Source organism: Streptomyces niphimycinicus (assembly GCF_018883605.1).
Lineage (GTDB): Bacteria > Actinomycetota > Actinomycetes > Streptomycetales > Streptomycetaceae > Streptomyces > Streptomyces niphimycinicus.
The window spans coordinates 1-43,373 of sequence record NZ_JAHLEM010000158.1; the positions used below are offsets into that span (position 1 = coordinate 1).

The 43,373-nt window shown below is 71.0% G+C and carries 34 protein-coding genes and 2 pseudogenes; 19 read left to right on the forward strand and 17 right to left on the reverse strand.

Features of this window, described 5'->3' with window-relative positions; translation table 11 throughout:
• Nucleotides 1-393 (forward strand): annotated as a pseudogene (locus KN815_RS15600) (MFS transporter); the annotation flags it as partial.
• A 19-nt stretch (nucleotides 394-412) separates the two neighbouring features.
• On the opposite strand, the gene KN815_RS15605 reads toward KN815_RS15600, so the two are convergent.
• On the reverse strand, nucleotides 413-1,390 hold the full coding sequence (locus KN815_RS15605) for an SLAC1 family transporter (RefSeq protein ID WP_216342543.1): 978 nt from the start codon (nucleotides 1,388-1,390) through the stop codon (nucleotides 413-415).
• Nucleotides 1,391-1,714: 324 nt separating this feature from the next.
• On the opposite strand from KN815_RS15605, the gene KN815_RS15610 reads away from it, so the two are divergent.
• Nucleotides 1,715-2,215 (forward strand): hypothetical protein, encoded by a 501-nt coding sequence (locus KN815_RS15610; protein WP_216342544.1) that lies wholly within the window; start codon nucleotides 1,715-1,717, stop codon nucleotides 2,213-2,215.
• Nucleotides 2,216-2,356: 141 nt separating this feature from the next.
• Here the strand turns inward: KN815_RS15610 and KN815_RS15615 are convergent, their stop codons facing one another.
• Nucleotides 2,357-4,690: a thiamine pyrophosphate-binding protein gene (locus KN815_RS15615; RefSeq protein WP_216342571.1), complete on the reverse strand. Its 2,334-nt coding sequence runs from the start codon at nucleotides 4,688-4,690 to the stop codon at nucleotides 2,357-2,359.
• Nucleotides 4,691-4,864: 174 nt separating this feature from the next.
• Between KN815_RS15615 and KN815_RS15620 the strand changes: the two genes are divergently transcribed.
• Nucleotides 4,865-5,347, forward strand: a complete 483-nt coding sequence (locus tag KN815_RS15620) for an Lrp/AsnC family transcriptional regulator (protein ID WP_216342545.1) — start codon at nucleotides 4,865-4,867, stop codon at nucleotides 5,345-5,347.
• A 416-nt stretch (nucleotides 5,348-5,763) separates the two neighbouring features.
• Here the strand turns inward: KN815_RS15620 and KN815_RS15625 are convergent, their stop codons facing one another.
• The gene (locus tag KN815_RS15625; RefSeq protein ID WP_216342546.1) at nucleotides 5,764-6,783 is read right to left on the reverse strand and encodes a YeiH family protein; all 1,020 of its coding nucleotides are present in this window, start codon (nucleotides 6,781-6,783) and stop codon (nucleotides 5,764-5,766) included.
• Nucleotides 6,784-6,883: 100 nt separating this feature from the next.
• Here KN815_RS15625 and KN815_RS15630 point away from each other — a divergent pair, with 100 nt between their 5' ends.
• Together KN815_RS15630 and gnd are read left to right on the forward strand one after the other, a co-directional pair.
• Nucleotides 6,884-7,816 carry a LysR family transcriptional regulator gene (locus tag KN815_RS15630; protein WP_216342547.1) on the forward strand — a complete coding sequence of 311 codons (933 nt, stop codon included), beginning with the start codon at nucleotides 6,884-6,886 and terminating at the stop codon, nucleotides 7,814-7,816.
• 426 nt (nucleotides 7,817-8,242) lie between these two features.
• Nucleotides 8,243-9,697: an NADP-dependent phosphogluconate dehydrogenase gene (gnd, locus tag KN815_RS15635; protein ID WP_216342548.1), complete on the forward strand. Its 1,455-nt coding sequence runs from the start codon at nucleotides 8,243-8,245 to the stop codon at nucleotides 9,695-9,697.
• 109 nt (nucleotides 9,698-9,806) lie between these two features.
• On the opposite strand, the gene KN815_RS15640 is transcribed toward gnd, so the two are convergent.
• Both KN815_RS15640 and KN815_RS15645 read right to left on the reverse strand, forming a co-directional pair.
• Nucleotides 9,807-11,150: an MFS transporter gene (locus tag KN815_RS15640; RefSeq protein WP_216342549.1), complete on the reverse strand. Its 1,344-nt coding sequence runs from the start codon at nucleotides 11,148-11,150 to the stop codon at nucleotides 9,807-9,809.
• 80 nt (nucleotides 11,151-11,230) lie between these two features.
• Nucleotides 11,231-12,382 (reverse strand): XdhC family protein, encoded by a 1,152-nt coding sequence (locus KN815_RS15645; protein WP_216342550.1) that lies wholly within the window; start codon nucleotides 12,380-12,382, stop codon nucleotides 11,231-11,233.
• Between the two features lie 51 nt (nucleotides 12,383-12,433).
• Between KN815_RS15645 and KN815_RS15650 the strand changes: the two genes are divergently transcribed.
• The 5 genes from KN815_RS15650 (at nucleotide 12,434) to KN815_RS15670 (ending at nucleotide 17,872) form a co-directional block, all read left to right on the forward strand.
• Nucleotides 12,434-13,021 carry a (2Fe-2S)-binding protein gene (locus KN815_RS15650; protein ID WP_216342551.1) on the forward strand — a complete coding sequence of 196 codons (588 nt, stop codon included), beginning with the start codon at nucleotides 12,434-12,436 and terminating at the stop codon, nucleotides 13,019-13,021.
• Entirely contained in the window at nucleotides 13,018-14,019 is a 1,002-nt protein-coding gene (locus KN815_RS15655; protein WP_216342552.1) for an FAD binding domain-containing protein, read from the forward strand. Before KN815_RS15650 ends, KN815_RS15655 begins: the two co-directional genes overlap by 4 nt.
• Nucleotides 14,016-16,178, forward strand: coding sequence for a xanthine dehydrogenase family protein molybdopterin-binding subunit (locus tag KN815_RS15660; RefSeq protein WP_216342553.1), 2,163 nt, complete (start codon nucleotides 14,016-14,018; stop codon nucleotides 16,176-16,178). The genes KN815_RS15655 and KN815_RS15660 overlap by 4 nt, the downstream gene beginning before the upstream one ends.
• A 10-nt stretch (nucleotides 16,179-16,188) precedes the next feature.
• Nucleotides 16,189-16,836 carry a TetR/AcrR family transcriptional regulator gene (locus tag KN815_RS15665; RefSeq protein WP_216342554.1) on the forward strand — a complete coding sequence of 216 codons (648 nt, stop codon included), beginning with the start codon at nucleotides 16,189-16,191 and terminating at the stop codon, nucleotides 16,834-16,836.
• 82 nt (nucleotides 16,837-16,918) lie between these two features.
• A complete protein-coding gene (locus KN815_RS15670) occupies nucleotides 16,919-17,872 on the forward strand; it encodes a lysozyme (protein ID WP_253209001.1) in 954 nt (317 codons plus the stop codon).
• A gap of 11 nt (nucleotides 17,873-17,883) precedes the next feature.
• Here the strand turns inward: KN815_RS15670 and KN815_RS15675 are convergent, their stop codons facing one another.
• From KN815_RS15675 to KN815_RS15685, 3 genes are all read right to left on the reverse strand, one after another.
• Nucleotides 17,884-18,492, reverse strand: coding sequence for an extensin (locus KN815_RS15675; RefSeq protein ID WP_216342555.1), 609 nt, complete (start codon nucleotides 18,490-18,492; stop codon nucleotides 17,884-17,886).
• A 171-nt stretch (nucleotides 18,493-18,663) separates the two neighbouring features.
• A complete protein-coding gene (locus KN815_RS15680) occupies nucleotides 18,664-19,920 on the reverse strand; it encodes an acyltransferase family protein (RefSeq protein ID WP_216342556.1) in 1,257 nt (418 codons plus the stop codon).
• A complete protein-coding gene (locus tag KN815_RS15685) occupies nucleotides 19,917-22,211 on the reverse strand; it encodes a glycosyltransferase (protein WP_253209002.1) in 2,295 nt (764 codons plus the stop codon). Before KN815_RS15685 ends, KN815_RS15680 begins: the two co-directional genes overlap by 4 nt.
• Before the next feature lie 712 nt (nucleotides 22,212-22,923).
• On the opposite strand from KN815_RS15685, the gene KN815_RS15690 reads away from it, so the two are divergent.
• Entirely contained in the window at nucleotides 22,924-24,108 is a 1,185-nt protein-coding gene (locus KN815_RS15690) for an FAD-dependent monooxygenase (RefSeq protein WP_216342558.1), read from the forward strand.
• An 81-nt stretch (nucleotides 24,109-24,189) separates the two neighbouring features.
• On the opposite strand, the gene KN815_RS15695 is transcribed toward KN815_RS15690, so the two are convergent.
• Both KN815_RS15695 and KN815_RS15700 read right to left on the reverse strand, forming a co-directional pair.
• The gene (locus KN815_RS15695; RefSeq protein WP_216342559.1) at nucleotides 24,190-25,044 is read right to left on the reverse strand and encodes an ABC transporter permease; all 855 of its coding nucleotides are present in this window, start codon (nucleotides 25,042-25,044) and stop codon (nucleotides 24,190-24,192) included.
• On the reverse strand, nucleotides 25,041-27,845 hold the full coding sequence (locus KN815_RS15700; RefSeq protein ID WP_216342560.1) for an alpha/beta fold hydrolase: 2,805 nt from the start codon (nucleotides 27,843-27,845) through the stop codon (nucleotides 25,041-25,043). Before KN815_RS15700 ends, KN815_RS15695 begins: the two co-directional genes overlap by 4 nt.
• A gap of 168 nt (nucleotides 27,846-28,013) precedes the next feature.
• On the opposite strand from KN815_RS15700, the gene KN815_RS15705 reads away from it, so the two are divergent.
• Together KN815_RS15705 and KN815_RS15710 are read left to right on the forward strand one after the other, a co-directional pair.
• A complete protein-coding gene (locus KN815_RS15705; protein ID WP_216342561.1) occupies nucleotides 28,014-29,282 on the forward strand; it encodes a VWA domain-containing protein in 1,269 nt (422 codons plus the stop codon).
• Nucleotides 29,282-30,151, forward strand: coding sequence for a hypothetical protein (locus KN815_RS15710; protein ID WP_216342562.1), 870 nt, complete (start codon nucleotides 29,282-29,284; stop codon nucleotides 30,149-30,151). The genes KN815_RS15705 and KN815_RS15710 overlap by 1 nt, the downstream gene beginning before the upstream one ends.
• Nucleotides 30,152-30,244: 93 nt before the next feature.
• Here KN815_RS15710 and KN815_RS15715 read toward each other — a convergent pair.
• A pseudogene (locus KN815_RS15715) lies at nucleotides 30,245-30,778 on the reverse strand (TerD family protein); the annotation flags it as partial.
• A gap of 156 nt (nucleotides 30,779-30,934) precedes the next feature.
• Between KN815_RS15715 and KN815_RS15720 the strand changes: the two are divergent.
• Both KN815_RS15720 and KN815_RS15725 read left to right on the forward strand, forming a co-directional pair.
• Nucleotides 30,935-31,303 carry a BlaI/MecI/CopY family transcriptional regulator gene (locus KN815_RS15720; protein ID WP_059147558.1) on the forward strand — a complete coding sequence of 123 codons (369 nt, stop codon included), beginning with the start codon at nucleotides 30,935-30,937 and terminating at the stop codon, nucleotides 31,301-31,303.
• Nucleotides 31,304-31,500: 197 nt separating this feature from the next.
• Complete coding sequence (locus tag KN815_RS15725; RefSeq protein WP_308403653.1) at nucleotides 31,501-32,220, forward strand: M56 family metallopeptidase; 720 nt, start codon at nucleotides 31,501-31,503, stop codon at nucleotides 32,218-32,220.
• A 78-nt stretch (nucleotides 32,221-32,298) separates the two neighbouring features.
• Here KN815_RS15725 and KN815_RS15730 read toward each other — a convergent pair whose 3' ends face one another.
• The 4 genes from KN815_RS15730 to KN815_RS15745 form a co-directional block, all read right to left on the reverse strand.
• Nucleotides 32,299-32,985 (reverse strand): DUF305 domain-containing protein, encoded by a 687-nt coding sequence (locus KN815_RS15730; protein WP_216342565.1) that lies wholly within the window; start codon nucleotides 32,983-32,985, stop codon nucleotides 32,299-32,301.
• Nucleotides 32,986-33,056: 71 nt separating this feature from the next.
• On the reverse strand, nucleotides 33,057-33,536 hold the full coding sequence (locus KN815_RS15735; RefSeq protein ID WP_253209003.1) for a DUF6153 family protein: 480 nt from the start codon (nucleotides 33,534-33,536) through the stop codon (nucleotides 33,057-33,059).
• A gap of 71 nt (nucleotides 33,537-33,607) precedes the next feature.
• Nucleotides 33,608-34,087: a general stress protein gene (locus KN815_RS15740; RefSeq protein ID WP_216342566.1), complete on the reverse strand. Its 480-nt coding sequence runs from the start codon at nucleotides 34,085-34,087 to the stop codon at nucleotides 33,608-33,610.
• A gap of 442 nt (nucleotides 34,088-34,529) precedes the next feature.
• The gene (locus tag KN815_RS15745; protein ID WP_078638913.1) at nucleotides 34,530-34,826 is read right to left on the reverse strand and encodes a hypothetical protein; all 297 of its coding nucleotides are present in this window, start codon (nucleotides 34,824-34,826) and stop codon (nucleotides 34,530-34,532) included.
• Between the two features lie 123 nt (nucleotides 34,827-34,949).
• Here KN815_RS15745 and KN815_RS15750 point away from each other — a divergent pair, with 123 nt between their 5' ends.
• Nucleotides 34,950-35,318, forward strand: a complete 369-nt coding sequence (locus KN815_RS15750; RefSeq protein WP_208519289.1) for an arsenate reductase family protein — start codon at nucleotides 34,950-34,952, stop codon at nucleotides 35,316-35,318.
• A 70-nt stretch (nucleotides 35,319-35,388) separates the two neighbouring features.
• On the opposite strand, the gene KN815_RS15755 is transcribed toward KN815_RS15750, so the two are convergent.
• A complete protein-coding gene (locus tag KN815_RS15755; protein ID WP_216342567.1) occupies nucleotides 35,389-37,023 on the reverse strand; it encodes an AMP-binding protein in 1,635 nt (544 codons plus the stop codon).
• Nucleotides 37,024-37,459: 436 nt separating this feature from the next.
• Between KN815_RS15755 and KN815_RS15760 the strand changes: the two genes are divergently transcribed.
• Nucleotides 37,460-39,499, forward strand: a complete 2,040-nt coding sequence (locus KN815_RS15760) for a M6 family metalloprotease domain-containing protein (protein WP_253209004.1) — start codon at nucleotides 37,460-37,462, stop codon at nucleotides 39,497-39,499.
• A 77-nt stretch (nucleotides 39,500-39,576) separates the two neighbouring features.
• Here KN815_RS15760 and KN815_RS15765 read toward each other — a convergent pair whose 3' ends face one another.
• Nucleotides 39,577-40,974 carry a M28 family metallopeptidase gene (locus KN815_RS15765; RefSeq protein ID WP_216342568.1) on the reverse strand — a complete coding sequence of 466 codons (1,398 nt, stop codon included), beginning with the start codon at nucleotides 40,972-40,974 and terminating at the stop codon, nucleotides 39,577-39,579.
• A gap of 265 nt (nucleotides 40,975-41,239) precedes the next feature.
• Between KN815_RS15765 and KN815_RS15770 the strand changes: the two genes are divergently transcribed.
• Both KN815_RS15770 and KN815_RS15775 read left to right on the forward strand, forming a co-directional pair.
• Nucleotides 41,240-41,887, forward strand: a complete 648-nt coding sequence (locus tag KN815_RS15770) for a hypothetical protein (protein WP_216342569.1) — start codon at nucleotides 41,240-41,242, stop codon at nucleotides 41,885-41,887.
• Between the two features lie 41 nt (nucleotides 41,888-41,928).
• On the forward strand, nucleotides 41,929-43,373 hold a 1,445-nt coding region (locus KN815_RS15775; protein ID WP_216342570.1), incomplete at its 3' end, for a type I polyketide synthase.

The following is a 43,373-nucleotide window of genomic DNA, read 5'->3' on the forward strand; positions in this document are numbered from 1 at the left end:
GTGCTGGGGGCGGTGGCGCTGGTCGGCGCCGCCACGGCGCCGACCCTGCCGGTCTTCCTCGTCGCGGTCACGGGGTGCGGGGCCGCACTCGGGGTCGCGGGCGCCCTGACGCTCATCGCCACCCAGGCGGTGGTGCGGCCCGAGCGTGCCGGGGAGGCGTCGGGGGTGACCAAGACGGTCATCACCACGGCTGCGGGGCTGGGGGTGGCCCTGTCCGGGCCCGCCGCCGACGCGCACGGCGCCGCCACGGCCACGGCCGTCGACGCGGCCCTGGTGGCGGCCGGGGGCTGCTGTCTGGCCGGGGCCGCGCTCCTGGTCATCACGCTGCTGACGCGGATACGGCCCGGCTGTGGCCCACGAGCCCGGCGTCGACATGCTTTTCTACAGAAATGACTGACTCAACCCTGCTTGTCTACGGGCTGTGGGCGCCGGAGGTGGGCGACGAGGGCGGAAACAGTTCGCCACGGGCCAGGGCCAGGACGGTCCGGGCCGCGATGCCGCCGATGAGGATGGTGACGGCCGCGAGGACGAGGTAGGTGTAGACGAGGTGGCCCGCCGGTTTGCCGTCATCGATCCAGTGCAGCGTGGTGGTGGCGACCACGGCCCAGGAGAAGGTGAAGGCCCACGTGGCGACCGTGAACCGCAGGCGCGCGTAGAGGGGGACCAGCCGGAGCTGGACGATGACCATCAGCAAGAGGTATCCGGCCAGCGCGGCCGCGATGAAGTCCACCCGGCCCTTGTCGAGTGCGAAGTAGGCGACGCTGGCGATGGCGGCGGGGGCCACCTCGATCGTCATCGTCGGCAGGAGCGGCGCGGGCAGTCGAGGGCGGTGGAACAGCCTTCCCGTGATCATCGAACCGAGGATGAACCAGCAGATCACGCCTAAGCCGAACATGACCTCGGCCAGCCGGGTCTGTCCCACCCTCGCGGCGCCGGCGCAGGAAACGAGGCCGCCGGCCACAGTGGGCAGGAAGTAGCCGGGGTGCATCCGGTCCAGTTCCATGTCCCTACAGACCCACTGTCCGGTGAGCCATCCGCCGAACAACACGGTCAGCACGAGAAAGACGTCCACCAGAACCTTTCCCGCCATCGGGCTGTACGGCGCCAGTCCCTGGGCCGCCAACAGCATCGGGGTGATCAGCGCCAGGGAGGTGAACGGACTCGCCACGGGGTCTTCCAGATCGGCGCGGAGCCTCCCCCTGCCGCCGCACACGTAGCGCAGATACCATCCCACCGATACCAGCCATACGACAGTGGCCAGTCCGATCAGGGCTCTTCCGACGATCACCGGCACATGCCCCGCCTGACCAGCGGCCACCCAGGTACCGCCGAGACCAGCCAGGCCGAAGGCCATGCTGAAAATGTTGGGCGGGACGCGCCGGACGGTCATCGCCGGGCTCCTTTCAAATCCGGCTGGTGAGCCACCGCAACCGACTGTGCACCCCGCGGGCCGCCTCCGCGACTTCGCCATGTCATCCGGGGACGCGGGCAGCCACGGAAATACGAGACGACGCCCTTACCGTCGCACCTGTCGCACGGCCACGGCGTACGTGATGCCCCCGTGAGTGACGATCGTGCTCGGCGAGACCTGACAAGCCCTCCGTAGGTCAGGTGAACGCGCGGGGCCGGTTCTCCGTATGGCTCTGTGTGCGTCCTGCCCATGGGGACGCGCGCCGTCCGCACAGGCCGAAACCGAGACCGGAGGCCCCGTTCCATGAATGACCGGTTCATCCCTCCCATCCAGGCGCTGCCGGATGGCGACGCCGAAGTCCGCCTGGTGCTCCATCTGCCCTGGGACGTGGTCGCCGCGCTGGGTCAGGAGGCCGGCCGGCTGGCGGCCCAGTCGCAGCGGCCGGTGAGCCTCGACGAGGCGGTCAGCCACCGGCTGCGCCACGGGACGGCCCAGACCATCGGCGTCCACGCCAAACCGGAGCGGGAGCGGAACCAGCCCGCGCCCACCGCGCCCCACACCTCACCCCCGCTGGCGGCCCGCTCCCCCGGTGAGCAGGCCCGGCAGGCGATCGAGAAGATCAACGGGTCGGCGCAGCCGCTCAACGGCACCGCGAACGGCAGCGCTGGCACCACCGACTCCACCGGTCCGCAGCACACCACCGGCGCCCCGGAACCGGCCCCGCCCGACGCCCGGGGCATCCTGGAGCGCCCCACGAGGGCCACCGGAACGGTGAACGGCACATCGACGGAGATGCCGAGATAACACCAGGCGCAGGCGCGGGAAGACGGCTGGAAGGGCCGCGTAAGGGCCGCGGATACGAGAGTGCCGTCCCGCACCGGACGGCACCCTCGTATGTGCGGCACCTCGAAGGCGCGAGGCCCGTGTGCCTCCGGCCGCCTCGCCCTACTCGACGAGGTCCAGCGCCGCGGCGACGATGCCGTCGCTGTCGATGCCGTGGTGGCGGTAGACGTCCTCGATGGCACCGGACTGGCCGAACCGGGTCACGCCGAGGGTGGTGACGGGCGTGTTCTGGATCGTGCCCAGGAAGGACAGGGTGTGCGGGTGGCCGTCCAGCACGGTGACGAGCGGCGTGGCCCGCTCGGCGGGGAAGATCTGGTCGAGGATCCAGGTCGGGTCCTCCGACAGGCCGCGGCGGGCCTGAAGCGCGCGGAAGAGCAGGTCCGGGCTGGTCACGCAGACGACATCGGCGCCGTGGCCGAGGGCCGCGAGCCGGTCGGCGGCGGCCAGGGCCTCGGGGACCAGCGCGCCCATCGCGGCGAGGGTCACCACCGGGTTGTGGTGCTGCCTCAGCCGGTAGGCCCCGGCGACCGCGTGCCGGCGGCGGCGCTCACGCGCGGCCGGGTCGGTCGGCACCGCGGCCGCGGACTGGTCGACGGGCCGGGTGGACAGCCGCAGATAGGCCGAACTCCCGTCCGGCCGACCGAGGTTGCCGAGCGCGGCCAGCAGACACCATTCGGTGTCGATCGCGAACGCGGGTTCGTAGGTGACACAGCCGGGCTGCTCGATACCGAGTGACGGAGTGGTGATCGACTGGTGGGCACCGCCCTCGGGGGCGAGCGTGACGCCGGACGGCGTGCCGACCAGGATCGACTGGCCACCGGCGTAGATGCCGAAGGACCACGGCTCCAGGGCCCGGTTGACGAAGGGGTCGTAGACCACACCGATCGGCAGCAGCGGCTGGCCCCAGCGGCTCCAGGTGGTGCCCAGCTCGCCGAGCAGGCCGACCAGGTTGGTCTCCGCTATGCCCAGCTCCACATGCTGGCCCGTGGGCCGCTCCCGCCAGTGCAGGATCGTCTCGGCGTCGTCGGCGAACCAGTTGGGGCGCTCGGTCGGCGACCACACCCCGACCTTGTTGAGCCAGCCACCGAGATTGGTGCTGGAACTGACGTCGGGGCTGACGGTGACGATCCGTTCCGCCGCCTCCGGCGCCCGCCGGGTGAGGTCCAGCAGGACGCGCCCGAGCGCCTGCTGGGTGTTGCCGGTACCGGTCGGTGCCGGGCGGGCCAGGTCGGCGGGCACCTCGGGGGGCCGCCGCGACGTGTGTCCTGGGCGGCGCAGCCGATCGGCGGCCGCCGCGCACAGGGCCGCTTCCGGCGAGCCGTCGCCGAACGCCGCCCAGGGGCGGTCGAGATCGGTCCCCAGCCGGTCGGCCAGTGCCTTCATCTGGTCGCCGGTCAGCAGGGAGGAGTGGTTCTGCGGATGGCCCTCGGTGGGCAGCCCGCAGCCCTTGACCGTATACGCGAAGATCACGGTCGGGCGGGTGTCGTCGACGGCGTCGTAGGCGTCCATGAGGGCGCGGATGTCATGGCCGCCCAGGTTGCGCACCGCCGCCAGCAGCGAGGCGTCGTCCAGTGGCGCGATGAGGTCGGCGATCGGCCCGGCCGTGGAGCCGGTGCCGGGCAGCCGCTCACGCAATTCCTCGGCGGAGCAGCGCAGCAGGCGCTGGTATTCGGGATTGCCCATGGCGTCGATACGGGCGCGCAGCGCCTCGCCGCCCGGCCGCGCGAACAACTCCTGGAGCAACTGCCCGTACTTGAGGTTCATCACCTGCCAGCCGGCCGCGGTGAACATGCCCCGCAGCCGCTCCGCGGCGATACCGGGCACCACGCGGTCCAGGGACTGCCGGTTCAGGTCGACGACCCACACCACTTCGCCCAGGCCCGGCACCATCGGGTCCTGGATCGCTTCCCAGATCGCGCCCTCGTCCAGTTCCGCGTCGCCCAGCAGGGAGTACTGCCGTCCCGTACCGGCCCCGCCGAAATGCCCCTCCGCGTAGCGCCGCGCGATGGCGCCCCACAACGGTGCGGTGGCGCCGATGCCGACCGAGCCGGTGGAGTAGTCGACCGGGTCGGGGTCCTTGGACCGGCTGGGGTAGCTCTGGAGACCCCCGAAGGCGCGCAGGGTGGTCAGATAGGACTCGTCCAGCTCACCCAGCAGATAATTGATCGCATGCAGTACGGGCGAGGCGTGGGGCTTGACCGACACCCGGTCCTCGGAGGTCAGCGCGTGGAACCACAGCGCCGTCATGATCGAGGTCATCGAGGCGCTGGACGCCTGGTGACCGCCGACCTTGAGCCCTGAGGGGTTCGGCCGCACCCGGTTGGCATGATCGATGATCGCCGTGGACAGCCACAGCACCCGCCGTTCGACCGCCTCGAGCGCGGCGAGCTGCGCCTTTCCGGCAACGCCCGGGCCCTTGCCGCCGACTGACCTCAGCTCCGAGTTCACGACCGTCACAGAGCGCACCCCACTGTCCGCACCTTGCTTCCGCAGAAATTGACGTTGTGCTCCGCCAGTAGACAGATAATCCTTTGGATGCACAACATGTTCCCGCAGAACTATGCATTCTGCTCAGACTCCGAGGCGGATGAGGGACATCGATTGGGCACCATGAGCGATGAGCGAGGGCTGGACGCCACCGACGCGCGGATCCTGCTCGCCCTTGCCGCCGATCCACGAGCCACCATCGTCGCCCTGGCCGAGCAGCTCGGATTGTCCCGCAACACCGTCCAGGCCCGGGTGGCCAGATTGGAACAGGGCGGCGCGCTGGACTCCTTCGAACGCCGGATCACCCCGAAGGCGCTGGGCCATCCCCTCACCGCGTTCGTCACCGCGCGGGTCCATCAGCACCGCTTGGCCGAGGTGTCCGAGGCGCTGGCGGGCATCGAGGAGGTGGTGGAGGTCTTCGGCCTCAGCGGCGAGACGGATCTGCTCATACGGGTGGTCGCCACGGATGTGGAGGCCCTGTACGGGATCGCGGGACAGATCCTCGCCATCCCCGGCATCGAGCGCACCACGACGGCCCTGGCCATGCGCGAACTGGTGCCGCACCGCCTCACCCCACTGCTGCGCCGTGCCGCGGCGGGCGGATAGCAGGCTGTCGGGGGACACGACGGGCCTTCCCTTCCGCTGGGCAGAAACCCGGCTTCCGGGTGTCTCCGGCGGAATTGACGTCGCGGACGCGCTGCGCTTCCGGCAGCGCGCACCCGCGCAGCGTCCTGGAGGTCTCTTGATGCGTCCAACTCGTCGTTCGTCCAGAAGGACTTCGCCGTTACGGTCCCGGCCCCGGTCTCGGTCCCGCGACGTGGCCGTGCTGATCGTGCTGGCGACCACCCTCGTCTCCGCGCTGTTGACCGCCTCGGTGACGCCGACCGCGGCCGCCGAGCGGCGGCGGCCAGGTGCTGTTCACGAGCTACCCACCCGGAACGACGCCGGTGAGCGCACACTTCGCGTGGGCACAGACCTATGAGAACGACGTCGCCATCGACTGGCTCTTCGATCAGTCGCGATCACACACCGACGACGGCCAGCGCGCCATAGCCGACAACCGCGACGAGAAGCGTGGACAGAGCCCCCAGGGCAAGACCTCGCTTTCCGGCCCGGAGCAGCGCACCGATTTTGACGCCGCTGCCCAGCCCGAACAGTGCGGCGGCGAAGAGCAGCGTGGTGACGACGTTGACCACGGACAGCGCGGCCGACGGCACGACACCGCTGCTGCGAACCAGCATCATCACCAGGAATCCGAGGACGAACAGCGGAACGATCGGCGGACGTTTCCCCGGAGCGGCCCCGCCCTGTCGGCGCTGAACGATGCTGACGCCGGCGACCATCGGGGCGAGCAGGACGACCCTGGTCAGCTTGGTGACGACAGCGATGGCAACCGCCCCGGCGCCCGCGGGTGACGCGGCCGCGACGACCTGAGCGACTTCGTGAACGGAGAGTCCCGCCCAGGACCCGAGGCCCTCGGGGCTCATTCCCAGTGCCTCACCGACGAACGGTACGAGCGCGATCGCGGCGCTTCCGTAAAGGGTCACGAGAGTGACAGCAGTCGCCACGTCCTCTTTATCGCTTTCGGTGACACTGTCCATTGCCGCGATCGCCGACGCCCCGCAGATGGAGAATCCGGTCGCCACCATCAGCGCGAGTCCCCGCGACACTCGGATCAGCCGGCCGAGCAGGAGGGTTCCGAAGAAGGTCACGAGCACGGTGACCACGACCGCCAGCACCTTGCCCACACCGAGCCCGAAGACCTCGCCGAGCCCGAGCTGAAGCCCGAGCAGAACGACGCCGAGGCGCAGAAACTTTTTCGTCGCCCAGCCCAGACCTTCCCGGGTCTTCGCCGGAAGGCGACCTCCCACGGCGATTCCGAGGACCACCGCGACGGTGAGCGCGCTCACGGCAGGCACCAGCTTGTTGAGAGAGAACGCGGCAGCCGTGCCGACAGCCACCACGAACAGCCCCGGGGCCAGTGAACGAACTGGTCCGGCGGCGTCTGCGGCACGCTCGACAACGTGTCCTGGGTTGGCCATGCCCCGATCATCATCGTGCCGCGCCGAGCGCGGTACCGGTCAATGAGTGAGGACGTCATACCCCGAGGGCATGACAGGCCCGGAGCCATACGCTGGAGCTATGAGCCAGTTGCCGGATCCGGAATCGCTGCGTCTGCTCGTCCTTGTCGGAGACGTAGGGAGTCTGAGCAGGGCGGCGGCGCAGCTCGGTCTCGCGCAGCCGTCGGCCAGCAAGCGGCTGTCCACACTGGAGCGCAGGCTCGGCCTCGTGCTGGTGGAGCGGACCCGGCGCGGATCACAGCTCACCGACGCGGGCCGGGCCGTGGCGGTCTGGGCCCAGCAGGTTCTCCAGGACTTGGACGGTCTGCTCACCGGCGCGGAGGCATTGCGCACCAAGCGCGACGCCGAGCTGAGAGTCGCGGCGAGCATGACGGTGGCCGAGTACTTGGTACCGGGTTGGCTCGGCGAACTGCGTCGGATGCGGCCGGAGCTGTACGTGGGCCTCCAGGTGACCAACAGCGAGCACGTCCCGGAGCTGCTGCGCAGTGGCGCGGTGGATCTCGGATTCATCGAGTCGCCGCAGGCCCCGGCCGGATTGCCCGCGCGGCGGGTCGCCCGTGACCGTCTGCTCGTGGTCGTCGCGCCGGGACACCCTTGGGCGCGCCGCCGTCGCCCGCTGGGCGTCGCCGAGCTTGCCGCCGCGCCGCTGGTGCTCCGTGAACGTGGTTCGGGCACCCGCGAAACTCTGGACCAGGCGCTGCGCCGGGCGGGGATGGCCGAGCCCCGGCCCCTGCTGGAGCTGGGGTCGGCGACGGCCGTGCGCAACGCCGTGATGGCCGGGACCGGCCCGGCAGTGATCAGCGAACTCGCCGTACGAACGGACCTCGCCGACCGCCGCCTGGTGGCGGTCGAGGTCGAGGGCATCGAACTGCACCGTGCCCTGCGCGCCGTATGGGCGTCGGAACGCCCCCTGGCCGGCCCGGCCGCCGAGCTCCTGGCCGTGACCAGGCGGCACAGACCGGACGCCGCCGCCAGGGGCGCCACCGCGCGGTGAACGCGCGACGAGGCGATCCCGCGGAGGCCGCCGCAACCGGCCGGGCGGCTGCCAGTCGGTCACCTGAGGATGTGCGGTCCGGTCGGTCCGCTTGTCTCCCGCGTCTCGTCGGCGGGCAGATGTCGGAAGCTGCCATGGCCCGGCAGCGCCCACTCGAAGGTCAGCTCCTCCGCGCCGACTTCCCCGCCGGGACCGCCGAATCCGTACCCACGCCGCCTTGTGGGTACCCCACAATCCGGCACACCGGCCGGGTGGGAGAAAAATGACACACCTCGGCCGCTTTTTTCGGACACGCGTCCGCCGTCGGGAACATCGTGCAACTATGGCCGGGCGATGCCCGGCTGACCGAGAGGGAAGATCCCCGCTCCCCTCGTCGTTGCCACCTCGCATAAGCATTCAATGCGCGTGACAGGAGTGGAACACCGTATGCCCAGCCCTTCCGCCACCCAGCCCACCGCCCAGATCGGCGTCACCGGGCTCGCCGTCATGGGCAGCAACCTCGCCCGCAACTTCGCCCGGCACGGGCACACCGTCGCTCTCCACAACCGCACGTTCGCCAAGACCAAGGCGCTGATGGAGGAGCACGGCCACGAGGGGAACTTCGTGCCGGCCGAGAGCGCCGCGGAGTTCGTCGCAGCCCTCCAGCGGCCCCGGCGGCTTGTCATCATGGTCAAGGCGGGTGCGCCCACCGACGCCGTCATCGAGGAGTTCGCACCCCTCCTCGAAGAGGGCGACGTGATCATCGACGGGGGCAACGCCCACTTCGATGACACCAGGCGCCGGGAGAAGTCCCTGCGCGAGCGCGGGCTGCACTTCGTGGGCACCGGCATCTCCGGTGGCGAGGAGGGCGCGCTCAACGGGCCCAGCATCATGCCCGGCGGATCGGCGGAATCCTACAAGTCCCTCGGCCCGCTGCTGGAGGACATCTCCGCCAAGGTGGACGGCGTCCCCTGCTGCACCCATATCGGCCCGGACGGGGCCGGCCACTTCGTGAAGATGGTGCACAACGGCATCGAGTACGCCGACATGCAGCTCATCGCGGAGTCGTACGACCTGCTGCGGCGGGCGCTGGGCATGACGCCGGGTGAGATCGCGGAGGTCTTCCGCACCTGGAACGGCGGCCGGCTCGAGTCGTATCTGATCGAGATCACCGCCGAGGTGCTCGGGCACACCGACGCCGTCACCGGCAAGCCGTTCGTGGACGTGGTGCAGGACCAGGCCGAGCAGAAGGGCACCGGCCGCTGGACCGTCCAGACCGCGCTGGACCTGGGCGTGCCGGTGAGCGGGATCGCCGAGGCGGTGTTCGCCCGCTCGCTGTCCGGCCACGCGGATCTGCGGGACGCCTCGCAGGGGCTGCCGGGGCCGTCCGGCGAGAAGCTCACGGGCGCGGCGGCGGAGCGGTTCGCCGACGATGTCGAGCAGGCGCTGTACGCCTCGAAGATCGTGGCGTACGCGCAGGGCATCCACCAGATCGAGGCGGGCAGCCAGGAGTACGGCTGGGACATCGATCCGGGGGCGGTCGCGAAGATCTGGCGTGGCGGCTGCATCATCCGGGCGCGGTTCCTGAACCGGATCACCGAGGCGTATGCCAAGGACCGCAAGCCCGTCACGCTGCTGACCGACGACCACTTCGCGCAGGCGCTGGGCGCGGCGCAGGATGCCTGGCGGCGAGTGGTGGCCACCTCGGTCGAGCTGGGCGTGCCCGCACCGGGCTTCTCGGCGGCGCTGGCGTACTACGACGCGCTGCGCTCGGAGCGGCTGCCCGCCGCGCTGGTCCAGGGGCAGCGGGACTTCTTCGGCGCGCACACCTACCGGCGGGTGGACCGCGAGGGTTCGTTCCACACGATGTGGGGCGCCGACCGCGACGAGCGTACGGCCTGACGTCATGACGTCGTAACGGCGCGAGGGCCGTGTCCCCGCCCCGGATTCCGGTGGGGACACGGCCCTGGTGCCGTGGTGTGCCACGGCCCTCGCGCCGCCGCCGCGCAGGTCAGGGTGTGTAGCGGCGGAAGGCGGGCACCGCGGCGGCCAGCCCGAGTGTGCTGACGGCCACCAGCAGCCCGCCCGCGGCGACCGCCGCGCGGGCCCCGAGGAGGGAGCCCGCGGTGCCGTGCAGCAGGTCGGCGACGCGCGGGCCGCCCGCCACCACCACGGTGAACACGCCCTGCATCCGGCCGCGCATGTCGTCGGTTGCGGCCGACTGGAGAATCGCCCCGCGGAAGACCATCGAGACCATGTCGGCGACGCCCGCGAGGGCGAGGAAGGCCACCGCCCACCACAGGTTCGGGCTGAGCCCGAATCCGGCGATGGCCACGCCCCAGGCCACCACGGCGGCGATGACCATCAGGCCGTGGCGGCGGGCGCGGGAGAAAGTGCCGGACAGCAGACCGCCGGCCACCGCGCCGATCGGGATCGCCGCGAAGAGCAGGCCGAGCGCGAACCCCTCGCCCCAGGGCGCGTAGGTGTGCGAGGCGAGCTGGGGGAAGAGCGCGCGGGGCATGCCGAAGACCATGGCGATGATGTCCGCGAGGAAGGACATCAGCAGGATGCGGTGGGCGGCGATGTACCGGAAGCCGTCGACCACATCGCGCCATCCGGCCCGTCGGCCGCCGCCCGCGGCGCCCTCGGTGAGCGGCGGGAGGGACGGCAGCCGCCAGACGGCCCACAGGGTGATGCACAGCGCCACGGCGTCGATGAGATAGAGCGTGGGCAGGCCGAGGACGGGGATCAGGGCGCCCGCGAGCAGCGGGCCGATGATCATGCCCGTCTGGGCGACGGTGGACTGGAGGGCGCCCGCGGCGGGCAGTTCGTCGGCGGGCACGAGGCGGGCTACGGAGGCGCTGCGGGCCGGGGAGTTCATGCCGAAGAAGCCCTGCTGGGCGGCGAGCAGCACCATGAGCACCGCCACCGAGTCCAGACCGGCGAAGGACTGCGCCCAGAACAGCAGCGAGGTGACGGCGATGCCCACGTTGGTGACAAGCATCAGGGTGCGCCGGTCCATCCGGTCGGCGACCACCCCGCCCCACAGTGCGAAGACCACCAGCGGGAGGAGCCCCGCGAAGCTGGCGTAGCCGACCCACGCCGATGAGCCGGTGATGTCGTAGATCTGCTTGGGGACGGCCACGGCGGTGAGCTGGCTGCCGATGGCCGTCACGGTGGTGGAGGTCCACAGCCGCCGGAAGGGGCGGTGGCGCAGCGGCCGGGTGTCCATCACCCAGCGGCGCCAGCCGGGCTTCGGCGGCGGGGCGGGGGCGCCGTCCTCGGCTCCGGGGGGCTTGTCGTCGTCCCGGGCGGTGGGTTCTATCTCGTCGTCGCTGCTTCTGGCGATCTCCACGGCTGGTTCGATTCCTCCTACATCCATTCGGGCCGGGAACCATTGTGACGATCCACGGCCCGGGCCGTGGCCCCGGCTCCTCAGTCCCCGGCCGCGGGACGCATCCGCCGCCGGCCGTGGATGCTGCCGCTCAGGGAGGTCAGCCGGGCGCCGCTGCCGCCGCCGCGGTCGGCGATGATCTCGGCCGCGATGCTGACGGCGGTCTCCTCCGGGGTACGGGCGCCGAGGTCCAGGCCGATCGGCGAGGCGAGCCGGGCCAGCGCCTCCTCGCCGAGACCGGTGGTGCGCAGCCGGCGGAGCCGGTCGTCGTGGGTGCGGCGGGAGCCCATGGCGCCGACGTAGGCCAGCGGCAGGCGCAGGGCGACGTCCAGCAGCGGCACATCGAACTTCGGGTCGTGGGTGAGCACACAGACCACCGTGCGTTCGTCGATCCGGCCCGCTTCCGCCTCGGTGCGCAGATAGCGGTGCGGCCAGTCGGTCACCACCTCGTGCGCGTCGGGGAAGCGGCGCGCGGTGGCGAAGACCGGCCGGGCGTCGCACACGGTGACGTGGTAGCCGAGGTACGCGCCGATCCGGGCCATGGCCGCCGCGAAGTCGACGGCGCCGAAGACCAGCATCCTCGGCGGGGTGGCGTGGACGGAGACGAACAGGGTGAGCTCCTCGTCCATGCGCGTGCCGTCGTATCCGTAGCGCAGCGTCTCGGTGCGCCCGCCGGCCAGCAGTCCGCGCGCGTCCTCGGCGATGGCCGCGTCCAGCCGCCCGGAGCCGAGGGTGCCCGAGGTGCCCTCGGGCCGTACCACCAGCCGGCGGCCCAGCCGCCCCTTAGGGTCGGGCCCGTCGACGGCCACGCAGATCACCTCGGCCACCGGCTCCCCGGCGGCTACCGCGGTGGCCACCTCGCCCAGTTCGGGGAAGCCTTCGGGGTCGACCCGCTCCACATACACATCGATGATTCCGCCGCAGGTCAGCCCGACCGCGAAGGCGTCGTCGTCGCTGACGCCGTAGCGCTCCAGCACGGGCGTTCCGCTGTCGGTCACCTCCTGGGCCAGTTCGTAGACGGCGCCCTCGACACAGCCGCCGGAGACGCTGCCGATCGCGGCGCCATCGGGCCCGACCAGCATGCTCGTCCCGGGCGGCAGCGGGGAGGAGTGCCAGGTCGCCACCACCGTGGCACGGGCGAACGGCTCGCCCTGGCCCCACCATCGGTGCATCTGCGCTACGACGTCTCGCATGGAATCCAAATCTCCTCGCCGACCCATGTAAGAGGTTGATACATTCAATGTATGAGCCTCTCACATCACTCACCGAGTAGCGACATCATCTTGCGGATCAACGGCACGTCCCACCCCATGACCATCGACAACCGGACGACCCTGCTCGATGTGCTGCGCGAGCGGCTGGGGCTCACGGGCACCAAGAAGGGCTGTGACCACGGTCAGTGCGGGGCCTGCACGGTGCTGGTCGACGGTGAGCGGGTGAACAGTTGCCTGGTGTTCGCGGTGACCGCCGAGGAGCGCGAGATCGTCTCCATCGAGGGCGTGGCGGCGCTGTCGGACGGCGGGGAACTGCACCCGGTGCAGCGCGCCTTCCTCGACCACGACGGGCTCCAGTGCGGCTACTGCACCCCGGGCCAGATCTGTTCCGCCATCGGGGCGCTGGGCGAGGCCGGGCGCGGCTGGCCCAGCCATGTCACCGAGGACACCGCCGCCGGGGTGGCCGATGTCTCGGAGCTGGAGGCGCGGGAGGTGCGCGAGCGCATGAGCGGCAATCTGTGCCGCTGCGGTGCGTACAACGGCATCGTGGAGGCCGTGCTGGAGGCCGCGGGCACCGAGGCTGCCCAGGACACCGCCACGGTCGGGGGCGCCCGATGAAGGAGTTCGCCTACGCCCGCGCGGGCGACGCCGACGAGGCGGCCGCGCTGATCGCCGAGCGCCCGGATGCCACCTACCTCGGCGGGGGCACCAATCTGGTGGATCTGATGAAGCTCGGCGTCACCGGCCCCGGGCTGCTCATCGACGTCTCCCGGCTGCCGTACGACCGGATCGAGCACCGCGACGACGGCTCCGTACTCATCGGCGCGACCGTGCGCAACGGCGCTCTGGCGGGCGATCCGGGCATCCGCGAGCGCTTCCCGCTGCTGTCCCAGGCGCTGCTGGCCGGGGCGTCGGGGCAACTGCGCACGGTGGCCACGGTGGGCGGCAATCTGCTGCAACGCACCCGCTGCGGGTACTTCCAGGATGTGAGCAAGCCGTGCAACAAGCGCGAACCGGGCACCGGGTGTCCGGCGATCCAGGGCGCGCACCGCGATCTGGCCGTGCTGGGCACCTCCGACCAGTGCGTGGCCTCCCACCCCTCCGACATGGCGGTGGCGCTGGTGGCACTCGACGCGGTGGCGCATCTGCGGTCCGTGGACGGCGGCTCGCGCACCGTTCCGGTGGCGGAGCTGTATCTGCTGCCCGGCCGGACACCGCACCGGGAGACCGTCCTGGACCACGGTGACCTCATCACCGCCGTGGAGCTGCCCCCGCCGCCGCCGGGTGCCCGGATGCGCTATCGCAAGGTGCGGGACCGCTGGTCGTACGCCTTCGCGCTGGTGAGCGCCGCCACCGCGGTGTCCGTGGCCGAGGACGGCTCGCTCCAGGACGTGCGGATCGCGCTCGGCGGGGTGGCGCCCCGGCCGTGGCGGGCCCGGATCGCCGAGGAGCGGCTGCGCGGCGCCCGGCCGGACGAGGAGACGCTGCGGGAGGCGGCCCGGGCCGAGCTGGCCGAGGCGCGGCCGCTGCCGGACAACGCCTTCAAGGTCGACCTGGCCATTGATCTGATCGTCGCGGGCGTCCGCGACCTCGCCGCGAGGAAGGACCGCGCATGACCACCGTCTCGCGATGCATCGGCGCCCCGATGACCCGGGTCGACGGCCTGGACAAGGTGACCGGCGCGGCGCGCTACGCCTATGAGTTCCCCACTCAGGGCGTCAGCTATGTGTGGCCGGTGCAGGCGACCGTCGCCCGCGGCCGGGTGACGGCGGTGGATCCCGCCCCGGCGCTGGCCCTGCCCGGTGTGCTGACGGTGCTCGACCACACCAACGCCCCGCGGCTGAACACCGAGGCACAGGCGAGCGCGGACCTCTTCGTGCTCCAGTCCCCTCAGGTGGCCTACCACGGCCAGATGGTGGCCGCCGTGGTGGCCACCTCGCTGGAGGCGGCGCGCGAGGGTGCGGCCGCGGTCCGGGTGAGCTATGAGCGGGAGCCGCACGATGTGGTGCTGCGCGCCGACGACGAGCGGCTGGAGATCCCCGAGAGGGTGACCGACGGCAGCCCTGGCCTGGTCGAGCGCGGTGACGCCGACGCGGCGTGGGCCGCCGCTCCGGTGCGGGTGGACCACACGTACACCACCCCGGTCGAGCATGTGAGCCCGATGGAGCCGCATGCCACCATCGCGGTGTGGGACGAGGACCGGCTGACGCTGTTCAACTCCGACCAGGGCCCGTACATGAGCGCGCAACTGCTGTCCGCGCTGTTCGGGATCGAGCTGAGTGCGGTGGAGGTCGTCGCGGAGTACATCGGCGGTGGCTTCGGGGCCAAGGGCATTCCGCGCTCGCCGACGGTGCTGGCGGCGCTGGCCGCACGGGCCGTCGGACGGCCGGTGAAGATCGCCCTGACCCGGCAGCAGATGTTCCAGTTGATCCCCTACCGCTCCCCCACCATCCAGCGGGTGCGGCTGGGCGCCGGGCGCGACGGCCGGCTGACGGTGATCCAGCACGACTCGGTGCAGCAGCGCTCGACCCTGGTGCCGTTCGCCGACCAGACGGTGTCCTCGACGCGGATGATGTACGCGGCACCCAACGCCCGTACGACCGTGAAGGTGGCGCCGCTGGATGTGATGACGCCCGCCTGGTTCCGCGCGCCCGGCCACACACCGGGGATGTTCGCACTGGAGTCGGCGATCGACGAACTGGCCGAGGCGCTGGGCATGGACCCGATCGAGCTGCGGATCCGCAACGAGCCGGAGAACGACCCGGAGAGCGGAAAACCGTTCAGCAGCCGCAATCTGGTGGCCTGCCTGCGCGAGGGCGCGGCGCGCTTCGGCTGGGAGCGCCGCGATCCGGCGCCGGGGATCCGGCGCGAGGGGCGCTGGCTGGTCGGCACCGGTGTGGCCGCCTCGCACCACCCGGACTACACCTTCCCCTCCTCCGCGGTGGCGCGCGCCGAGGAGGACGGGACGTACCGGGTGCGCATCGGCGCGGCCGACCTCGGCACGGGTGCCCGCACCGCCCTCACCCAGGTGGCGGCGGACGCGCTGGGCATTCCGGTGTCGCGGCTGCGGCTGGAGATCGGCCGCGCGTCGCTGGGCATGGCGCCGTTCGCGGGCGGTTCGCTCGGCACCGCGTCCTGGGGCTGGGCGGTGGACAAGGCGTGCCGTGCGCTGCTGAAGGAGCTGGACGTCTACGGAGGTGTGGTCCCGGACGGCGGTCTTGAGGTGGTGGCCGACACCACCGAGGACCTGGGGCAGCGGGCGGATCTGTCACGGCACACCTTCGGGGCGCAGTTCGCCCAGGTGCGGGTGGACGCCGACACCGGTGAGATCCGGGTGGACCGGATGCTGGGCGTGTTCGCGGCCGGGCGGATCGTCAATCCGCACACCGCGCGCTCGCAGTTCCTGGGAGCCATGACGATGGGTCTGTCGATGGCGCTGCTGGAGATCGGCGAGGTCGATCCGGTCTTCGGCGACTTCGCCAACCATGACTTCGCGGGCTATCACATCGCCGCCCACGCCGATGTCCCGCGGCTGGACGTGGTGTGCCTGGAGGAGACCGACAACACCTCCAACCCGGTGGGTGCCAAGGGCATCGGCGAACTGGGCATCGTGGGCGCGGCGGCGGCCATCGGCAACGCCTTCCACCATGCGACCGGAGAGCGGGTGCGGGAGCTGCCGATCCGTATCGAGCGCTCGCGGGAGGCGCTCCGGGCGGCCAGGTCCGCCGAAAAGCGCAGGCCAGGGGCGGGCGAGCCGGAGCCTCGGGTCGGATAGGGTCACCCGAATGGCACCCACCCCGAAGGGACGCGCCACCTACCACCACGGCGACTTGGCCGCGGCGCTGGTGGCGGCGACCCTGGAGATCATCGATGAGGTCGGGGTGCGAGGTTTCTCCGTCGCGGAGGCCGCGCGCCGCACCTGTGTCAGCCCCGGTGCCCCGTACCGCCACTTCGCCGACCGTGACGCGCTGGTCGCCGCCGCCGCGCTGGAGGTCTCGCGGCGGCTGCGGGCCATCTACCTGGAGACCGCGGCCGAGAGCGGCTCCGCTCAGGAGCGGCTGGCGACGGTGGCGGGCAGCTTCGTGCGCGCGGCGGCCCGCTACCGCGGCGGGCTGGACATCCTGTTCGCCCCGGGGCTGCGGGCCACCCATCCGGAGCTACGGGACAGCACCCGGGAGTTCGTCGATCTGCTGTTGCCGAGCGCCTTCGAGGTGATCGCTCCGGGCGAGGGCCCGGCGACGGCCGTGGCGCTGCTCGACGCGCTGCATGCACTCGCCCGGGGGTATGTCGCCCAATTGCTGGAAGGGAAGTTCGGCGATCCGGATGACGTGGCCGAGGAGGTCGCCATCCGTGCGACCCAGGCCGCGCGGGCGCTGGTAGCGGGCTACGGCGTGCCATCGGGGCATGTCGGCGAGGTGGCACGGGACCGCTGACGGAGGGACAGAATTTCCCGTTCCGCTTCACGATCTTCGTTCGGCGCGCATACCGTCGATGCGGAACGGATCGGAGGAACAGATGTCCCTGAAATCCGGTAAGAGCCTGTGTCATGTTCCCCGCCGCACGCCCGGCCGGGGACATGACACAGGCTCTAAGGGCGCCCACCGGGCGCCTTCGCGGCTGTGCTCGCCGTACGCCGTCGGCGCACTGGGGGTGGCGGTCACCGCCGCCGTCCTCGCCACCCTCGTCCCGGCCACCGCCGGGACGACCGACCCCGACCACGACGCCGGTACCGACCCGGCCCCCGCATCGTCCGTCCCGCACCCCGAGCGGGACTGGATGGGCTCGACGATCGCCCGCTACGAGAAGGCCGACCCCGGCGTCTCGCCCAGGGCCACCAGAGCGGCCTCGGTGGAGGGTGTGGATGTCAGCGACCATCAGGGTTCGGTCGACTGGGCGGCCCTGTGGGACGACAACGTCCGATTCGCCTATGTGAAGGCCACCGAGAGCACGACCTACAAGAACCCCTCGTTCGCCGGGCAGTACAACGGCTCCTTCCAGCAGGGCATGATCCGCGGCGCCTACCACTTCGCCCTGCCGGATCGTTCCAGCGGCACCCGTCAGGCCGACTTCTTCGTGAGCAACGGAGGCGACTGGTCCAACGACGGCAAGACACTGCCGCCCGTCCTGGACCTCGAGTACAACCCGTACGGAGCAATCTGCTTCGGACTGACCGCGTCCCAGATCGTGGACTGGATCGGCGACTTCACGGCGCGGGTCAAGGAGCGCACCGGACGGCAGCCGGTGATCTACACCGCCACCGGCTGGTGGAAGACTTGCACGGGCAACAGCGCCGCCTTCGCCGAGCGGAATCCCCTGTGGCTGGCGCGGTACGCCGCCACCCCCGGGGACCTGCCGGCCGGCTGGGCGACCCACACCCTGTGGCAGTACACCTCCACCGGGCCGCTGGTGGGCGACCACAACAGGTTCAACGGAAGCCTGACGGGCCTCAAGGCGCTGGCCACGGGGTGAGGCGGCGGCACTCAGCCGCCGAGCACACCGCCGACCCCGCCGAGCACACCGTCGAGCGTGTCCCCGACACCGTCCACCAGACCGCCCACCAGGCCCTTGCCGTGGTGACCGCCCTCGCCGGGGGTGGACCGCGGCGGCTGGCTGGGCTGCTGCGAGGGGGTGGCCGGATCGGCGCTCGGGGTCGTCTCGCTCGGCGAGGAGTGCTCCGAGGGAACCTGGTCGTCCCGCTGCGCCGGGGTGGGGGCCGCGTGGGTGGTCGCGGCCTTCGAGGGGGCCGCGTCGGGGGTGGCCGGGGTGGTGGGCCGCTGCGCGCCGGCGCTCCGGTCCGTCGCCCCGCCACCGGGAGTGGCGGCGTCCGTGTCGTCGGAGATCAGCTTCGGCTTCGTGGACTCGCTGGGCGAGACATGGCTCTGCGAGGGCGAGTGGTCGACGGTGGGGTCGATGTGCGGCGCCTGCTCCTGCTGTGTGTTCACATCGGAGCGGGCCTGCACGGACTTGTCACCGCCGGTCGTCGAGTGGAGGCCGAAGGCTATGGTTCCGGCCACTCCGAGAGCGGTGGCCGCCTTGAGCGTCGTGGTACGCGCCTGCTGGGCGGCGGTCGGTCGGCTGTGTCGACCCATTTCGCTGGTCTCCCCGTTATGGAATGGGTTGGGTGCAGTGCACCGGAAGGCCAGGTTCCGAGCGGAACTGATGTCCGACGCACACGTGTTACAGAGTAAAGAACGAGCCAGATGATAACCATGGCCCCCCGGTGTACGGCCACCCGTACACCGGGGAACGTTTGTCCATGGCTAGCGCGCGGCCTCCGGATAGAAGTCGCGTGAACGGCCCTGGCCGTCCTTGAGCTTTCCGAGCAGGCTCGCCGGGTACTCGATGAGCCAGTAGCTCACCGCGGCGGCGGCCACGGCCACCACCAGCACGATGACCACGGCCGGCGGGAAGCCCGCCTGGCCGTCGGGGGGCAGCAGCCCGGCGTTGTACAGGCCCAGCATGATCGGCTCATGCCAGACGAAGAGGCTGTAACTGGCCAGCCCGGCGCCGGTGAGCCAGCGGGCCGTGAGCCACCTGTGCCACCGCCCCTGCCGCCGCACATGGATGGTGCTGTACAGCAACACCATCCACAGCAGGGCGGACAGCGGATGGTAGAAGGTGGTCGGGAAGTCCTCCGCCTCCGTACCGGACCAGGACAGCAGATACAGCCCCAGGAGGGCGGCCACCCGCAGCGGGATGGCCACCTTCGCGTGGAGCCGGCCCCGGTCGCCGAGGGCGACCATCACCACGGCCAGGCCCATGCCCGCCGCGAACCCTCCGAAGCGGGCCTGCGGTCCGAAGTACACCGGCCATTCGGTGTGCGGGATCTCCAGCACATAGCGGGCGACCGCGATCCAGATGAACGGCCCGATGTACAGCAGGGCACATCCGGCGGCGCACACCGCCACCCGGGAGGCCCGCTGGCGCAGCGGACGGCAGATGCGGGCGGCCAGCGGGCCGAGTCCCACCAGCGCCAGATAGAACATGATTTCCAGCGACAACGACCAGGTGGGGCCGATGGTGTAGAAGATCTGCTCCTGGTCGAAGACCTGGGTGAAGGTGAGATGGTGCACCAGATCGGACCACTCGCCGGGCAGTGTGGGGTTGCGGGTGGCCCAGACGCACAGGACCGCCAGGAAGTACAGCGGGATGATCCGGATGGCGCGCCGAAAGAGGAACACCCGGCCGGGGCGGGTCGAGCCCCCCTCGATCGCCGCCCGTGCGTAGGACAGCGTGAGCAGATACGCGGACAGGACGAAGAAGAAGTCGATGACCTCCAGCGACACCAGCGCGTTCGCGTACCGGTTGGGCACCGGTGAGTGGGCGCCGTCCCGGTCGTAGGTGAAGTACTGCTGCCAGACGTGGAAGACGACCGTGAGCAGCGCCGCCATGCCCCGGAAGCCCTGGATCTCCGCGTTCCTCCGGTTCCGGGAGGGCGCGCCCTTGGCGGGTGTGCCGTTGACCGGCCGGCGGACGGTGGCGGGTGCGGTGGTGAGGGTGGTGGACGCCGTGCTCATGTCCGCTTCACCGCCTTCTCGCCGGGCCGCGGGGTGACCCGCCACTGGCGGTCCCGCAGCACCTCCTTGAGCAGCGACTGACGGGCCACGATGTTCTTGAAGTGGCTGTAGAAGAAGGTGGACACCAGCAGATACCGCCAGAACCACGCCCTGCGGCGGCGCAGTTCGGGCACCGCGAGCCGCCATGCGAACAGCGCCTGGACCAGTCCGGCGGAGAGGGTGAACAGGGTGGCCAGCAGGCAGACCGGCACCGCCCAGTCGAGCTGGTCCACGCCGCCCGCCCGCCACGCCGAGTACAGCAGCACGGGCAGGATCTGGAGGGTCAGCCACGGCTGGATCTCACGCCAGCCCAGCAGCACCAGCAGCCCCGCCTTCTGGCGGGCGGTGAAGGCCGGCGAGCGCAGCCCGCGCCACAGATACTTCAGCGACACCTGGAGCCAGCCCTGGGCCCAGCGCGACCGCTGGTTCCACAGCGCCTTGAGGGTGGTGGGCGCCAGTTCGCGGGAGATGAGCGTGCGGTCGGTGGCGATCCTGGCCCCCTCGTGCAGGGCGCGCATCGAGGAGTCGATGTCCTCGGTGAGCATCGTGCCGTGCATCCGGGTCCTGGCGAGCAGATCGGTGCGCCAGAAGCCGTTGGAGCCGCCGAAGACACCGAAGGTGTAGAGCCGGGTCCGGCCGGGGTGGCTGACGGCGTAGATGGCCTCGAACTCCACGCCCACCAGCTTGGCGACCCAGGAGCTCTCGCCGTTGCGGATCACACAGTGGCCCTGGACCACGTCGTAGCCATTCGAGAGCCAGTGCCAGGCGTGCTGGAAGGCATCGGGCACCGGGTGGTGGTCGGCGTCGAAGATGCCGACGAACTCACCGCGCACCCGGGTGACCGCGGCGTTGACGTTCTGCGCCTTGGAGGTGCTGCCCGCCACCGGCATCAGCACCAGCCGCGGGTCGCGGCGGGCCATCTCCCGCAGGGTCTCCTCGACGGGCATGGGGTGCGGCGTGTTGTACGCGAGCACGATCTCCAGCTCGCCCGGGTAGTCCAGGCGCAGAAAGGATTCGATGGTGTCGACGATGGTCGCCGCCTCATTGGGCAGATACGCGGCGATGACGGCGCTGGCCGGCGGATACGGCTGAGCGGGCTGTTCGGGCCGGGGTTTGGCGTCGAGCGAGAAGAGGCACTCCAGCACGATCATCGCGGCGGAGAGCACCAGCCCGGACACCACGACCCAGTAGGCGGCCGAGCCGACGTCCCAGCCCAGTTCGTACATCTGCTGGTAGAAGACGAAGGGGATGCCCACGCCGAAGAGCAGCACCAGGATGGGCGAGAGCGCCGACAGCAGGGCGCGCAGCGCGGTGGCCAGCGGACGGCGGCGGCGGCGGTGGCTGCCGCGCATCCACGCCGCGTACTTGACCGGCCGCAGATCCCGGTGGCGGATCGATTCGTCCACCGCGTTGCGGGAGTTGGCGACGGCCTGGGCGCGGTCCGGGCAGTCGGCCAGCGGGGTCCAGCCGATCGCCGGGGTCAGCCGTACGTTCTCATCGGCGACCACGAAGCGGGTCCCGGCCACCGCGTTGGCGAACTTCTGGAGTTCGCCGCGCGCGGTGTCCTCGTCCACACCGGGCATCAGCATCAGCAGATGGCCCTCGTCGTCCCAGCCGAGCCGGTCGCAGACGCCGCCCAGCTTCTCCGCCACTCCGGCGAGGCGTTCGGCCACCTCACGGCGCACCCGCGGGCCGAGCCGGGCTTCGAGGGCGGCTATCTCGGCGACGCCGACCATGGCGACGACACCACCGACACGGCTGTCGTCGACCCGCTTGAGTTCGCGGTCGAGTTCGCCCAGGAAGTGGGGCTGGGAGTACAGGCCGGTGCGCGGGTCGAGCAGCAGATTCTCGACGGGGACCGGGACCCGGCGCAGCTTGGCCTCGATCCGCGCGGACAGCTCGACGGGGTCGGAGCTGTCCGGCAGGCAGTCGTCGGCGCCGCCGCGCAGCATGTCGGCGACGCCGACGGGGCCGGGGTCGGAGGTGACCATGAGCAGGGGAAGCGCCCGTCCGGCGGGCACGGCGCGGACCTCGCGTATCAGCTCCAGCCCGTCGTCGGCGCCGTTCAGGGCGACGATCGCGTCCGGTGGGGATTGCCGCATCTGACGGCTGACGTCGCCGGGCTCCGCATGGCTCACCTCATGCCCGGTCGAGACGAGTGTCCGGGTCAGCTTGTCGAGTCTGGGGCCCGGTGTGCCGACCGCCAGCACATGCCCGCTCGGTCCCGCCACGTCGCCGCGAGCGGCGGGCACGGGTTGCTGGTATTCGCGTGATCGTGGGTGGTGCGAAGTAAGCACCTGAGGTTCCTTTCTGAAAGACATGCGTCACCGAACGGGCCGTGGGCGCACGGACGTTCCGGCCGGGGTCAGGGCAGACCACGTGGCCCGTGGGCATGCGCGCATGGGCATGCGGCTACGGGCAGGCCGGAGGACGGCGTCGCCGGGAAGGCCGGGGCGATCCGCCGTTCGGTGAGTGGTGAGAGGCGGCTACGCCGCTACCGTGGCCGATCCGCGCGGGGAGAGGTGAGGTCTCCGGCGGGGTCTCGGGCAGACGGACGTGACGGCGGCGGTGGACACGCGAACGTGCTCCAGCGAATTGCGCATAAGGTCCCATCCTGTTCGGATCGTGGGGGGCGGACCGAACGTCACCAGTGCGGGTCGACCGATCTTTTGGGCTGACCGGTCGGAATCCTTAGTCTCATCGATCACTACGGAACCACACAACACATCGAAGTAACACTCTCATTAACCGATGAGAGAGTTGCGCGTTCCCACGGGTCGATCGCCACTGGCCCCCAACTTGCCTACGGCGCGGGGGTGTCGGAGCCCATGTCGGTACGGCGTCGGCGGGGCGTCGGCGGGCATCGACCCGGCGTCGGCGCCACGTCGGTGCGGTGTCGGTGGCTGCGGCCAGTCTTTTTCCAGGCACCACATTCGGTGGTTGAATTCGGAAGGGACAACGCCCATGCGCAATACCCGGGTCCTGATTTCCGGCGCCAGTATCGCCGGGCCCGCCCTCGCCTACTGGCTGGACCGCCATGGCTTCCAGGTCACCGTGGTGGAGCGCGCCGCGGGCCCGCGCCCGGGCGGACAGGCGATCGACGTACGAGGCCCGGCGCTGGAGGTGTGCGAGCGTATGGGTGTGCTGGCGGAGGTCCGGGCGCTCCGCACCGGGCTGCGCGGTATGTCGATGGTCGACGGCGACGGAAAAGAGCTGTTCCGCACCACCGAGCGCACCGCGAGTGGCGGATTTCTGGACAGCCCCGACGTGGAGATTCTCCGGGACGATCTGTCCTCGGTTCTGCTGGCCGCGGGCGGCGACGGGATCGAGTACCTCTTCAACGATTCCATCGCCTCGCTCGCCCAGGGCCCCGATGAGGTGGCGGTCACCTTCCACCGGGGCGGTTCGCGCGCCTTCGACATCGTGGTGGCGGCCGACGGGGTGCACTCCTCCACCCGGGCGCTGGTCTTCGGCCCGGAGGAGAAATTCCTTCACCATATGGGGGGCTATCTGGGCGTGTGGACGGTGCCGAACTATCTGGGCCTGGACCGCTGGGAGGTCATCTACCAGATGCCCGGCGACGTCTGGGGCGGCATGCTGATGAGTGTCCGCGAGAACACCGAGGCCCGGGTCTACATCGGCATCGACTCGGACGAACCGCCCGCCGAGTTCCTCGGCTCCCGGACCGTCTCGGATCAGAAGCGGCTGGTGGCCGAGCGGTACCGGGACGCGCGCTGGGAGATGCCACGGCTGCTGGAGTACATGTGGGGGGCGCCCGACTTCCACCTCGACGTGGCGGCCCAGATCCATATGGACTCCTGGTCCCGTGGCCGGGTGACCCTGGTCGGCGACGCCGGTTACTGCGGCTCGCCGATGTCCGGGCAGAGCACCAGCGTGGCCATGGTCGGCGCCTATGTCCTGGCGGGCGAGCTCAAGGCCGCCGGCGGCGACCACACCACGGCCTTCGCCGCCTATGAGCGCGAGCTGCGGGGCTATGCGGCGGCCAACCAGCAGCTCGCGCTGGACCACAAGGCACGGAAGAAGGACGCGGAGACCGCATCGCACGGGCAGGAGCCCGACACCAACCCGACCAATATCGGTGACGGCTTCTACGAGGTGGTCAACTCCTACACCCTCAAGGACTACTGACCGGGGGACCACTGACCGGGCCGCCCGACGGCGGTGGCCCTGGCCGCGTGGCCCTGGACCTGGCCGTGGGCCCGTGACCGGCTAGGACACCACGTCCTTGCGGCCGAAGCCACGGAAGGCGAAGGCGAGGAACACCAGCGCGTAGGCGACCGACACCGAGACGCCCTTCACCATTCCGCCCCACTCCATATGGGGCTGGAGTGCGTCCGCCCATGCGAACTGCCAGTGCGCGGGCAGGAAGTCGCGCCAGGAGCCGAGCGCCGTGACCGCGTCCAGCACATTGCCCACGATGGTGAGCCCCACCGCACCGCCCACCGCGCCCAGCGGCGCGTCGGTGACGGTCGAGAGCCAGAACGCGAGGGCGGCCGTGACCAACTGGGACAGGAAGATGTACAGCACCACGAGGGCGAGCCGGACGAGGGCGTCCCCGACCGGCAGTTCACCGCCCGTGGGCAGCTCCAGCGGCCCCCAGCCGTATGCGACGGTGCCCACCGCGAGCGCGACCAGCGGCAGCAGCACCATGGCGGCCGCGCTGAACGCGAGGGCCACCGCCAGCTTGCTCCCCAGCAGCCGGGCCCGGGGCACGGGCGCGGCCAGCAGATAGCGCAGCGAGGACCAGCTCGCCTCGGAGGCCACGGTGTCGCCGCAGAACAGCGCCACCGGCACCACCAGCAGAAAGGCGGCCGAGACGAACAGCGCGGTGGCGGCGAGGTTGGCGCCGGAGGCGGTGGCCGTGGCCATCAGGGTGACCCGGTCCTCCTGCCCCTCGGGGGCGCCGCCGATGGCGAACGCGACGACGAGGACGAACGGCAGCAGCGCCAGCACCAGCGCCATGACCAGGGTCCGGCGGCGGCGCAGTTGGCGTACGGCCTCGACCCGCAGCGGCAGGGTGTGATGGGCCCGGTAGCCGGGCGCGACCTGGGACAGGGAGCTCACGCGGATCCTCCTGCAATCAGCGTCAAGAAGGCGTCTTCCAGGCGCCGGTTGGGCCCGAAGCTGGTCACCGGGATCTCCAGCCGCACCAGTTCGGCGAGCAGCCGCGCCGGGGTGGTCCCGTCGAGCTGGACGAGCAGTCCGTCGGCGGTGCGGGCGGCGGAGACGATGCCGGGCAGCGCGTTCACCTTGTCGATGTGGACCTCGCTCAGCTCGCCGTCGTGGCCCACCAGCACACTGCCGCCGTTGCCGGTGATCTCGCCGACCGGGCCCGCCTGGATGAGCCGGCCCCGGTCCATGACGACCAGATGGGTGCAGGACTGCTCGACCTCCGCCAGGAGATGGCTGGAAACGATCACCGTGCGCCCCTCGGCGGCGTACCGGATCATCACCTCGCGCATCTCGCGGATCTGCGGCGGGTCGAGGCCGTTGGTCGGTTCGTCGAGGATCAGCAGATCGGGCAGGCCCAGCATGGCCTGGGCGATGGCGAGCCGCTGCCGCATGCCCTGGGAGTAGGTGCGTACCGCACGCTCCAGCGCGCTGCCCAGGCCCGCGATCTTGAGCGCCTCCTCGATATGGGCGTCGGCGGCGGGGCGGCCGGTGGCCCGCCAGTACAGCTCCAGGTTGGCGCTGCCGGTCAGATGCGGCAGGAAGCCCGCCCCCTCGACGAAGGCGCCGACGCGGGAGAGCACGGGCGCACCGGGCCTGATGGCCTGGCCGAAGACCCGGATCTCGCCCTCGTCGGGGGCGATGAGCCCCATCAGCATGCGCAAGGTGGTGGTCTTGCCCGCGCCGTTGGGCCCGAGGAGTCCGAGCACCTGCCCCTTCTCGACGCGGAAGGACAGGTCGCGTACCGCGTAGCGGTCGGCGGACTTGGCGTAGCGCTTGCTGAGACCGGTGATCTCCAGGGGCACCTCGGTCAGTTCGGGGTCGGGGGCGGGAGTGGCCGTACGCCGCTTGCCGGTCAGCACCAGCACGAGCGCCACCACGGCCGCGGCCAGCGGCAGCCCCCACACCCAGGCGGGCAGCGGGGCGGGCTGGGTGTGCACCACGGGAGCGGTGGGGACCGTCAGGCCGCCGTCCACGAGCCCGACCGTGTAGGTGGCGGGCTCGGTCGGCGAGGCGTAGCCGAGGTCGGTGGAGGCCAGGACCAGCCGCAGCCGATGGCCCGCGATGAGTTCGTGGTCGACGGCGGGCAGCCGCACGGTGACGGTACGGCCCTGCTTCGCGCCCGTGACGCGCAGCGGCGTGACCAGTTGCTCGGGCAGCACCTGCTGTCCGTCCGGCCCCACGTCGTAGACCTTGGCGAACAGGACGGCGTCGTCCGTGTCGGCCTTGACCCGCACCTTCACCTCGGGCGATCCGGTGATGCGCAGGGGCCGGTCGAGCCGCGCCGAATCGAACCGCGCGAACTGGCCGGGGATGTCGAGGGAGAGGCCGACGCCGAGCGAGGACGCCTGGGACAGCCCGGCCACGCCCGGCACCGTGGAGATGGAGGGCGGCCCCGCCCCGGGCGGGTTGGCGAACGACTGCTCGCGTCCGGGCAGTGCCACCTTCCGGGTGCCGTCGGCCAGGCCCGGGTAGCGGTCGCCGGTGGCGCCGCGCAGTTGGAGCGCGCCGTTGGTGGTGTCGATGCCGCCGGTGCGGCTGATCCGGAAGGCGGGCCCGGTGTCGGTGCCCTTGTCGCCCTTGAGATAGCGGTCGAACCAGGCGCGGGTGCGGTCCGCCACCCGCGAGGTCTCGCGGTCGCCGCCGTCATGTCCGCCGGCCGTCCAGTCGACGGCGACCGGCGCCCCGGTGGCCCGGATCGCCTTCGCCATCTCGTCGGCCTGGCCGAGCGGGAAGAGGGAGTCGGCCTGCCCCTGGAGGATCAGCGTGGGGACCTTGATCCGGCCGGCCACGGCGGACGGGCTGCGGGCCTCGAGCATCCGGCGGGCGGCGGCGTCGGGCTTTCCGGCGACCGCGACCCGCTCGTACATCTCGCACAGCCGCTTCTCGAAGCGGCCGCAGCCCTGGCCTCCCAGGGTCTTCCCGCCGCTCTCGCCCCCTTCGCCGTTCGCGTCTCCCGGGTCCGCCCGGACTCCCTGGCCCGCCCCGCCGTTCGCGCCTCCCGCGCCCGACTGGCCCGTTCCACCGCCCGCTCCTCCCCCGCCGTTCGCATCCTCCTGGCCGCCCTGGGCCTGGGTGAGGTCGGCCGAGCCGGTGGTGAAGAACAGCCCGGTCCAGAGCTTCTTGTAGACACCGTTCGGGAAGAGCGCGTCGGCGAGGTTCCAGTAGGTGATCTCGGGCGCGATGGCGTCCACCCGGCGGTCGTATCCGGCGGCGAGCAGGGAGATCGCCCCGCCGTAGGAGGCGCCGGCGACGCCCACCCGGGGGTCGCCCTGGCCGTCGAGCCGCACCTCGGGGCGTTTCGCCAGCCAGTCGATCAGCCGCCGGGCATCGGCCACCTCATGGTCCGGGTCGTTCAGCCCGATCTTCCCCGTGGATCTGCCGAATCCACGCGCCGACCAGGTGAGCACGGCGTATCCGTCGCGGGCCAGTTCCTCGGCCCGCTCGCGTACGTCGTCCTTGCTGCCGCCGAAGCCGTGGGCGAGCAGGACCGCGGGCCTGCGGCCGCTGCCCGCGGTGAAGTACGAGGTGTCGATGCGCGCGCCCGGCATGTCCAGCACGCGGTCCTGGCGGTGTACGGCCGGCCGGTCGTCGGAGGCGGCGGCCACCCAGGTACCCGCGCCCGCGAGGACGGCCGCGGCGGCCACGGCGGCGGCCAGGCGCCGGCCTCGCAGCCGGGTCTTTCGGAGATCCATACCGCAACCCTAAGAGGAGGATGCGAACGCCGGAGCTGACACCAGACGGATTCTCGTCCCCTCCCGGGGGAGTATCCGGACACCCGCCGTACACCCGGTGCGGTATTCCCCCCGGCCGCGGCGGCCGGGCTTTTGGATCCGTCAGATGAAGGTCCATAAGATGCGCCGGTGATCATAAAGAAACGTCTGGCGACAGGCGCGTTGGGGCTGCTCGCGGTCCTCGCCTGCGGCCTGATATCCCCTCCCGCCGCGATGGCCGGCGAACCGGCTCCCGATTCCCCGAAGGTCGAGCTGGTGCTCGACGTCAGCGGCTCCATGCGGGCCCGCGACGTCGACGGCGACTCCCGGATGGCGGCAGCGAAACAGGCGTTCAACGAGGTGCTGGACGCCACTCCCGAAGAGGTGCGGCTCGGCATCCGCACCCTCGGCGCCAACTACCCGGGCAAGGACCGCGTGGCCGGCTGCCGGGACAGCGAACAGCTCTACCCGGTGGGCCAGGTCGACCGCACCGAGGCCAAGGCGGCCGTCGCCACACTGCGCCCCACCGGCTGGACGCCCATCGGGCTCGCGCTGCGCGGCGCGTCCAAGGACCTCTCCAGCGGCGACGGGACCCGCCGGATCGTGCTGATCACGGACGGCGAGGACTCCTGCGGTCAGCCCGACCCGTGTGATGTGGCCCGTGAACTGGCCGCCCAGGGAACCCATCTGGTCGTCGACACGCTCGGGCTGACGCTGGACCGCAAGGTCCGTGAACAGCTCAGTTGCATCGCCGAGGCCACCGGTGGCACCTATACGGCGATCCAGCACCGGGACCAGCTCTCCAGCCGTATCAAGCAGCTTGTCCGGCGCTCCGCCGACACCCCCGTGCAGACGCCCACTCCGGTGCAAGGCGCCGCGGAGTGCGCGAAGGCCCCGTACCTGGGCTCCGGCCTCTACAGCGACCGGGAGAGCTTCGGCGAACACCGCTGGTACCGGATGCGCGTGGCGCCAGGTCAGGAGCTGCGGGCCGCGACGAGCGTGGCCGTGGACCGCGCCGTCGACCCGGACTACGGCATTCTGCTGCGCGCGATGACCCCCGGCGGCCGGGAGCTGGTGCGCGGCAGCGAGGCGGGCAGCGGCCGTACGGACGTCATCTCCAGCGGGCTGCGCTATCCGGTCGCCGATGTGGACGACGACGAGGACAAGACCGCGCGGACGGTGTGCCTGGAGCTGAGCCAGTCCTTCTCCGCGCCCGCTTCCGTCAAGCGCGCTCCGGGCCTTCCGGTGGAGCTCGCCGTCGATGTGGTCGGCAACGACGACCCGCCCGCCGATGTGGCCGCCTTCGGCCTGGGCCGCGGCTGGATGCTGCTGGGCGTGCTCACCGTGGGCGGGCTGCTCGCGGGGTTGCTGTGGGGCTGGCTGGCCCGCTGGCGTGTCACCGTCTGGAGGTCCAACTGATGCGAGCCCTGCGTACCGTGGGCGCCGCGCTCACCCTGTGTGCCGCCGCCTGGCTGACCGCCGCCGCTCCGGCCGCCGCCGACGGCGCGGACGGCGCGGACGGCAAGAAGGACGGCGCCCCCACCGAGGCGGGCACGAACTTCCGTACCGCCACCGAGATCAAGCCCGGTGAGAAGGCCACCGCCGCGGCCTCCACCGGCGACTATCTGTACTGGGTGTTCCCGGCCGCCGCCGGGCAGACTCCCAAGGTCGAGGCGGAGCTGAAGCTGCCCGACGGTTCGAGCCGGCACGGCAGCGCCACCTGGCAGCTCGATGTCTACGACGGTCTGCGCCGCCACCAGGCGTGCGCCTCGGGCACCCCGGCGCGCCGGGCGGCCCAGCAGGACCGGTCGGTCACCGTGAGCTGCACCCTGCGCCAGGTGCGGTCCTGGTCCGAGCGCTGGGCCAACGACCCTCTCCAGGGCGCCTATTACGTGCGGCTCACCGTCGTCGATCTGCCGGCCGAGGACCTCGGGCTGCCGATCGACGCCGCGGTGGAGGCGTCCGTACCGGACGCGGGCGGGGCACACGCCGACGGCGGGGACGTGTCCCCGCTTAATCCGGTGCTGCGGTCCGGAACGGCCCCCGGCACCGGCTCCGGCGCGGACTCCGAGGCGCCGGGCGACACGTCCTCGGACTCCGCGGACGACAAGGGCGGGGACATCCCGCACGCGGTCGCCGAGCCGGAGGACGGCTGGGGCTCCGGCTGGTGGTCGGACCGGTGGGTGTGGACCGTGATCGGCGCGGCGCTGGCGGCGCTCGCCGGGGTGGGCGGCTACACCCTCACCCGGGGGCCACGCTTCCCCGGTCGTCGGCCGGGCGACGCCTGACCCGATATCTGACCCGATGTCCGGAATCGGCGCGCGGCCCGCACCTTCACCGTGCGGGCGGCGCGCCTCCCCGGACCCCGGTCGCCCGGGCCCTCAGGAATAGTCCTGGCCCATGAGCCGCCCAAAGTCTTCGGGATCCGTGTCGAATCCACGAATTGCGCTCTGCATTCCCCATTCCCCCGAGTCGTCCCGGGTGAATACCGCCACCGTGGCGGCAGTGGCTTCTGAGACACCGGAGAAGTCGCTCTTAATCAGCTCGGTGTATCCGTTGAGAATCCGGACGCTGGTGTTCGGGACATCCCCGAACGCCTTCCGTCCCGAACTCCGCTGGATGACCACCCCGACGACCACCCGTGAGTATTCGGACGACAGCCGTTCGAGCTCGAGGGTCATGGACTCGTCGACGCCAAGGCCCTGGCCAGTGCGGCTGTCCCTGTTGAGGTTGATGGTGCCGTCCGGTGAGCGGCTGTCGAAGTGGACGAGATACGCGGGCTCACCGTACGGATCGGCGGCGCGGTACGTCCCCGCCACGATGTCGAGATCATGGGGCGGCTCACCGGTGGGACTCGGATCCCACTTGAGCGCCACCTCGATTTTCCGAAGCCCCTTGTTGAGACCAGTCACCCGGACTTCCCTTCCCTCGAACCGTGCGGATGTTGAATGCGCGTGGTGTCAAGCGTATCGCGGGCAGGGCGAGTTGAGGATTTTCCGACGGCCGCGTGCGGGGCCTCCCCGAGGGGTCTCTACTATGGGCCTCCGTACTAACGGCGGAAGGAAGCGTCCATGCGACGGTTGGGGGAGCTCGAGGCGGAGATCATGGACCGCCTCTGGGCTTGGCAGCGTCCCACCACAGTGCGGGAGATCGTGGACGACATCAATGAGCACCGCCCGGTCGCCTATACCACGGTGATGACCGTCGCCTCCATCCTCTACAACAAGGGCTGGCTGCTGCGCGCCAAGGAGGGCCGGGCGTGGGTGTACTCGCCGGTCCGCAGCCGCGAGGAGTACACCGCGGCCCTGATGGAGGACGCGCTCGGCACCAGTGAGGACCGCTCCGCCGCCCTCGCCCACTTCGTCGAGCAGATGGGCCCGGAGGAGGTCAGCGCGCTGCGCAAGGCCCTGCGGGCCGCGGGGCGGCGGACTCAGGCGTGACGGCCGCCCTCACTCTGGGCTGCTATGCCGCGGTGGTCGGCTCGGTGGCCCCGAAGGCGCTGGCGCGCAGCGCCTGGCCGCATCGCGCACCCGGTCTGGCGGTTGCCGTTTGGCATGGATTGGTCCTTTCATTCACCATCGCACTGGCTCTGACCACTTATCACCTCGTCACCCCAACTTGGCATCTTCATAATGGAATGTCCGGCTTGCTCCGGTTCTGCGGGTTGACGTTCGACGCCCGTATCCCGGGCACGGGCCCGGTCGGCGTTCCGGCCATCGCCGTACCGGCCTTGGTGGCGCTGCTTCCGCTCGTCTGCTTCGGCCATGAGCTGCTGCGGGCCCGGCGCGTTCGCGCCCGCCACCGGGGCGTGCTGGACATGGTCGGTCGGCGTTCGGCGCGCTGGCGCGCCACCGTGCTGGACCATGACACGCCCGCGGCGTACTGCCTGCCCGGCCGCAGGCCGCGGATCGTCGTGAGCGCGGGCGCGTTGAGGCTGCTCTCCCCGGCGCAACTGGAGTCCGTACTGGAGCATGAGCGCGCGCATGTCGCGGGCCGCCACCATCTGGCGCTGGCGGCCACCGTGGCGTTCGCCCGGGTGTTCCGGTGGCTGCCACTGGCGCGCGAGGCCAGGGCGCAGACGGCACTTCTGCTGGAGATGGCCGCGGACGACCGGGCCCTGCGCCGCCATCCGCGCGAAGCGCTCGTCTCCGCCCTGTACGCGATGGCGGCGGGCCACGCGGGCCATGCTCCCGGCGGGGCCTTCAGCGTCGGCGGACCGGACGCCGTGGTCCGGCTGCGGCGGATGCTGGAGGCCCGGCGGCGTCCGCATCCGGCACTGTGCGGCGTGGTGGTGGCGGCCGCGGTGGCCGCACCGCTGCTGCCCCCTCTGCTCGGCTGCGCTCCCGGGATGGGGTAGCGGCCCCGGCGCCTCGGGGGCCGCCCCGGGGCCACGCGGAGGGGCCGCGGGACCCGGGACGGCGGGGCGGGAGGCGGATCAGAGCCGGTCGAGGAGGGTTCGCAGGGTGGCGACCTCGGTGGACTGGTTCTTGACGACGTCATCGGCGAGCTTCTTGGCCTTGACGTTACGGCCGTTCTTCTTCTCGTCCTTCGCCATGGCGATCGCGCCCTGGTGATGGTCGATCATCATGCGAGCAAAGGCGCGGTCGAAGGCCGGCCCCTTGGCGGCCTCGAGCTTCCGCATGTCCTCCTTGGACATCATTCCGCCCATATCGCCCTTACCACTTGAACCACTCGAACCGTGGTTCATGCCATCCATGCCGTCCATACCGCCCGATGACGCCTTCTCCGGCTTGCCCCAGTCCTTGAGCCAGGACTTCAGGGTGGCGATCTCCGGGTCCTGCGCCTTCTCGATCTGCCCCGCCAGGCTGGCGATCCGCGCGTCCGAGGCCCGGTCATCGGCCAGTGCGGCCATCGTCAGGGCCTGCTCATGATGCGGGATCATCATCTGCGCGAAGCTGACGTCCGCGTCATTGAACGTGCCCGCGGCGGAGCCCGCGGTCGACTCGGAGGCGGTGGACTCCTTCGCGCTCGCGTGATCCACGCCCTTCGTGTCGTCGTTCCCGCCACAGCCCGCGAGCAGCAGCCCTCCGGCGGCGACGGCGCTCACGAGTGCGAGACGGCGATGGAGCGGCCGACGCGGGACATGCGTGAATGCGGTCATGTCGACGTACCTCTTTTTGCCAAGTATTGACTGTTCCATGGGGCGTATCGGCGCTTTACGCGCGGTTCGGCCTAGATCCGCAGAACAGACAGGGCAGTGAGGTCGGGTCCGCGCGATGGCGGGTCGGGCCGGGCGACGACGGCCGACGCCATGGGAAGCCTCGGCGGGGGACCGCTCCGGCGGGCGAGGGCCGCACGCAGGAGCGCCCCGAGCACCCAGACGCCGAGCACCGCGACACATAGCGAGGCCATGTCCATACCGGTCATGGGTGGGGTCGGCTTCGCCTCGGGCGCGGCCGGCGCATGCCCGGCCTCGGCGGGCGCGGCGGACGGGGCGGGGCGCAGCTCACCGGAGGCATGGTGCGCCGAGTGGCTCCCATGGCTCCCGCCCGCACCGGATCCGCCGTCGGGATGACCCAGGGTGTGCATGACGAAGACACCGAGCGCGAGCACGACGACGAGCAGGAGCCGTGGAAGGACTCCGTCCGCGCGCGCACTCCTGCCGGTGCTCACCATCGCTCCTCGGGGGTCGGTGTGATCTCTCGGAGCCACACCCTACTCCTAATGCCGTTAGTACGTGCACGGACCCCCGGAAGACCCCCGGAAGACCCCTCGGAAGCCGCTCAGCTCTCCCGCATCGCGAGCCTGGCCAGCATGTTCTTCGCCTCGTCGGCGACCTGGGCATCCGCGACCACGTCATAGCGCGCGGCCACGATCTGGCTGCGGGACGAGAAATCGCGCTCCCCCCGGGTCATGGCATGCCCGACGAAACCGAAGATCGCGCCGAACACCGCGCCATAGACGAGACCGCTCACCAGCAGCACGATCACGTTGTTGGCCCCGGCGGCGAACACGGTCAGCAGCAGCCCGACCAGCAGTCCGAACCAGGCCCCCGTACCGGCCCCCGCCAGCGCCGCACGGCCCCTGGTCAGCCGCCCCAGCACCGTCTCGACCATGCGGAGGTCCGAGCCGATGATCGCCATGTGTTCCACCGGGAACCTGTTGTCGGACAGGAAGTCGACCGCGCGCTGGGCGCCGGCGTAGGTCGGAAACGAGCCGACGACCGGGCGGTCGACCACCTCCGACGGCGGTTGCTGGGTCATCGCCGTCTCCCTCCGTCAAAGAGAGCGTGCGCCCGCGTCTGTCCCCTCGCAACGGGAGAGGCGGCGGGGAGCAGCGAGGGGAAAGCGGCGGAACCTCCGAGGATGGTCCGCGCGGCCGGATATCCGGAACGCCGACGCGGCTATCCGCGGAACATTTCCCCGGCCCTCTTCACCCTTCTCCCCGCCACTCCTCGCTGCCGCCCTCCATTTCCCACCCGGGGACGAGACCGCGCCATTCCCGGAAGGGGTCGCTTCCTTTCGCGCTGTCGGCGCATGGGACCCGCCCTCTCGCCCAGGAGTCCCAGGAGTGCCAGGAGAGCGCTATCTGTTTACGGTCAACCGTTGACAGTGGTAGCCGTAGGTACGGCTGCCGCTGACGCGGTGACCGCACGCCACCCGGACGGGCCCGCCGCGCTCCGAGGAGGCGCGGCGGGCCGGGGTTTCAGCGGCGGGCGGGGCGGTCGGTGTGATCGGTGCGGATGAGGGAGCGCACCATCCGGCAGGTGGTGTCGGAGGGCGGATGCACCCCGATCCGGGCGGCCGTGGAGCGTATCTTGCGGTTGGGCGCCTGCTCGGGGCGGTAGACACCGGAGTTGAGCAGCGCGATGGCCAGGCGCATGGCCTTCAGACGGCGGTTGTGGGACTCGTACCACTCACGCGGGCGCCCGGCGGGCATCCGCTTCTTCGGCAGGGTCGGGAAGCTCGGCAGCTCCTGGAGAGGGGGTGCGGCAACGGCCATCGGCAGCCTCCTGAGATGGTCGGGAAACCTTCCCTTCAACTGCCTCTATTCTACGGCCGGGCACTGACAAAGGCCCCTGGTCAGGCGCCATTTACGAGGTGGTCTCGCGATACTGTGTACGCCATGGAGATCTGGATCAATCCGGCATGCTCGAAGTGCCGTGGCGCGCTCACCCTGCTCGATGCGGAGGGGGCCGGATACACCGTCCGCCGCTATCTCGAGGACGTGCCGAGCCAGGACGAGATCCGCGAGGTGCTCGGCCGGCTCGGGCTGGAGCCGTGGGACATCACCCGGACCCAGGAGGCGGCCGCGAAGGAGCTGGGGCTGAAGGACTGGCCGCGTGAGGAGAGTGCTCGGGACCGCTGGATCGCGGCGCTCGCCGAGCACCCCAAGCTCATCCAGCGGCCCATCATCACGGCGGACGACGGTACGGCGGTGGTGGGGCGCACGGAGGAGGCGGTACGGGAGGCGCTGTCCCGGTCCCGCGAGTGACCTCGAGGCCGTGGGCACCACGCCCCGGGCGCCCCGGGTCACCACACGGGACGCCGGGCGTGGGAGCCGCTCAGCGGCGCCGGGGCGAGGGCTGCCGCGGACGCAGCAGGAACCGCTGCGTCTTACCGCTGGAGGTCTTCGGCAGCTCGGTCACGAAGTGGACGTTCCGCGGATAGGCGTGCTTGGCGTACCGCTCCCTGACGAGCTGCTGGAGCTCGGCCGCGAGGGCGTCGCCCGCCTCCGTCCCGGGCCGCGGCACGACGAACGCCTCCACGACCTCGCCGTACTCCTCGTCCGGTACGCCGACCACGGCGGCCTCCGCCACCGCGGCGTGCTCCAGCAGCACGGTCTCCACCTCGAAGGGGCCGATGCGATAGCCCGCCATCAGGATGATGTCGTCGCCGCGCCCGGAGAAGAACAGATCGCCCTCCTCGTCGCGGGAGGCGGTGTCACCGGTGTAGAACCAGTGCCCATCGGGGCTGAACTTCTCGGCGGTCTGCTCGGGGGCGTCACGGTAACCCTTGAACCACATCAGCGGGCTGTTCTGGATGTCCACCACGACCCGGCCGGGAATGTCCACCCGGGCCGGGGCGGAGTTGGTGTCCTCGCGCAGCACCCTCACCCCCCAGCCGGGCAGCGGACGGCCCATGGAGCCGGGCTTGATGTCGTCGCGCAGGGCCGGGTGCCAGGCGTGGGCGACGACCATGCCCAGCTCGGTCGAGCCGTAGTGGTCGCGCACGGGGACACCGAGCGTCTCGAGCGCCCAGTCGACGACGTCCGGGGGCAGCGGTTCGCCCGCCGCCGAGCAGCAGCGCAGCCGCAGATCGCCGGGGGCGGGGATGCCGGAGGCGCGCAGCTTGCGGTAGACGGTGGGCCCGGCGGCGAAGTTGGTGACCCCGAAGCGGGAGAGCACCTCCCAGGTGGACTCCGCGGAGAACAGGCCGTTCAGCAGCAGTGCGCGCTGCCCGAGGGCGAGCGGCCCGATGAGCGCGTAGTACAGGCCGTACGCCCAGCCCGGGTCGGCGGCGTTCCAGAAGACGTCGGTGGGCCGGTGGTCCAGGCCGAACTGCTGGTACATCGCGAAGCCCGCGACGGCCCGCAGCGGGATCGGGACCGCCTTGGGGGTGCCCGCGGTACCCGAGGTGAACAGTTCCACGATGAGCCCGTCGCCGCCCACGGCCACCGGCTCGGGCAGCGTGGCCTCTCCCTCGGCCAGTTCCGCGAAGGACAGGTCCGACCCGGTGACGGGCCCTGTGGTGACGATCCGCCAGGGGCGCTCGCCGGGGAAGCCCGACTCCGGGTCCAGCTTGGGGCGTTGGTCCGCGTCACTGATCACGACCTTGGTGTCGTTGCCCGCGATCCGCAGCGCGATGGCCGGCGGGGCGAACGCGGTGAACAGCGGCACCTGGACGGCCCCGAGCCGCCAGATCGCAAGGCTCGCGACCAGCAGGTCGGCGGATTTGCCCATCAAGGTGGCGACGCGGTCGCCCACTCCGACCCCCAGGGCGGCCAGGGCACCGGCCATCCGCGACGAACGGTCCCGCAGCTCCCCGTACGTCATGTCGCGGCCGGTCAGATCCTTGCCCACCACCGTGAACGCGACGGCGTCGTCCGGGTGCCTGTCGCAGAGCAGGTACGCGGTGTTCGCCGCAGGTTCACCGAAGGTCTTGAGCAGGTCAGCCATGCGCTGTTCCGGGCTGGTCAAGAGGGCTCCTAGTGCTGGTATCCACGAATCGCGCCGGACGGGAGCCAGGGCCGGTGCCCGGCTTGGGGCGAGCGCGGACGCACCTCGGGGGCGCGGGCGCATCTCGCCTTCCGGGGTGGGCTGTTCCCGGGTTGCGCTGAGCCGAAGTCCCAGGCGGCAGCTCCCGTTGGCCTGTACACGCTATCGCGCTTTCCCACCGGTCCGGCAGCGGTCCTCAGGTACCGGAATCGGGACGACTTCCGAAGGCCGGAGCGGAGCCGATACGGGACTCGGAGCGGAGCCGATGCGGGGCCCGGAGCGGAAGCGGCGGGCGACGGTCCCGGCCGTCACCGACGCACTCTGGCGCCCCCTCTTCCCCTCGCCTTACCTTGGGGCAGCGGTAGGCATACCGCTCGTACGGCTTGTCATGTCTGAATTCCGAGCTGCCCGACACGAGGTGACCTTGTTACTCCCCCGAAGACCCGTCGGCCGGTTGACCGTCGTCGCCACGGTCCTCGCCACCGCGGCGGCCATCGCCGCCGGACCCGCGCGGGCCACCCCCGATGAGTTACCGTCGGCCGGTCCCGCCCGGCCGTCGCTGGTGCAGCCGATCGACCCGCAGCAGTGGCGCAACCCCGACGACATGACCTGGGCCGACTACCGTGCGGTCCCCGGAACGCGCTGGGCGGACCCCGACGTCGAGCCCACACAGCGCACCTTCAAGGGCGCGCTGGTGCTCCTGGACTATCCGGACGAGGAGTTCACGGTCAGCCGCCCCGCCGGATCCACTCTTTTCGGCAATCCGCAGGCCAGTGCCTCCGATATCCCCCGCGACCGCCTCCCGCGCTTCTACCAGGACTTCCTCAACACACCGGGGCCGCTGAACAACGGTCACACCATCAACGAGTACTGGATGGAGGACTCCGGCGGCCGCATCGGTGTCGATCTGACCGCCTTCGGTGTGTACCGCATGCCGGGCAAGTCCTATCAGTACGGCGTCGAGGACTCGATGAACCCGGGCGCCTGCCCGGCCGGGGACACCTGCGACAAGGACATCCGGGCCGACGGCAAGGCCGCCTGGGTGGCCGATGTCGGCGCCGGCAAGGCGAACTCGTTCGACTTCGTCTTCTATCTCACGGCCGGGCAGGACGAGTCCTCCACCTGGCAGGAGTTCGGCCAGATGAAGTTCCCGAGCGCGGCGGGCATACCGGCCGCCTGGGGGCCGCCGGCCACCGCGGGCGACAACTCCGCCCGGACCCGCTACGTACCGTGGACGTCCTGGCAGTCAGCCGCCCGTATCTGGCCCAACGCCGCCGACGGGTCGTCGGTGCAGGCCGAGAGCTCCGGGATGGCCGTGTACGCCCATGAGTTCAGCCATATCCTGGGCATCGGGGACAACTACAACAACCCCTACGGCACCCCCCTCAGCCGTTCGTACACCGGTATCTGGGGCATGCTCTCCCGTGGTTCGTTCAACGGCCCCGGCGGGCCGCACACCCGCTGGCAGATACCCGCCACCGCCGGTGGCTCGATGGGCTCCCAGCATGTGCTGCGCGACAAGCTGAAGCTCGGCATCGTCGACGAGAAGAACGTCCTGCGGCTGGACCGCGACGCGCTGAAGAGCTCCGGCCTCGTCGTCGCCCGGGTCACCGCACGCTCGGCGCCACCGGGTGAGAAGGGGCTCTCCGGGGTCAATATCGCCCTGGGCCGCGATCTCTCGCCGTCCTGCGACAACGCCACCGACCCGCTGTGCGACGGCGGCGGCTACGACAACTACACCGTCGAGATCGTCGACCGCATGGGCATGGACTCGTTCACCCCGGATCACGGGGTGCTGCTCACCAAGACGAAGAACAAGGACCGGGCCCCGTTCGCCTGGGTGGTCGACGCGCACCCCGAGGACATCGACCTGGTGGACTTCCGGCGCCCCGACGGCACCGCCCAGAAGATCACCATGGGCGACTACCGGCAGCTCAGCGATGCGCTCTTCCACGCCGGAGCCGACTCCGGCAGCCAGTACGAGTACGTCGACCGGGCCAATCGGCTGCACTTCTATGTGCTCGGCCTCGAGCGCGACCGGTCCGGAGTGCTCTCGTACACCATCGCCGTGAAGTCCCTCGACGGCGCGGGACCGCAGCGCCGCGGAGTGGCCCTCCACCGCGGCGGGGCCAAGGGGGACGCCGCCCGCTCCCGGGCCGTGTGCACCTATCGCCTCGACAACACCGGAGGCGCTACGGGCAACCGGCGCGAAGCGGCGGCCACTTCGGTGGACTCGGATGTCTACCGGCTGTCGGCGAAGGCCGTGGGCCGGGGCTGGTCCGCGTGGCTGCCCAACCGTCTCGCCACCGCCAGGGCCGGTGGATCGGTGGATGTCGAGGTGGCCGTGGCCGCGAAGAAGGACGCCACGCGGCAGGGGGCGGTCGTGCTCACCGCCCGCTCCGAAAGCGATCCGCACCGCACCGCCAAGGCGCTGTGCCGACTGTCGAGCCACCGCTAACGGTAAGGAGATGGGTGACGGCCCGCCGACATGCGGCGGGCCGTCCCTGCTCTGCGACTCGTCGGTGCTCGGTGGCCCTACTCCGTCTTCTCGGCCGCGGTCTGGATCGGCACCCGGAGAGTGTCGGGCCCACAGCCGGCCGTACCGGCGATGATCCGCGCCGCGCCCTTGGTGAGGGGCACCAGGCTCTGCTCGTCCACCTTGTCCGGGGTGTCCCTCGGATCGAAGATGTACATGGGCGTGGTGATCAGTTGCACCAGCGGCACACCCGTGTAGTAGAAGTAGGCGCCGTCGGTGGCCGGGTTCGGCGCGAAGGCGGTCGGCGACAGGATCCATGAGCGGCGCAGGTCCTCCGCCGCGAGGGACTCGGCCACCAGTTGCTCCAGCTCCGGCGCCTGGGTGGTGAACCACCAGCGCACCTCGGGGTCGTCGGTGGGCACCACCTCCCCGTCGACCACCACCGCCTGGCGTGCCGCGTGTTCCAGATGCATTTCGAGGACGACCTGGGGAAACAACTCGGGATGCGCCGCGATGAATGCCTGTGTGCCCGCGGCGCCCGCCATATGGCCGGACGTCAGCACGAACAGCATGTTGTGCGGTCGCAGCTCCTGGGGCACCGACGCCCAGAACTTGGCCTGTGCCAGGACGAGCGCGACCCCGGAAGCGTCCTCCACGGCGGACGCCCAGGGGCCGTCGTGGTGTGAGCCGATGATCACCCAGTGGTCGGAGGCGCCGGGCAGCGTGCCCACCACATTGTGGGTGGTCTCCTCGGTGATGGTGGCGTCGGAGACGATCCGGCCCTCGCACTCCCCCGACGCCATCAGCTCGCGGACCCGCTGCCCGTCCTGGCCGCTCAGCCAGATACCGGGGATGGGGCGCCGTTCGGCGTCATAGGGCCAGTAGAAGTCGCTGGTCTCCCAGGGCAGTCCGGTGAGCAGGCCGACATAGGCCGTGGCACCGTCCTTGGCGGCGATGTCGAAGTCCAGCACATGGGGAAGGTCGAACGGCACGGTCTGGACGAGGTCGGGGAACACGCCCTCGGGGTCGTAGGAAGCGGTGGCCCGGGCCTGCACCTCGGTCTGCGGCAGCCGCGTGAAGCCGATCTCCTGGACCGCGATGGAGCCCCGCACCTCCCCGTCCTCCATCCGCACCAGCCGGCCCTCGGTGCCCTCGGTCGGGGCGGTGTACGGCAGGGCGAGTCCCTCGAAGCGGATGACCTCGTCGGGGCGGCCGGTGGGCCAGATCTCGAAGGCGGCGGACCGCGGCCGCCAGATGGGCGTGTCCAGCGGCTCCAGTCGCACATCCGCCAGCCCGGTCTCCCGGAACTGCTCCGCGGCCCACTCCTCGGTCCAGCCGTCGGCCGGATAGCCCGCCCGGCGAATGCCCTGGCCGACGATCAGTTCGATCCAGGCCATCATCTCCTTCGACGTGGGTGCCCGATCGAGGTACTTCTCCAGCGCCGGCCAGCCGCTCATCGTCATCCTCCTCATCGCCACGGTCCGGATTCATGCTCGACGGGCGGGCTAAAGCTGGGCTAACGCGATCCCAGTGCGCCCCTTTTCGCGGGTCCCTCCCTTTCCGTATCGGTTCGTAGCAATCGGTTCGTATCAGGGAGGAGGCCAAGCCGGGCGTTAGACCCACTTTGGTGGCGGCGCAAATGATGGTCGCCGTATCCGGACTGGCCGCCTGGCAGGTGGCTGAGCCGCAGGTCAGCGCCCGATTGACGGTTGGGAGTCGAGTGTGCGCACCGAGAAGTCAGAGGAACGGGAACCGGATGGCACGGCCCGGCGGAGGAAGTGGATCCGGCGCGTCCCGGCCGGTGTCGTGGGTGTGGCCGCCGTGAGCCTGATCGCGCTCACGGTCTCCCCGGTGAACGCCGAGCCCGATACCAGAGCCAAACCGCCGCGCGACAGGAATCCACTGCCCGCTCCCCCGCAGATCCGCGATCTCGACTTTCTGCTCGGCTCCTACACCTGCGACTACACCCCTCCGCCGGGTGGCACGGCGGCGGTGCTGAAGCTCACCACCAAGCGGGCGATGGGGGGGCATTACCTCTACACGGACGCCACCCTCGAACCCGGAAACGTGGTCGGCCGTTCGACCTTCGGCTGGAATCCCGTCGACGGGAAATTCATCAACCAGTACCACGACAACTGGGGTTCCTCCGGAAACTACGCCTCGTCCGGCTGGAAGGACGGCCACCTGATATTCAAGGGTCCCCTCACCCAAGTGATCACACCGAATGCCACGGGACAGACATCGGGCGTGAAGCTGGACCTCATGGATGACTACCAGGTGCTCGGCCGAGGGCATTTCAAGAACTCCACGAATTTCACCTTCCCCGACGGAAGTATTTTGCACGGCAGTTACGACTGCCGCCGCCAATAGTGTTCAGCGTTCCGGACCGAGGGAAGTGGGGGTGGCCGACCATGGCGAGCGATGAAGAGAAGCTGCTCGACTATCTGAAGCGGGTGACGGCGGATCTCCGTCAGACCCAGCGCCGTCTCAAGGATGTCGAGTCCGCGGGGCATGAGCCGGTCGCGATCGTGGGAATGTCCTGCCGCTTTCCCGGAGGCGTAAGGTCCCCCGAAGAACTGTGGGAACTGGTCGCCACCGAGCGGGACGCCATCTCGGAACTCCCCACCGACCGCAATTGGGATCTGGAGAATCTCTTCCATCCCGATCCGGACCATCCGGGGACGAGTTATACGCGCGAGGGCGGCTTCATCGACGACCCCGCGGGGTTCGACGCCACGTTCTTCGGCATCAGCCCCCGTGAGGCACTCGGGATGGCCCCGCAGCAGCGGCTGGCCCTGGAGGCGTCCTGGGAGGCCATCGAGCACGCCGGGGTCGACCCGGAGTCGCTGCGGGGCAGCCGGACCGGCACCTTCATCGGCTGCGACCACCTCGACTACTGCTCCGACGCCTCCCAGGTGCCCGAGGGCTCGGCCGGCTACTTCACCATCGGCAACTCCGCGAGTGTGGTGTCCGGCCGGGTGGCGTACACCCTCGGCCTGGAGGGCGCCGCGGTGACGGTGGACACCGCGTGCTCCTCGTCCCTTGTCGCCATGCATCTGGCGTGCCAGGCGATCCGGCAGGGCGAATGCGATATGGCGCTGGCCGGCGGCGTGGCCGTAATGTCCTCGACGGCGCCGTTCATCGGCTTCAGCGAGCTGCGAGGGCTCGCCCCGGACGGCAGGTCCAAGGCGTTCTCGGCGAACAGCGACGGCATGACCCTGGCCGAGGGCGTGGGCGTCCTGCTGCTGGAGCGGCTGTCGGACGCGCGCCGCAACGGCCACCAGGTGCTGGCCGTGATCCGGGGCACGGCGGTCAACCAGGACGGCGCCAGCAACGGCCTCACCGCACCGAACGGGCCCTCGCAGCAGCGCGTGATCCGGCAGGCGCTCGCCAACGCCCGGCTGTCACCGTCCGAGGTGGACGCGGTCGAGGCGCATGGCACGGGCACGACGCTGGGTGACCCGATCGAGGCCCAGGCGCTGCTGGCCACGTACGGGCAGGAGCGGGACGAGGGACGTCCGCTGTGGCTGGGGTCCATCAAGTCCAACATCGGGCATGCCCAGATGGCGGCGGGTGCGGCCGGTGTCATCAAGATGGTGATGGCGATGCGGCGTGAGGTGCTGCCGGCCTCGCTGCACATCGACGAACCGACACCCCATGTGGACTGGAGCGCGGGCGATGTCCATCTGCTGACCGAGGCGCGGGAGTGGCCGCGGGGCGAGCATCCGCGCCGGGCGGGAGTCTCCTCGTTCGGCATCAGCGGGACGAACGCCCATCTGATCCTGGAGCAGGCCCCTGAGGAGGCCGCGACGGCGCTCGGGGAGCTCGGGGCGGAGCCGGTTGCGGGTGAGCTGGT

What these genes read in the sequence shown, in the direction of transcription:
- KN815_RS15675 (WP_216342555.1), bottom strand. Translation starts at nt 18,492, where the DNA reads ATGGGTCGACACAGCCGACCGACCGCCGCCCAGCAGGCGCGTACCACG.
- KN815_RS15650 (WP_216342551.1), top strand. Translation starts at nt 12,434, where the DNA reads ATGAGCCTCTCACATCACTCACCGAGTAGCGACATCATCTTGCGGATC.
- KN815_RS15710 (WP_216342562.1), top strand. Translation starts at nt 29,282, where the DNA reads ATGCGAGCCCTGCGTACCGTGGGCGCCGCGCTCACCCTGTGTGCCGCC.
- KN815_RS15660 (WP_216342553.1), top strand. Translation starts at nt 14,016, where the DNA reads ATGACCACCGTCTCGCGATGCATCGGCGCCCCGATGACCCGGGTCGAC.
- KN815_RS15665 (WP_216342554.1), top strand. Translation starts at nt 16,189, where the DNA reads ATGGCACCCACCCCGAAGGGACGCGCCACCTACCACCACGGCGACTTG.
- KN815_RS15725 (WP_308403653.1), top strand. Translation starts at nt 31,501, where the DNA reads ATGTCCGGCTTGCTCCGGTTCTGCGGGTTGACGTTCGACGCCCGTATC.
- KN815_RS15630 (WP_216342547.1), top strand. Translation starts at nt 6,884, where the DNA reads ATGAGCCAGTTGCCGGATCCGGAATCGCTGCGTCTGCTCGTCCTTGTC.
- KN815_RS15745 (WP_078638913.1), bottom strand. Translation starts at nt 34,826, where the DNA reads ATGGCCGTTGCCGCACCCCCTCTCCAGGAGCTGCCGAGCTTCCCGACC.
- KN815_RS15605 (WP_216342543.1), bottom strand. Translation starts at nt 1,390, where the DNA reads ATGACCGTCCGGCGCGTCCCGCCCAACATTTTCAGCATGGCCTTCGGC.
- KN815_RS15690 (WP_216342558.1), top strand. Translation starts at nt 22,924, where the DNA reads ATGCGCAATACCCGGGTCCTGATTTCCGGCGCCAGTATCGCCGGGCCC.
- KN815_RS15655 (WP_216342552.1), top strand. Translation starts at nt 13,018, where the DNA reads ATGAAGGAGTTCGCCTACGCCCGCGCGGGCGACGCCGACGAGGCGGCC.
- gnd (WP_216342548.1), top strand. Translation starts at nt 8,243, where the DNA reads ATGCCCAGCCCTTCCGCCACCCAGCCCACCGCCCAGATCGGCGTCACC.
- KN815_RS15680 (WP_216342556.1), bottom strand. Translation starts at nt 19,920, where the DNA reads ATGAGCACGGCGTCCACCACCCTCACCACCGCACCCGCCACCGTCCGC.
- KN815_RS15610 (WP_216342544.1), top strand. Translation starts at nt 1,715, where the DNA reads ATGAATGACCGGTTCATCCCTCCCATCCAGGCGCTGCCGGATGGCGAC.
- KN815_RS15645 (WP_216342550.1), bottom strand. Translation starts at nt 12,382, where the DNA reads ATGCGAGACGTCGTAGCGCAGATGCACCGATGGTGGGGCCAGGGCGAG.
- KN815_RS15625 (WP_216342546.1), bottom strand. Translation starts at nt 6,783, where the DNA reads ATGGCCAACCCAGGACACGTTGTCGAGCGTGCCGCAGACGCCGCCGGA.
- KN815_RS15720 (WP_059147558.1), top strand. Translation starts at nt 30,935, where the DNA reads ATGCGACGGTTGGGGGAGCTCGAGGCGGAGATCATGGACCGCCTCTGG.
- KN815_RS15730 (WP_216342565.1), bottom strand. Translation starts at nt 32,985, where the DNA reads ATGACCGCATTCACGCATGTCCCGCGTCGGCCGCTCCATCGCCGTCTC.
- KN815_RS15670 (WP_253209001.1), top strand. Translation starts at nt 16,919, where the DNA reads ATGTCCCTGAAATCCGGTAAGAGCCTGTGTCATGTTCCCCGCCGCACG.
- KN815_RS15700 (WP_216342560.1), bottom strand. Translation starts at nt 27,845, where the DNA reads ATGGATCTCCGAAAGACCCGGCTGCGAGGCCGGCGCCTGGCCGCCGCC.
- KN815_RS15620 (WP_216342545.1), top strand. Translation starts at nt 4,865, where the DNA reads ATGAGCGATGAGCGAGGGCTGGACGCCACCGACGCGCGGATCCTGCTC.
- KN815_RS15750 (WP_208519289.1), top strand. Translation starts at nt 34,950, where the DNA reads ATGGAGATCTGGATCAATCCGGCATGCTCGAAGTGCCGTGGCGCGCTC.
- KN815_RS15740 (WP_216342566.1), bottom strand. Translation starts at nt 34,087, where the DNA reads ATGACCCAGCAACCGCCGTCGGAGGTGGTCGACCGCCCGGTCGTCGGC.
- KN815_RS15765 (WP_216342568.1), bottom strand. Translation starts at nt 40,974, where the DNA reads ATGAGCGGCTGGCCGGCGCTGGAGAAGTACCTCGATCGGGCACCCACG.